This is a genomic window from Pedobacter kyungheensis (assembly GCF_000812965.1).
Lineage (GTDB): Bacteria > Bacteroidota > Bacteroidia > Sphingobacteriales > Sphingobacteriaceae > Pedobacter > Pedobacter kyungheensis.
Window position 1 is genome coordinate 1 of the sequence record NZ_JSYN01000005.1, and the last position, 57,671, is coordinate 57,671.

General features: G+C 40.0%; 55 protein-coding genes (1 of these 55 running past the window's edge). 26 read left to right on the forward strand and 29 right to left on the reverse strand.

All coding sequences use genetic code 11. The annotated features are described in order from the left end of the window. Positions 1-272: 272 nt before the first annotated feature. The 4 genes from rbfA to OC25_RS05500 all read left to right on the forward strand — a co-directional run bounded on the left by rbfA (position 273) and on the right by OC25_RS05500 (position 2,987). Entirely contained in the window at positions 273-650 is a 378-nt protein-coding gene (gene rbfA, locus OC25_RS05485; RefSeq protein ID WP_039472670.1) for a 30S ribosome-binding factor RbfA, read from the forward strand. A gap of 6 nt (positions 651-656) precedes the next feature. Next, positions 657-1,286: a PAQR family membrane homeostasis protein TrhA gene (gene trhA, locus OC25_RS05490; protein WP_082018518.1), complete on the forward strand. Its 630-nt coding sequence runs from the start codon at positions 657-659 to the stop codon at positions 1,284-1,286. A gap of 9 nt (positions 1,287-1,295) precedes the next feature. Further along, the gene (locus OC25_RS05495) at positions 1,296-1,982 is read left to right on the forward strand and encodes a peptidoglycan DD-metalloendopeptidase family protein (protein ID WP_052265984.1); all 687 of its coding nucleotides are present in this window, start codon (positions 1,296-1,298) and stop codon (positions 1,980-1,982) included. A 351-nt stretch (positions 1,983-2,333) separates the two neighbouring features. Next, positions 2,334-2,987 carry a TonB family protein gene (locus OC25_RS05500; protein WP_039472673.1) on the forward strand — a complete coding sequence of 218 codons (654 nt, stop codon included), beginning with the start codon at positions 2,334-2,336 and terminating at the stop codon, positions 2,985-2,987. 9 nt (positions 2,988-2,996) lie between these two features. Here the strand turns inward: OC25_RS05500 and OC25_RS05505 are convergent, their stop codons facing one another. After that, the gene (locus OC25_RS05505) at positions 2,997-3,404 is read right to left on the reverse strand and encodes an energy transducer TonB (protein WP_039472675.1); all 408 of its coding nucleotides are present in this window, start codon (positions 3,402-3,404) and stop codon (positions 2,997-2,999) included. An 88-nt stretch (positions 3,405-3,492) separates the two neighbouring features. On the opposite strand from OC25_RS05505, the gene OC25_RS05510 reads away from it, so the two are divergent. Continuing rightward, entirely contained in the window at positions 3,493-3,885 is a 393-nt protein-coding gene (locus OC25_RS05510) for a hypothetical protein (protein WP_039472676.1), read from the forward strand. On the opposite strand, the gene OC25_RS05515 is transcribed toward OC25_RS05510, so the two are convergent. After that, the gene (locus OC25_RS05515) at positions 3,872-4,738 is read right to left on the reverse strand and encodes a diacylglycerol/lipid kinase family protein (RefSeq protein ID WP_039472677.1); all 867 of its coding nucleotides are present in this window, start codon (positions 4,736-4,738) and stop codon (positions 3,872-3,874) included. The two genes, OC25_RS05510 and OC25_RS05515, sit on opposite strands and share 14 nt — an antisense overlap. Before the next feature lie 58 nt (positions 4,739-4,796). Between OC25_RS05515 and OC25_RS05520 the strand changes: the two genes are divergently transcribed. Beyond that, on the forward strand, positions 4,797-5,771 hold the full coding sequence (locus OC25_RS05520; RefSeq protein WP_039472678.1) for an App1 family protein phosphatidate phosphatase: 975 nt from the start codon (positions 4,797-4,799) through the stop codon (positions 5,769-5,771). Positions 5,772-6,005: 234 nt separating this feature from the next. Here the strand turns inward: OC25_RS05520 and OC25_RS05525 are convergent, their stop codons facing one another. Together OC25_RS05525 and OC25_RS05530 are read right to left on the reverse strand one after the other, a co-directional pair. Further along, positions 6,006-6,374, reverse strand: coding sequence for a YccF domain-containing protein (locus tag OC25_RS05525; RefSeq protein ID WP_039472680.1), 369 nt, complete (start codon positions 6,372-6,374; stop codon positions 6,006-6,008). 47 nt (positions 6,375-6,421) lie between these two features. Next, the gene (locus OC25_RS05530) at positions 6,422-6,940 is read right to left on the reverse strand and encodes a hypothetical protein (RefSeq protein ID WP_039472686.1); all 519 of its coding nucleotides are present in this window, start codon (positions 6,938-6,940) and stop codon (positions 6,422-6,424) included. 82 nt (positions 6,941-7,022) lie between these two features. Between OC25_RS05530 and OC25_RS05535 the strand changes: the two genes are divergently transcribed. Next, positions 7,023-7,376 (forward strand): hypothetical protein, encoded by a 354-nt coding sequence (locus tag OC25_RS05535; RefSeq protein ID WP_039472687.1) that lies wholly within the window; start codon positions 7,023-7,025, stop codon positions 7,374-7,376. A 141-nt stretch (positions 7,377-7,517) separates the two neighbouring features. On the opposite strand, the gene OC25_RS05540 is transcribed toward OC25_RS05535, so the two are convergent. Then, positions 7,518-8,717 (reverse strand): DUF1501 domain-containing protein, encoded by a 1,200-nt coding sequence (locus OC25_RS05540; RefSeq protein ID WP_039472689.1) that lies wholly within the window; start codon positions 8,715-8,717, stop codon positions 7,518-7,520. Positions 8,718-8,838: 121 nt separating this feature from the next. Further along, on the reverse strand, positions 8,839-10,281 hold the full coding sequence (locus OC25_RS05545; RefSeq protein ID WP_039472691.1) for a DUF1800 domain-containing protein: 1,443 nt from the start codon (positions 10,279-10,281) through the stop codon (positions 8,839-8,841). Between the two features lie 74 nt (positions 10,282-10,355). Between OC25_RS05545 and aat the strand changes: the two genes are divergently transcribed. Continuing rightward, on the forward strand, positions 10,356-10,991 hold the full coding sequence (aat, locus tag OC25_RS05550; protein ID WP_039472692.1) for a leucyl/phenylalanyl-tRNA--protein transferase: 636 nt from the start codon (positions 10,356-10,358) through the stop codon (positions 10,989-10,991). Here the strand turns inward: aat and OC25_RS05555 are convergent. The 4 genes from OC25_RS05555 to OC25_RS05570 form a co-directional block, all read right to left on the reverse strand. Beyond that, the gene (locus OC25_RS05555) at positions 10,988-11,596 is read right to left on the reverse strand and encodes a TMEM175 family protein (protein ID WP_039472693.1); all 609 of its coding nucleotides are present in this window, start codon (positions 11,594-11,596) and stop codon (positions 10,988-10,990) included. The genes aat and OC25_RS05555 overlap by 4 nt on opposite strands. Positions 11,597-11,768: 172 nt before the next feature. Next, entirely contained in the window at positions 11,769-12,551 is a 783-nt protein-coding gene (locus OC25_RS05560; RefSeq protein ID WP_039472694.1) for a 3-keto-disaccharide hydrolase, read from the reverse strand. A gap of 65 nt (positions 12,552-12,616) precedes the next feature. Then, on the reverse strand, positions 12,617-12,934 hold the full coding sequence (locus OC25_RS05565; protein WP_052265985.1) for a YgaP family membrane protein: 318 nt from the start codon (positions 12,932-12,934) through the stop codon (positions 12,617-12,619). A gap of 252 nt (positions 12,935-13,186) precedes the next feature. Then, positions 13,187-16,078 (reverse strand): DEAD/DEAH box helicase, encoded by a 2,892-nt coding sequence (locus OC25_RS05570; protein WP_039472695.1) that lies wholly within the window; start codon positions 16,076-16,078, stop codon positions 13,187-13,189. 260 nt (positions 16,079-16,338) lie between these two features. On the opposite strand from OC25_RS05570, the gene OC25_RS05575 reads away from it, so the two are divergent. Continuing rightward, positions 16,339-17,349, forward strand: coding sequence for a PorP/SprF family type IX secretion system membrane protein (locus OC25_RS05575; protein WP_039472696.1), 1,011 nt, complete (start codon positions 16,339-16,341; stop codon positions 17,347-17,349). Here the strand turns inward: OC25_RS05575 and OC25_RS05580 are convergent. From OC25_RS05580 to OC25_RS05595, 4 genes are all read right to left on the reverse strand, one after another. Further along, positions 17,346-20,879 carry a T9SS type B sorting domain-containing protein gene (locus tag OC25_RS05580; RefSeq protein WP_039472697.1) on the reverse strand — a complete coding sequence of 1,178 codons (3,534 nt, stop codon included), beginning with the start codon at positions 20,877-20,879 and terminating at the stop codon, positions 17,346-17,348. The genes OC25_RS05575 and OC25_RS05580 overlap by 4 nt on opposite strands. Positions 20,880-21,294: 415 nt before the next feature. After that, positions 21,295-22,695: an efflux transporter outer membrane subunit gene (locus OC25_RS05585; RefSeq protein ID WP_039472698.1), complete on the reverse strand. Its 1,401-nt coding sequence runs from the start codon at positions 22,693-22,695 to the stop codon at positions 21,295-21,297. A gap of 10 nt (positions 22,696-22,705) precedes the next feature. Beyond that, the gene (locus tag OC25_RS05590) at positions 22,706-25,882 is read right to left on the reverse strand and encodes an efflux RND transporter permease subunit (protein WP_039472699.1); all 3,177 of its coding nucleotides are present in this window, start codon (positions 25,880-25,882) and stop codon (positions 22,706-22,708) included. Positions 25,883-25,926: 44 nt separating this feature from the next. After that, positions 25,927-27,096: an efflux RND transporter periplasmic adaptor subunit gene (locus OC25_RS05595; protein ID WP_039472701.1), complete on the reverse strand. Its 1,170-nt coding sequence runs from the start codon at positions 27,094-27,096 to the stop codon at positions 25,927-25,929. 400 nt (positions 27,097-27,496) lie between these two features. Here OC25_RS05595 and OC25_RS05600 point away from each other — a divergent pair, with 400 nt between their 5' ends. Next, on the forward strand, positions 27,497-27,880 hold the full coding sequence (locus OC25_RS05600) for a hypothetical protein (RefSeq protein ID WP_039472704.1): 384 nt from the start codon (positions 27,497-27,499) through the stop codon (positions 27,878-27,880). A gap of 4 nt (positions 27,881-27,884) precedes the next feature. Here the strand turns inward: OC25_RS05600 and dapF are convergent, their stop codons facing one another. Next, a complete protein-coding gene (dapF, locus tag OC25_RS05605) occupies positions 27,885-28,667 on the reverse strand; it encodes a diaminopimelate epimerase (protein ID WP_039473313.1) in 783 nt (260 codons plus the stop codon). Positions 28,668-29,068: 401 nt separating this feature from the next. Here dapF and OC25_RS05610 point away from each other — a divergent pair, with 401 nt between their 5' ends. Continuing rightward, positions 29,069-30,619 carry a trypsin-like peptidase domain-containing protein gene (locus OC25_RS05610; protein WP_039472707.1) on the forward strand — a complete coding sequence of 517 codons (1,551 nt, stop codon included), beginning with the start codon at positions 29,069-29,071 and terminating at the stop codon, positions 30,617-30,619. Between the two features lie 64 nt (positions 30,620-30,683). On the opposite strand, the gene OC25_RS05615 is transcribed toward OC25_RS05610, so the two are convergent. Next, a complete protein-coding gene (locus OC25_RS05615) occupies positions 30,684-31,028 on the reverse strand; it encodes a four-helix bundle copper-binding protein (RefSeq protein ID WP_039472708.1) in 345 nt (114 codons plus the stop codon). A gap of 312 nt (positions 31,029-31,340) precedes the next feature. On the opposite strand from OC25_RS05615, the gene OC25_RS05620 reads away from it, so the two are divergent. The 14 genes from OC25_RS05620 to OC25_RS05685 all read left to right on the forward strand — a co-directional run bounded on the left by OC25_RS05620 (position 31,341) and on the right by OC25_RS05685 (position 45,129). Beyond that, entirely contained in the window at positions 31,341-31,850 is a 510-nt protein-coding gene (locus tag OC25_RS05620; RefSeq protein ID WP_039472709.1) for a hypothetical protein, read from the forward strand. 55 nt (positions 31,851-31,905) lie between these two features. After that, positions 31,906-33,093, forward strand: a complete 1,188-nt coding sequence (locus OC25_RS05625) for a sensor histidine kinase (RefSeq protein ID WP_039472710.1) — start codon at positions 31,906-31,908, stop codon at positions 33,091-33,093. 17 nt (positions 33,094-33,110) lie between these two features. Next, positions 33,111-33,812 carry a LytR/AlgR family response regulator transcription factor gene (locus OC25_RS05630; RefSeq protein ID WP_039472711.1) on the forward strand — a complete coding sequence of 234 codons (702 nt, stop codon included), beginning with the start codon at positions 33,111-33,113 and terminating at the stop codon, positions 33,810-33,812. Further along, positions 33,809-34,051, forward strand: a complete 243-nt coding sequence (locus OC25_RS05635) for a PqqD family protein (protein WP_039472713.1) — start codon at positions 33,809-33,811, stop codon at positions 34,049-34,051. The genes OC25_RS05630 and OC25_RS05635 overlap by 4 nt, the downstream gene beginning before the upstream one ends. An 18-nt stretch (positions 34,052-34,069) precedes the next feature. Continuing rightward, positions 34,070-35,137: an ATP-grasp domain-containing protein gene (locus tag OC25_RS05640; protein ID WP_052265986.1), complete on the forward strand. Its 1,068-nt coding sequence runs from the start codon at positions 34,070-34,072 to the stop codon at positions 35,135-35,137. A 54-nt stretch (positions 35,138-35,191) separates the two neighbouring features. Then, on the forward strand, positions 35,192-36,538 hold the full coding sequence (locus tag OC25_RS05645; RefSeq protein WP_039472715.1) for a type III PLP-dependent enzyme domain-containing protein: 1,347 nt from the start codon (positions 35,192-35,194) through the stop codon (positions 36,536-36,538). 2 nt (positions 36,539-36,540) lie between these two features. Then, positions 36,541-38,694 carry an urea transporter gene (locus OC25_RS28430; protein WP_052265987.1) on the forward strand — a complete coding sequence of 718 codons (2,154 nt, stop codon included), beginning with the start codon at positions 36,541-36,543 and terminating at the stop codon, positions 38,692-38,694. Further along, positions 38,673-39,815: a hypothetical protein gene (locus OC25_RS05655; RefSeq protein ID WP_039472716.1), complete on the forward strand. Its 1,143-nt coding sequence runs from the start codon at positions 38,673-38,675 to the stop codon at positions 39,813-39,815. Before OC25_RS28430 ends, OC25_RS05655 begins: the two co-directional genes overlap by 22 nt. Beyond that, on the forward strand, positions 39,803-40,426 hold the full coding sequence (locus OC25_RS05660) for a tetratricopeptide repeat protein (RefSeq protein WP_052265988.1): 624 nt from the start codon (positions 39,803-39,805) through the stop codon (positions 40,424-40,426). Before OC25_RS05655 ends, OC25_RS05660 begins: the two co-directional genes overlap by 13 nt. 112 nt (positions 40,427-40,538) lie before the next feature. After that, entirely contained in the window at positions 40,539-40,730 is a 192-nt protein-coding gene (locus OC25_RS05665) for a cold-shock protein (RefSeq protein WP_039472718.1), read from the forward strand. Positions 40,731-40,955: 225 nt separating this feature from the next. Next, the gene (locus OC25_RS05670; RefSeq protein ID WP_039472720.1) at positions 40,956-41,363 is read left to right on the forward strand and encodes a GxxExxY protein; all 408 of its coding nucleotides are present in this window, start codon (positions 40,956-40,958) and stop codon (positions 41,361-41,363) included. 237 nt (positions 41,364-41,600) lie between these two features. Next, positions 41,601-42,281, forward strand: a complete 681-nt coding sequence (locus tag OC25_RS05675; RefSeq protein ID WP_039472723.1) for a succinate dehydrogenase cytochrome b subunit — start codon at positions 41,601-41,603, stop codon at positions 42,279-42,281. 19 nt (positions 42,282-42,300) lie between these two features. Further along, the gene (locus OC25_RS05680) at positions 42,301-44,280 is read left to right on the forward strand and encodes a fumarate reductase/succinate dehydrogenase flavoprotein subunit (RefSeq protein WP_039472725.1); all 1,980 of its coding nucleotides are present in this window, start codon (positions 42,301-42,303) and stop codon (positions 44,278-44,280) included. A 78-nt stretch (positions 44,281-44,358) separates the two neighbouring features. Beyond that, entirely contained in the window at positions 44,359-45,129 is a 771-nt protein-coding gene (locus OC25_RS05685; RefSeq protein WP_039472727.1) for a succinate dehydrogenase/fumarate reductase iron-sulfur subunit, read from the forward strand. A gap of 625 nt (positions 45,130-45,754) precedes the next feature. Here the strand turns inward: OC25_RS05685 and OC25_RS26745 are convergent. The 9 genes from OC25_RS26745 to OC25_RS05730 all read right to left on the reverse strand — a co-directional run bounded on the left by OC25_RS26745 (position 45,755) and on the right by OC25_RS05730 (position 53,186). After that, positions 45,755-46,450: a TonB family protein gene (locus OC25_RS26745; protein WP_245221903.1), complete on the reverse strand. Its 696-nt coding sequence runs from the start codon at positions 46,448-46,450 to the stop codon at positions 45,755-45,757. A gap of 205 nt (positions 46,451-46,655) precedes the next feature. Then, on the reverse strand, positions 46,656-47,405 hold the full coding sequence (locus OC25_RS28320; protein WP_052265990.1) for an energy transducer TonB: 750 nt from the start codon (positions 47,403-47,405) through the stop codon (positions 46,656-46,658). A 26-nt stretch (positions 47,406-47,431) separates the two neighbouring features. After that, positions 47,432-48,046 carry a TonB-dependent receptor plug domain-containing protein gene (locus OC25_RS05700; RefSeq protein ID WP_039472728.1) on the reverse strand — a complete coding sequence of 205 codons (615 nt, stop codon included), beginning with the start codon at positions 48,044-48,046 and terminating at the stop codon, positions 47,432-47,434. Between the two features lie 28 nt (positions 48,047-48,074). After that, positions 48,075-50,042, reverse strand: coding sequence for a M56 family metallopeptidase (locus OC25_RS05705; protein ID WP_039472729.1), 1,968 nt, complete (start codon positions 50,040-50,042; stop codon positions 48,075-48,077). Next, on the reverse strand, positions 50,039-50,416 hold the full coding sequence (locus OC25_RS05710; protein WP_039472733.1) for a BlaI/MecI/CopY family transcriptional regulator: 378 nt from the start codon (positions 50,414-50,416) through the stop codon (positions 50,039-50,041). Before OC25_RS05710 ends, OC25_RS05705 begins: the two co-directional genes overlap by 4 nt. A gap of 190 nt (positions 50,417-50,606) precedes the next feature. Then, a complete protein-coding gene (locus tag OC25_RS05715) occupies positions 50,607-51,248 on the reverse strand; it encodes a response regulator transcription factor (RefSeq protein WP_039472735.1) in 642 nt (213 codons plus the stop codon). Positions 51,249-51,252: 4 nt separating this feature from the next. Continuing rightward, positions 51,253-51,906: a sensor histidine kinase gene (locus OC25_RS05720; RefSeq protein ID WP_167335365.1), complete on the reverse strand. Its 654-nt coding sequence runs from the start codon at positions 51,904-51,906 to the stop codon at positions 51,253-51,255. A gap of 104 nt (positions 51,907-52,010) precedes the next feature. Beyond that, positions 52,011-52,706, reverse strand: coding sequence for a hypothetical protein (locus OC25_RS05725; RefSeq protein WP_039472740.1), 696 nt, complete (start codon positions 52,704-52,706; stop codon positions 52,011-52,013). A gap of 3 nt (positions 52,707-52,709) precedes the next feature. Then, positions 52,710-53,186 carry a hypothetical protein gene (locus OC25_RS05730; RefSeq protein WP_039472743.1) on the reverse strand — a complete coding sequence of 159 codons (477 nt, stop codon included), beginning with the start codon at positions 53,184-53,186 and terminating at the stop codon, positions 52,710-52,712. Between the two features lie 433 nt (positions 53,187-53,619). Here OC25_RS05730 and OC25_RS05735 point away from each other — a divergent pair, with 433 nt between their 5' ends. Then, positions 53,620-53,850, forward strand: a complete 231-nt coding sequence (locus OC25_RS05735) for a response regulator transcription factor (RefSeq protein ID WP_052265991.1) — start codon at positions 53,620-53,622, stop codon at positions 53,848-53,850. A 100-nt stretch (positions 53,851-53,950) separates the two neighbouring features. Here OC25_RS05735 and OC25_RS05740 read toward each other — a convergent pair whose 3' ends face one another. From OC25_RS05740 to OC25_RS05755, 4 genes are all read right to left on the reverse strand, one after another. Then, positions 53,951-55,519, reverse strand: a complete 1,569-nt coding sequence (locus tag OC25_RS05740) for a M28 family metallopeptidase (RefSeq protein WP_039472746.1) — start codon at positions 55,517-55,519, stop codon at positions 53,951-53,953. A gap of 269 nt (positions 55,520-55,788) precedes the next feature. Beyond that, positions 55,789-56,586: an ABC transporter permease gene (locus OC25_RS05745; RefSeq protein ID WP_039472749.1), complete on the reverse strand. Its 798-nt coding sequence runs from the start codon at positions 56,584-56,586 to the stop codon at positions 55,789-55,791. 1 nt (position 56,587) lies between these two features. Continuing rightward, on the reverse strand, positions 56,588-57,496 hold the full coding sequence (locus OC25_RS05750; RefSeq protein WP_039472752.1) for an ABC transporter ATP-binding protein: 909 nt from the start codon (positions 57,494-57,496) through the stop codon (positions 56,588-56,590). Positions 57,497-57,502: 6 nt separating this feature from the next. After that, positions 57,503-57,671, reverse strand: the 3' portion of a protein-coding gene (locus tag OC25_RS05755; RefSeq protein WP_039472754.1) for a hypothetical protein. It continues 89 nt past the right edge of the window; the window shows 169 of its 258 coding nt (coding positions 90-258); its start codon lies beyond the right edge, outside the window — the gene reads right to left on this strand; the stop codon is at positions 57,503-57,505.

A 57,671-nucleotide genomic window follows, 5' to 3' on the forward strand; every position in this document is an offset into this window, starting at 1 on the left:
CCGATAGCTATCGGATTTATTTCAGGGTCTAGTTTTTGCAGGAGAGATGCTGAAATGAATTCAGCATGACGATCGCAGCAGGATAATACTAATTGAGCTCAGGTTATAAGTTCAAAAGATTTAGCATTAATACTATTTAATATTAGCAGATTGTTTATAGTCTGATAATTGAATATTGGTAATTGATAATTTTACAGTGAACCTTATCATTTTGATATTATCGCCTTTTATGGTTTGATAATTGATTATTGGTAATTGATAATTATAATAATATGGAAAGTAAACGTCAGCAGAAATTTGCAGGAGTATTACAAGAGGAGTTAGCACAGGTTTTTCAGCGCGAAGGAGCTTCATTTTTGCCCAATACATTAGTAACTATTACACGTGTAAGGGTTTCACCGGATTTGGCAGTGGCAAAAGTTTACCTGAGCTTTTTCAATACCAATAATACCACGCTTTCTATCAACACTGTTAATGCACATGCCGGTGAGATCAGATATAAACTGGGTAGCAGAATCCGTCACCAGGTAAGGGTAGTGCCTGAGTTAACTTTCTTTGTAGATGATACCAACGAATATGTAGAACGAATGGATCATCTTTTTGATAAGATTGCCAAAGAGCCGAGACAAAAAGACGAAGACAGCGAATAATTTTTTGTGAGGAAGCTCAGGGAACCCGTTAATTTCTTCACTCATTTTATACCGGCTTTGATTGCAATTCCGGCAGGATATTTTTTGCTGCAGAAATGCCATACCCCGATTGAATATACTGCTGCATGGATTTACAGTATTGGTACTTTTATCCTTTTCGGAGTAAGTGCCATGTACCATGGATATCCGGCAACAGAATATGGCGTACGCTTCTGGCAAAAATTCGATCATTGCTGCATTTACCTGATGATTGCTGGCTCTTACAGCCCTACAGCCTTATTAGTTTTTGATGACTGGCTAAGCTGGAGCTTATTTACGATTGTGTGGATTATTGCCATTGTTGGCTGCCTGCTTAAAATCTTTAACCGGTTAAAAAGTACAGCTATTTCACTGTCTATTTATATTTTAATGGGCTGTTTAATTGTGCCATTGATGCAAAAAATGCTGGGCACACTACCCATTGGTGCTGTAGCCTGGTTGCTTTTAGGCGGTGTTTTTTACATAGGTGGCACCTATTATTACGCAAAAGACAAGCAATTATCGAGGTGGATGCATAGTCATGAACTTTGGCATTTGTTTGTAATTGGTGGTGCTCTTTCGCATTACATTTATAATTACGTTTATATTTTTAAATAAACTCCTTTCATGCATATTCTCGGGCAGGTAATGGCAGGCAACCATGAGTTGATTCACAAGGTGGTAGATTTTGATCCGGAACGGGATCAGCTTTTAAACCTTGATTTTACCGCTGCAAATACCGAACTCACAGATGAGATTTTAGGCAATATTGACCAGTTTTCGACATGGATTGATGAAAAGCTCAGGCTAAACCATGCCAGATATGGTATTGGGGGCTATAATGAACACCGTACCATTTATTCGCGCAGTGCACATTTTGATACTGGAGAGGAACCCCGAAGGTTACATTTAGGTGTAGATATTTGGGCTCCTGCCGGAACGCCTATCTACAGCTTCTACGATGCAACTGTTCAGAGCTTTGCTAATAACAACAACTATGGGGATTATGGCGCCACCATTATTTTAGCTTACAACATTGCCGGTTATAAATTCAATGCACTTTACGGTCATCTGAGTTTAGCTTCTTTAAATAATCTGGAAGAGGGCATGCAGATAAAGGCAGGAACCAAATTTGCCGAACTCGGTAATAAAGATGAAAACGGTTGCTGGCCACCGCACCTTCATTTTCAGCTTATCGAAAATATGCAGGGCTTAAAAGGCGATTACCCCGGCGTATGTAAGTTTAGCGAAAGGGAAAAATATTTGGCCAATTGTCCGGATCCGGAGCCTATTTTGAGATCTACTTTTATTTAACCGCAAATAAAAGAGGGAAATCGCCGACGACGCAAAGTTTAGCCGTAACTTTTCCGTGTTTCTGTGCTTCCGTGGCAAAAAAGTTCTTTTCATTCACCTGTTTTTAACCACCGAGCACACAGAGAAGAGGCACGGAGTGCACTGATTTTTTATTGCCGGAGAGATGCTGAAATAAATTTACTGCGTAGCTTTCCGCTTCACTTCAGGTCAGCATGACGATCCACTTTGACAAGAGGGAAAAAAGCTCATTTTCTCTGTGAAAACTTTGTGCCTTCTCTGTGGTTAAATAAGTTTTGGCTGCATAAACTACATCTATCTTATCCTTTCAGCTTTTTTTAGTAAATTAGTAATATGAAATACCTGTTCACTATTTGCCTTGTTTTTTGTTGTGTTTTGGGCATGGCTCAGGTACAGTTTAAATCCGGTAAAAGCGGTTTTACCAATTTCCTCAGAGATAACACCATTTACCCGCAATTTTCGAAAGACAATTGCATTCAGGGAACTGTAAATGTGAGCTTCAAACTGGATGAAAACGGAAAAGTATATTTTTCGAAAATAAGTAAAGGAATCTTGTCCGAGCTGGATGAAGAGGCACTTCGCCTGGTGCGGTTAAGTAGTGGTAAATGGCAGGTGCCTGCAGGTTACGATACCACCGTTTCGATTGTTGCGCCAGTTAAATTCCAGCTTTCGGGTTACAATTGCGAAGGCAAATCGAATGATGAAATCCAGGAGGCCATTCGCAACTACCAGGCTGAAGAAGGTTTAACCAATTCGGTTATTAATTTTTATAAAAATATCGATCAGGCCAAACCCGGACAGGAAATCCAGATTATGGCCATTAAAAACCAACTGGGCATTGATGATGAATACCTGGACGATCGCATTAAAATGGGCCTGAAAAAGATTAAACAGGACGATAAACAAGGGGCCTGTGAAGACTTCCTATTTGTTAAATACATGGGAAGCAAAAAAGCAGATGATTATCTGGCCAAATACTGTAAATAAGAAAGCTTTTTACTGTAAACAGATCTGCGCCGAGACAGTTGTTATTGTGGCCACTTTTTTACCCTTGCACTTTGCTGGTGTCCATTTAAAAGATTTAGCAATCTTTAACATCTGCTCGCCAACTTTACCAACCTGATCCTTTACTACCCTTTCTCTGGAAATACTGCCATCCACATCAACTAAAAAAGATACCATGAACCGGGTTGATGCACCGCTTGGAACCGAATCTAATCTTACAGCAGACATTGCTCTATAAAGTTTAGCCAGGCCGCCTTCATTCGTAGCGGGTTCGTCATAGCTGCTATAAATTACCTTCCCCGTTAAAAGGTCTTTTTTATGTGGGCAATCTGTTTTATTGTCGGCAGGGTCTACCGCCTTCTGATCAGTAAAATAACCGAAAACTGTACAGAGAAACATTGAAAACGTTAACATTAATCTGAACATGGAGCAATGAATTTGAATAATGGCTAAACCAAGATAACAAAATTGATTAATTTAGCCAATAATGAAAAACACCACCCGATTTTTTGCCTTATTGGATATCATCAGTATCGTTTTGCTCGCCAAACAATTTTGGCAAATTTTAACCCACCTAAACGAAATTCCCGATCAGATACTTTCGCAAGCCAAAGTGGTATTGCTATTACCGCTATTTGTTTCGCTGTTTATCTCTGCTGCTGGTTTAATCCTGAAGAAGAAGTTTGGTTTTATTACCTATTACATCCAGTTTCCGTTTCGCCTGGTGGTATGGGTGTTTTCTATCGGTTTCATTACCTTTTTACCCGAAATGTTAAACCTCAGCGAGCGCTGGTTCTACATCCTGTTCCGGATCTGTTTTATTGCTGAATTTTTCAGGTTGTATTTTACCATCAGGATTCACCGTTCTATATTTCGCTAGGCAGAATAACCGTAATGGCTGCTGGCATGATGTTGGCCTCTACTTTATTTACGCGACCAATATATTCGCCGTCTACCTGAAAATGGGCTTTGTGTTTAGAAGAAATCCTGACTTCGGCGGTTTGAAAAACTTCGATTTTCTTTGGGTTGAAGGGCAGTTTGGTAAACCAGATTTTTAAGATTTCGAGGTAAGAGTAATCCTTAACTAAAACCACTTCAAAAAGATCGTCGTCCAGTTTGCCATCGGGGTTTATCTTTAAACCGGTTCCGTACATGGTGGCATTGGCGATGGCAACCATAGCCGCTTTAGAAGTAATGGTTTCGTTTTTAAGCCTGAGTTGTACTTCCATCCTGCGGTGGTTCCAAAGGGCATGCCAGGTGGCCTTGGCGTAACCCCACATACCGCGCTGCGGAAGTGTATCGAATTTCTTAACCAGATAGGCATTAAAACCCATATCAGATAAATGAATACAGATTTCATCATTCAGCTTAACCACATGGATTTTCTGCAATTGGCCTTCTGCAACAATAGCCAAAGCCATCTTTATATCCGTTGGGATCCCCAGTTCTTTAGCCATACCATTGGCCGAACCTGCTGGGATAATGCCTATCGGCGTTTCGGTATTCAGCAGGCATTCGGCAACGAGTTTCAGCGTTCCATCCCCGCCAACAGCTACTACGCGATCTGCATTCGAACCTGATATTTTTTGCTTAATCTTATCTAAAGAGCAATCTTTGGGCAATTCGAACAGATCGGTTTCAATTGCTTTTCCTTTAAAATAGGTAGAAATTACTTCTTTTAGGTTTATATCGTGACTGCCAGAACCTGGATTAATGATGAATAGTAATTTCATGAGTTAGCCAATACTTTTACATCACAAACAACTTTTAATAAACTCTGTTTTAATAACGATGAATAAATCGGTTAGTGTAAAAGTATATCATGGTTATGGGCACGCGCATAATCTGGTGGTGTATGGCCATGTTTTTAAACGGAAGGCCAAAACCAGGCAGGTTTACAGCAACAACATCGTGGTAAATATTGTACATCTTTTAAAGTTGTTCATACTAAAACCCTATGCTTTTGTTGATGTACGCCTGCAGTTTTTTGATCAAACCATTTACAATAAAACCGAACGCGATGGCTTCTTTAAATTCGAATGGAAAGCCGGGCGTGAAATTCCGGCCGGATGGCACTATGTAAAAGTAGAAGCGGTTGATGCAGCAGGAAAAGTTTTGAATACCGGAGAAGGAAAGGTTTATGTGCCACACCTCACGCAATATGCTTTCATTTCTGATGTGGATGATACGGTAATGGTTTCGCATTCGGCTACCATTGGCAGGAGGCTGCGGGAGTTATTTATTAAAAATCCACATACACGTAAAACTTTCTCCGAAGCCGCCAGTCATTACCAGCAACTGGCCCTCTCGCATACAGAACCTGAGCAACCCAATCCTTTTTTTTATGTCAGCAGCAGCGAATGGAACCTGTACGATTATTTAATTGAAACTTTCAGGTTTAACAAGTTACCGGATGGGGCTTTTCTGCTCAATACGTTAAAAAAATGGAAAGATTTAATTAAAACGGGTAAAACCGGTCATGAAGGGAAGCTGCTACGGGTAATGCGCATTTTGGATGCCTTTCCGAACCAGAAATTTGTGTTTTTTGGCGACAATTCGCAGCAAGATCCTGAAATTTATAGCACCATCGTCGAAAAATATCCTCAAAATATCGAGGCGGTTTACATTCGTAACATTCGCCCGGAAAAGGAAGCAGAAACAAGGAGATTACTGAAAAAAGTAGCTGATAAAAATGTTAGCGCCTGCTTATTTAACGAAAGTAAGGAGGCGATTGAACATTCGAGGCTGATAGGGTTGATTCAATAATTTTTGGAGCGCAATTGCTGTGCCGGTCGGTTTCAGCAGTCCCGCTTTCCTTCCTGCCCCGATGAAATATCGGGGGCATCCATCCAATCGGGGCTAAGTACAGCATCATCTGCCAATGGCAACAGGCCATAGTTCAATAAACTCTTTTGCAATTGCCTTTGCTCAATCCGTCATTGCCAGCTTGACTGGCAATCTTAATGCGGTAAAAAGGCTAGTGAGCCATGCTTAAGGCTTTTACGAAATCGACTTTCCGAAAGGGGTGAAGGCTAAATTCATTAATTTAAAATGCTGGCGGCCAAACGGAATACCCACAATGGTGATGCACAGCAAAATGCCGAAGAATAAATGTGTTAAAGCAATCCAGAAACCGCCGCAGAAAATCCAGATCAGGTTCATGATGGTAGAAAGGCAACCGGTATTGGATGAAGTATCGGTAATTTTTACCCCAAAAGGAGCCAGGCCAACAATGGCAAATTTAAAGCATTGAATCCCGAAAGGAATACCAACAATGGTTAGGCACAGGATTAGCCCTCCGATAATGTATTCGAAGAAAATAAATATACCACCAAAAATAATCCAGATAATATTGCCTAAGAAGTTCATTGCATTTTTTTAGGTTAAGATTGACTTTCGAAGTATTTGTTACAGGATCATTCTTCTTTTCCATGAATCATCGGAATCTGATAATCGAGTTTGCGGCTTTTAAAGAATGCTTTTAATTTTTGCCAGGTAATGATTCTTAAATTATCCGAAAGCTTAATATCAGCAGAGGTTACAAAATGTTTGCAGTCAAAGCAGATATCGAAAAAAGAGCATTTATTTTGTTTGTAAATTAAAATGCCATGATGGGGCATAAAGCACATACCCCTTTCAAATGTTTCTCCCAATTTTAGTGACATAATTAAAGTGCTTGCTAATAAGTCGATATCTTTTTTGTCAAGTTTTAATCTTTGCTTTATAATTTTCTCATTCAGTCTCCCATTTTCGATTAAACGTGGCGAATAATCACCATCATTCTGTATTGGCGTATAAGTTAAAGTATGGCTAACAATTACCACAGAATCGGCTGCCATAAAGGTTTGGTATACTTTGTTCTTACTTTTTTGAGCAAATGCAACTGGTGTTATGCAAAAAAAGAATACAGTTAAGGTGAGGAAGATTTTTATCATGAGCGTTAACAATTAAAACTAATATAGGCTTTTTTAGAGCTATTCTTTTGTAATTTAGAAATACACACAAAAGAAACACAACATGAAAAAATTATGGATTACTGCGGCTGCGGTCGCTTGCTTTGCGTTATCTGCTGCGCGGGCGCAAACGGTTAATGGGATCAGATTAACCGAACTTAAAGCCGATTACATCGAAATTTCTACCGTAAGCAGCACTTTTGCTGACAAATTATGGATTAAGCTTGAGTATGGACAGAAAGTCTCGGAGTTAAATGATGCCTATATTAAAGATGACGACGGTAAACGCCTGGAATTTAATTCTGCCCTTGATGGACTGAATAAACTCAAAAATTACGGCTATGAATTGTTCAGTGTTTATACAAAGCAGATAGACCAGACTTCAAACCGCCCGGTATACGTGTTAAAAAGAAAATAAATAATAGCTCTGGGCTTAGCACTGCGCTATCGTTTTATCTAAAATTAAGTATTACAATTCAAATAGTTTGTCATGTTGAGCTTGTCGAAACACTTTTAATAGTCCTTCGACAGGCTCAGGATGACAATTAATAGATGATACCTAGATAAAATCGAGTGTATTAAACTTTTTGTTCAGGATATCGGCATTGTTTACATCGAGCCATTTATCTAAAATGGTTCCGTAAACCTGCCTGAAATCGAGCTGGTATTTTAAATCTCCGGTGTCCAGATCGCTTAGGTTTGGGGCAGCATTAAAAATGCCCTGTTTTTTTAATTTTCCTCCAAACACGAACATGTTGTTGGCGGTTCCGTGGTCGGTTCCGTTACTGGCGTTCTGTTCAACCCTGCGGCCAAACTCAGAGAAGGTAATTACCAAAGTATCATCGAGCTTATTGTTCGATTTTAAATCTTTTAAGAACGCAGCCATGCCTTCGCTATATTGTTTTAGCAGGTTACCCTGTTGTCCAATCTGGTTTACGTGGGTGTCGAAGCCGCTAAGCGAAACATAGTAAACCCGGGTTTTCAATCCTGAAGAAATAAATTTAGAAACCGTTTTTAACTGATTGGCAAAACCACTGTTTGGGTAAGTTGATTTAGATTGATAAATCTTCGAAGTATTCTGGATATAACTTGCTGAAGATGAAGTTTCGATCATCGTTTTATACAAATAGCCTAAATTATCTTCGTCTAAATGCTCTTTATCATTCTGCAACATCGATTTAAAAAACGGATCGTTGGTGTTGCGGAACAAAGCTGCGGGATCTTTTAAGGCAATTCCCTTTTTGGTTTGCCCTTTCATGGCCAGCGAAAGCGAATCATCAACTTCGATAGCGGTGTAGGGGAATTTGCAGGTTTGGCAATTGCTGTCTAAATAACGGCCTATCCATCCGGTTGATAAAAACTGGTTACTGTCGCTACCGGTTTGCCAGATATCCATCGAACGGAAGTGGGAACGGTCGGGATTGGGGTAACCTACATCGTTAATAATTGTCATCCAACCCTGATCGTGGATTTCCTGTAAAGCAGCCATGTTAGGGTTTAGGCCCTGCATATCGTTAAGCTTAATTATTTCTTCGGGCTTAATGGCAATACTTTTTCGCTTTTGGTAGTAAATATCGTTACCATAGGGGATAACCGTATTTAGGCCGTCGTTACCGCCCGATAACTGCACCACAACCAGGTTTTTGTACAGACTGAGTTCATCAAGCGCCATGGCTTCAAGTGGTTTCATAAAAGCCGGCACAAATAACGAGCCTGCAGCAACAAAACCTGTATTTCTTAAAAAATTTCTTCTGTTCATCTTGTTAGTCTTTTAGCTAATGATTTTTTGGTTGATGGCTCATGGTTTTATAGTTGATGGTTTGGGTGTTTAGCAAATTGGCTACTAACTATGAGCCATAAAACCATCAACCAATATGCACCTAGCACAACTGATATTCGGGCATGCTGGTAATTTCGACTGCTGTACTCCGCAAGCCTTTATTATCGCTTACCATTGAGGTAATTTTGGTATTCAGTTTAGGTTGCAACAGAAACTCGGTAAGTGCCAGTGGTGTTAGGCCTTTTGGCAGGGTTTCTAAAAATTTAGGCCAGTCGGCATTTGCATTTACGTACGATTTTGGTTTGTTGTTGGCATTTGCGTTGCTGGTTGCCGTTCTGCTTAAAGCAATTACGGCTTCATCTTCAGGATCGGCTTTGCCACTGAAATCAATTTCGCCATCGTTTAAAACCAGCGAGGGAATACGCATTCTGAGCATTAAGGATGAGCTGTCAATCCAGCTTTGCCCACCCGGCCAGCCAGCAACGTTGGGTGGGTTAAATAAATACTGACCTAAACTGCTTTGCAGCTGAATGAGCACTTGTGGTTTGTTGTAGGTAACATAAAACTCACGACTTAAACCCACTAAAAATTCGGCTGGTGATTTGATTTTTGTGCCCACATTTTCCGGATCGTAAAACCAATCAGAAGTGAACATTTTTTTCATCATCGCTGCAATGTTATACTTCGAATTGTAAAAAGTTGTAGCCAGTTCTTTAATGTGGGCATCGTTTGGGGTATCGTTTACGAAGAATTTATATACTTTCTGTGCGATAAACTGAGCCGTTTCGGGTTTTTCTAAAATGATATCGATAATATGCTCGCCTTCAAAGTTGCCGATTTTACCAAAAAAGGTTTTGGTACCATCATCGTGCAGGTTTTTACGGAAAATAAAAGAACCGTCTTTATCGTACATCCAGCCGGTAAATGAACGTGCAGATTCTTTAATGTCCTGTTCGGTATAATTGCCTCTACCCAGGGTAAAAAGCTCCATGAGCTCGCGTGCAAAATTTTCGTTCGGTTTGCCTTTGCGGTTTTGCTGGTTGTTAAGGTATTGCAGCATGGCTGGCGCTTTCGATACTTCGACCAAAAGTGTTTTAAAACTACCCAAAGCATTGGCACGTTGAATATTATTTAACTGCTGTGCAAAAAACGGGTTGTTGTTGCGGCAGGCAAAGTGGCCATGCCAAAAGAGGGTCATTTTCTCTCTCAGTGGCGCATCGGTATTGATCATTTTGTTTACAAAAGCAATATTGAGATCGCGGCTTACCTCGTTTTGCTCGCGAACAATTTGCTGGCGCATTTTCTTTTCCTCATCTGTAAGGTCTTTTTTTGAATATAAACCTGCCTGGGCCAATAACTGTCGTTTCGATTCATAATCATTTACCAAAGCAATGGGATCGTCTTTCTGCGAAGTTTCGATCAGATGCTCAACTGTTTTTTCGAGATTTTTCCGGCTTAATTTTTCGAGGTCGGTATACGAAATTCCGAAGCCTGCACGGTTATAAAGATGCTTAACTTTGAAGAAATTATCTTTGGCGATCATAGTTAACGATTTTACAGTATGACTTATTTAAAACACAAGGGTTTAATCTTTGTTTTCTTTCTTATTTTCGTTCCATGTTTTTTCAACTGTTAGCTGATGATCCCGCTTTTCCCGATCCTGCCCTGGCAGAAGACGATGGTTTGCTGGCCGTTGGCGGCGATTTAAGTATGGAAAGGTTGTTAATTGCCTACTCAAACGGTATTTTTCCGTGGTTTAGCGAAGACGATCCCATTTTATGGTATTCACCGCACGAACGCTGTGTAATTTATCCCGATAAAATCAAGATCAGCAAAAGCATGAAGCAGGTTTTAAAGCAGGGGATATTTAAGGTTACCCTTAACCAGGCTTTTAAAGAAGTGATCTTAAACTGCGCCACTGCGCCAAGAAAGGGGCAGGATGGTACCTGGATTACAACTGAGATGCAGGAAGCTTACCTCCGGTTGCATGAGAACGGTTATGCCCACAGCGTAGAGGTTTGGCAGGACGATAAACTGGTTGGTGGTTTATACGGTTTAAAGGTAAACCGGGTTTTTTGTGGCGAAAGCATGTTTAGCCAGGTGAGCAACGCTTCAAAAACAGCCTTGATTTTTTTAAGCGAACTCAATATTGAGCTGATAGATTGTCAGTTACCCAACGATCATTTAATGAGCTTAGGTGCCGAAATGATTAGTCGTGAAAGGTATATGGAAATGCTTCAATCTCAAGATTAATCTCTGTTAGCGGCATCATTCAACTCTTGTTCCCGCATGGCTTTTTCTATCCTTTTATCGGGTATAAACCAAATGCAAGCGACAAAGAAGTAAAGTGCAACACCTAACCATGGGTTTATAAAGCTAAGGCCAATTCCGGTAATATAAAAAAGTAACGAGATTTTACCTTTGGCATCGTTGCCTACGGCTTGTACCACTAAAGAATCGCGACCTTCGGTCCGTTTAATTACGATTACGAATATTGTGTATGCAACTGCAGCTAAAAATAACACTACGCCATAAACAATTACCGGCCATAGCGCGAAGTGATTTTCACCCATCCAGCCAGCAGCAAAAGGAAATAGCGATAACCAGAACAGGAAATTGAGGTTGGCCCACAACATGGCTCCGCTCACTTTTTTGATGGCATGCAGTAAATGGTGGTGATTATTCCAATAGATGCCTACAAAAATAAAGCTTAAAATGTAGCTGATAAATTTGGGAATCAAAGGTTTAAGGCTTACCAAACTTTCGCTATGCTCTGGAACTTTAATCTCTAAAACCATAATGGTGATGATGATTGCGATTACGCCATCACTAAATGCTTCTAATCTGCCTTTGTTCATAAGCCGTATGCATTAAACTGCCGGATGCAATTATGAGCTAATTTATATAAAAAATAAACACCTGCAAGTTTTGGCCTGCAGGTGTTTCATTATTGTTTTGTTGTACTTAGTATTTAGCGATAAAATCGCTGTTCTCGTAGATTCTCGTTAAAAGCGAGGACCATGATTAACATTATAGTTCCCTAACCCAGATATTCCGGAAACTAATTGCCGGGCTTGGGTCGCCGTGATCTTGTAATTTAATTGATGCCGGACCATGTTTTTTATACTCAGGCGCACCAATGTATCTGGTTTCGCCTTTTAATACAAAGCCGTTTTGCAACAATACACCGTTTAAAAACAGGGTAACGCTTGCTGGCTTTTGTAAGGTTCCGTCTTCGTTAAAACGCGGTGCATTCCAGATGATATCATAATATTGCCATTCGCCTGGTTTTTTATTGGCGTTGGCCAAAGGAATACCTTGTTTGTAAACACTTCCGGTTTGTCCGTTAACATAGGTTTTATTGTTGTAGGCATCCATAATCTGGATTTCGTAGCCATCGTCGCCACCGCCTGTTGAGGCTAAAAACACACCGCTGTTTCCACGTGCCTGTCCTTCGCCTGAAATATTTGCCGGAATTTTCCATTCCATGTGCAATTGGTAATCCGTAAATTTTTTATTGGTTTCGATATTGCCGGTTCCTTTTTTAACAGTGAAGAATCCATCATCAATAGTCCATGCGGCAGGTTTAGATGGATCTTTTACCGAGTGCCAGGCATCCAGATTACGGCCGTTAAATAATATAATGGCATCAGAAGGGGCATCTTGTGGCAATTTGCCAGGCGTAACAATCTTAGGTACGGGTTCCCAAACCTCGGTGGTTTTAGGGTCTCTGGCAGGATCTGGTTTTTTATCTTGTGCCATAGCTTGCCCTGCGAATAAAACAGGAATAAATAATAGTGTGTATTTGTTCATAATTGTGGTTTAACTTTTTAAAGTTAACCAGTTTATTAAGAAATGGAAATTTGGTATTTAAAATATTACCCCAAATCGTCTACAACATAAGTTTCGCTAATGATAACTTCATCCGGTGCAATATCTTCTTTTCGCTGTTCAGCTAAATCGCGCATAGGGCAATATCCCGTAATGCCACGGTACAACAAGCCAGCGCCAATGGCAGCACCCGTTAATCCGATTACAGGATGAGTGAAAACACTCGTAATACCTTTAAAAAGCAGGTAGGCGCCCGTTGCACCAGATAGCCAGCGTTCTGATTTGGAAACATTCTGAAACAGTTCGGGGTATTTCCAGGCTTCTTTTACATTATTGACAGCCGTGTTAAAATCTTGATTTGTCATGATGGTAGAGTTTATGTTCTACAGTATAACAAGTAAGAGGGGAATGAGTTTTGAAAAGAAGGTTAAATTGTATTTCTGCCGTGGATTAATTTTTGTTACGAGAAATTACGTCATTGCGAGAAGGTTTTTTCAGCCGACGAAGCAATCTTACAACAATGGCTACTAGCTAACGCATTAAGATTGCTTCGTCGTTCCTCCTCGCAATGACGAATTTTTTCTAAGGTCTGTCAATGGTGTAGATGTACAACTTATTTAGTTCAATATCTCGCGTATATCTTCCTTACTTAGCGATTTAAAGAAACTTTCTTCGGTGGTAATAAGTGAATTAGCCAGCGATTTTTTGCGGTTCTGTAAGGCCAAAATTTTCTCTTCAACGGTATCTTTTGCGATAAACTTATAGATGAAGACCTTTTTATCCTGGCCGATACGGTGTGTCCTGTCAATAGCCTGTTGTTCTACAGCGGGGTTCCACCATGGATCGAGAATAAAAACATAATCGGCTTGTGTTAAGTTTAAACCTACGCCACCTGCTTTTATCGAAATTAAGAACACCTTCAGTTCGGTATTTTGCTGAAATTCGGCCACAATTTCGCCCCGGTTGCGCGTTGCTCCATCCAGATAAGCAAAAGGGATATTTTCGGCTTCGAAATGTTTTTTAAAGATATCAAGGTGCTTAACAAATTGCGAGAAAACCAAAACTTTATGTCCGCCTTTCAGCACATTATCCAGTGTATGAATTACGTTTTCGAATTTACCTGAATCTGATAGGTATTCGCCATCGATCATCACCGGGTGATTGGCCAATTGGCGTAAAGCCGTTAAGCCCTGCAATAGCTGAACCTGTTTTTGCGCAAAAGTCCCATCGTCCATGCTTTGCAGCAGATCGTTGCGGTAAGCCGATTTGGTTTTTTCGTAATAGGCGGCCTGATCTTCGCTCATATCGCAATAAATAACCTGCTCGGTTTTGGGTGGCAACTCTGCAGCTACCTGTTCTTTTGTTCTGCGCAGTACAAAAGGCTTAATTATAGTTTGCAGCTTGCGGGCTTTTTCTTCGTCTTTTTTCTTCTCTATAGCCTGCACGTATTCTTCAAAAAAGAAAGCCTGGGTACCTAATAAACCGGGATTTAAAAAGGTTAACTGCGACCACAAATCGCTTACCGAATTTTCTACCGGCGTACCACTCAAAATTAAGCGGTGTTTAGATTTGAGGCTTCTCACGGCTTTGAACGATTTGGAGGCAGGGTTTTTAATGTTCTGACTCTCGTCCAATATTACGTAATTGAAGTAAAAATTCTTCAATTCATCAACATCTACCCTTGTAACACCGTAAGTAGTAATAATGATATCATAATTGGCAAAATTGGCCACATCTTTATTCCGGTTGGTACCGGTATGCGCGAGTATTTTAAGTCTTGGCGTAAACTTTTTAGCCTCTGTTAACCAGTTGTAAATTAAAGAGGTTGGCATGATAATGAGCGAAGAAGTTTGGATGCCCTGCAACTGATCGTCTTCTTTTACTTTTTGCAGCATGGCCAATGTTTGGATGGTTTTACCCAAACCCATATCATCGGCAAGGCAACCACCGAAATTGTATTCGCGCAAAAAGCTAAACCAGTTATAGCCGGCTTTCTGGTAATCGCGCAAACTGCCTTTAAAATGCGTGGGCATCTGCGTATCGGCAATATCCTCAAAATCTGATAAGCGCTGAAGCTTACGTTCGAGTGTTACATTGGCCAGGCTATCTTCAGCAAGATCGTTAATTAAACCGATGTGGTGTTTCTTGAGCTTTAAACTTTTGCCAGTTTCGGCCAGGCTGAATAAACTGCCGTATTGCGTAAACCACTTATCCGGAATAATGGCTACTTCGCCATCGGGTAAGAGGAATTCGCGCTTTTTATGTAGGATATGCTGTTTTAAAGAAAGAAAAGGAATCTGGTATTTTCCAAACCAAACTACGGCATTAATATCGAACCAATCGTTTTCTTCTTTAACCTCGAGGTCGATTTTACTTACCCCAAACACAAATTTCTTTTGTCCGGTGGCTTGCTCAATTTCAAAACCCGAAGCCTGTAATATCTCAATGTGCTCGTTTACCCAGTTTATGGCTGCATAACTTGGGTTTTCCTCTCCAGAAATTACTTCCAGGTTACTGAATAAGGAACTTGTTTTTTTCAATCCGAGCGATAAAAGCAGGTTAAACTGTTTTTTCTCCCAGTCTGCCGAACGTTTAATGCGGTGAAAAATATAATTATCGGCCGTTTTCTCCAGTCGAACAGTTACTTTATGCGCGTTTTCTACCGGGAAAGTATATTCGCCATATTTAAAGTACAGCTGAATTTGCGAAAGGCCGCCATCTACATACAGTACTTTAATTACCGGGATGGCTTCAAACTGTTCGGTCCTGATTTCGAAGCCTTCGGCATAAACATGGTGTTTCTCAATCAGAGGCGCCACAAATTTTTCGAAATAGGTAGCCTCGGTAGTTTTGGGTATGGCGATATACCTTTTGTTCAGAAAGGGCTGTAATTTTTTACCTTCAATATCCTGATCAAAAAAGTACAGTACATCGTTCAGTAATAACCAGGCTGGTTTGTTGCTGATGATCTGTGCTTCTTTAAACATAAACTCGATGCGCAGGTTCTGGTACTTGATGGTAGGGAAGTAGCGCGTTTCGGTTTCGTTACGGCGAAAGTGGAAAAGGATAGAAGCGGGTTCGGCAGCGAGTTCTATTTTACGCTCAACCGGCCAGCCATCTTTATCCATTACATAAAGCTCGTTTTTGGTTTTTAATAATTCTAAAGCTTCGGCCAGTTTCTTCTCTATTTTCGGGCGTACATTTTCATAAAACTTGTCGTCGAAAACCTTGGTGAAAAACTCAGTTGGCCTGATCAGCTTTTTATAATACTTTTTGATAATAGAGTCCTGCTCAATGTCATCCAGAATCCGGATCAGCTTATAATCGATATCGCTTAAGAAACGGTTAAATTCTTCTGCAGTATGGGTAAAGATTCGCTGGTAGGTAAAAGAGAAATCGCCTTGCGGATTAAGCTGAACGATGTGTGGTTCAATTAAATAGCCCAGATACTCATGCTTGCACAAAGAGTACACTATTTTACAGGCTTTGGAACTATCGACACGTAACATTGATGGGGTTAAAATTTTTCTAAGCTAAGCGCTTAAAAAACTTTAAACTTACAATATTTTGGGTTTACATCAAAAGAACTGATGGTTTTTGAAATAAAAAAATATTTTTTTTTAAGGAGCAATTGAAAGGCAATACTTTAGCTAAACAGGCTTTGCTGTGCCTGTAAATATTTATCCTTTATAATTGCCTATAACTTATTATCTTTAGCAATGTATAACGGTTTGTTAAAGGCCGTTAAGCTTAACGCCGAACAAACCAAATGAAATTTTTTTACCCGCTCTCTCTGTTTATCTGCCTGTGTTTTGGTAGCTATGCGCAGGAAATTCCAAGAAGTACGCAATATATTTTTAATAACATTCTGCTTAATCCTGCTCTGGCTGGTATTGACAACTATACCGACTTAAAAATTGGTCTGCGCAAACAATGGAGTGGTTTAGAGGGAGCGCCCAGTACGCAATATCTTTCGATAAGTACCGCCATTGGCGAAGACTTTGTACGCAGTAATGTGAACTCGTTTGCAGGCAATGGAGAAAACCCGATGAGCAGAAGTTTTGTAAATAATTATACTGCCGCTGAACCACACCACGGCATTGGTTTGGTAGCCATGACAGACAAAGCGGGTTTGGTAAGGCAAACCAATGTAAATGTAACTTATGCTTACCACCTGGGCCTTACCAATGAGATCAACTTATCATTGGGCTTATCAGGCGGATTTAAATCAATCAGTGTAGATGTGCGGGGAATTATAGCAGACGAATCTGGCGATCCATTATTTTCTGCAGATTACAACAACAAAATCAGGCCCGATATTGGCGCAGGGCTTTGGTTATACAGCCCCAGGTTTTTTGCGGGCGTTTCGGCGAAGCAACTAATCGGCAATAAAAATAGCGTGGTGAATAATCAGGTGAAAAGCAGTCCATACCAATCGGCAACTTTTTACGGCACGGCAGGTTACAAAATATTCTTAGACGAAGATATTGCTATGATTCCCTCAGCGTTGATTAGCTATTGGGCCAATGCGCCTGCAACTTTCGATGCCAACCTGAAATTTGCCTATAAAGATAAATTCTGGGTAGGAACCAGTTTCCGCAATAACGATTCGTTTTCGCTTTTGGCCGGTTTTAATATTGCCTCGCTGGTTAACCTCAGTTATTCCTATGATGTTAATACTTCGGGGTTACGTTCAGTTAATAACGGCACGCACGAAATTGTGTTGGGCATACTCCTGAATAACCGTTATCAGGTAGCCTGCCCAAGCAGGCAGTTTTAACGTAAAAGTGTAATGCTGCCTCCTAGCGGTTTACATTCGGCCCTCAAATCAATTACATAATAATAAACACCTGCAGGTAATTCCTTATCTCTGAACCTGCCATCGAAAGGTTTGGTATAGTTTCCGATAGATTCGTAAACCAGCTGACCGCCACGGGTGTAAACCTTGATATTGGTACCTTTAAAATCGGGTAAGCCACGTACCTGCCAAACATCATTCATGCCATCGCCATTTGGAGTCATGGTATTGGTGATCTCCAGGTTATCATGTGTTACCTCTACGTGTACTTTGGTAAACTCGCTGGTGCAGGAGCCAAGTTTTCTGCGTACAAAATAATCGGCTGTTTTGGCCACTTTAAAGCTGAAAATACCTTTTGTGCTTTCTAAAAATGGTTTGCTGTCATCTATTCTTTCGAATAGCTGATAAGTCCCTTCTTCAGGGGCAATTACTGGCAAAACGATATCAGATACGTAGCAAACGCGCAAATCGTTGATAACCGGAGCCAGGATTTTGAAAGGCTCATCAACAATGGTAAAAGGTTCGCTGATGGAGTAACCGCAAGATGTTTTGTCTTTCACTTCTAAACGGTATGTTCCTGCGCCAATGTTGGTTAAATCTTGTGTGAACTGAACAGCCTCACCTGCTTCATTTATCCATTTAAAGTCGTACCCCGGCACACCACCTATTACCTGCACTCCGCTAACCGATCCTCTTTGCAAAGAGCAACCATCTTTAACTGCTTTACCTGTATTTGGTACTATAGTAAGCAGTGGAGTAACTTCAATCGTGTACGGACCAATAACAAATGGTGCACAGTTATTAATGTCATAAGCATACATCGTATAAACACCGCCCGGTAAATTTTTGAGCGATATAGAATTAATAGTTTTAGTGCTTAGCACAATGTTGCCAGCTTCATCTTTCCATTCATATCGATACGGAAGTGCAGAGCTAAAATCAAGATCAATAGTGCCGTTAGTAAGTCCACAGGTTGTTGGCGATTCGCGGTGCGAAAAATTATAAACCGGGGGCGGTGTTGCGGTTATCACAAAGTCTCTGGACACACGTGGGCAAGTAGAGCTGCTGTTGCTGGCCCATAACCTGTAAGAGCCAGGTTTTAAATTTTCGATTAATAAAGATGTTCCGGCAGAATAAGTTCCTTTCCTTATTGTAATTCCATCCGGACCAATCCATTCATAACCATTCGCATCAGTTAAGGTAATTCCGCCTAAGGCGCCATTGTCGCTATTACAGGTTACATTTTTCTTAATGCCTGCATCGCTGATTTGAATGGTATTATCGGTTATGATAAAGTACGATGCCGAAGTAGGAGGACATTCGCCTTCATCAGATACTACAATGGTATAATTTCCTCCATCCACATTTAGTAAATCGAGCGTTGAAGCAATAACATCACCCAGGGCTCCGGTGATCGGGTCAGGCTTATACCATTTGTAAGTCACAGCACCGGTAAAATCTGTAATTTTTAAGCCTGTAATTGCACCATTCTGGCTACCGCATGTAGCATGTTTTGGGGCGATGGTACTGGTAATAATGATTTTTGGCTTCCTTTTAACGGTAATTGGGTCTGAATCTAATGAACAGCTTGCTTCATCTGAGACTTTTACATAATAGGTGCCTTCCGGTAAATTAGCCGGATTGCTTCTGCTCACTACAGCATTTGTTGCAGTATTGATCCATTCGTATTTTAAAACTCCTTTTCCCCTTAAAACTTCAGCGGTAAATGTAAAAGATGTTTGTCCGCAAACCGGGTTAATAGGTAAAATGGTAGGTTTAGTTAATTTTTGGTCTTTAATGATGAATACTGTTGGGAAAGCCTTACAGCCATCGTCAACCGTTACTTCGTAAGTGCCCACATCTAAATTAGATATGCTTTGCGTGTTGCCTTTTGACACGCGGCTGCCATCTGTTTCTATTTTTACCCAGCTGAAGGTGAAACCCTCACGCGGCTCGGGAATAGTGATCGATCCGTTTGCATTACAGGTAACAGGTTCAACTATAGCTTCGTTGGGTAGTAACTCCGCGGTAGAGAAAGGAGAGGTGGTAGCATTTAATAAACTGGCCGTTGCGGTAACCATTCCGCTCAGGGTACCGTTGTATTCCCATCGGCCATCACTACCGGCCTGTACAGTGGCGATGTAAGTTTTGCCCTCGCAAATGCCCTGGCAATTTACGGTATAAAACAATTCTACTTCGGAGTTTGGAGTAGCCCTGCCAGAAACATAATCGCTGCGTTTTTTGAGCACCTGGATATAGGGTTGAAGGATAGTGAGGGTTTTCCCGATCCCGAAATTTTTGTTGCAAAAAAAGCTGTTGCGGGTAACTTTTACCGGTTTGGCCGATACTGTTTCCAATCCGAAGTTGTTATTGGCAATTAAGTTTGCTTCTGCAGGGGTTGCTCCACCTACAGTTCCACTAGCGCCGGCCTCTAATTTTACGCCCATGCCGTTACCCATTACTACTGTGCCGGCTGCATCGGTACCAATGGCATTACCGGTTAAAATAAAGTCTGAGTTGGTAATCGAAACACCTGTGGTGCGGTTACCTCCGATGATGTTATTACGCACGTAAAGCGCAGTATTTAATGCATTTACTTTTAATCCCGAAATTTCTAAGGCCGAAGACGATAAAAATAATGGGAGCTCATGGAAATCTTTTTTACCGGTATAATCAACCCCAATTTTGTTATTAATTACGTTGATGTCGAATCTGGCACTGCTGGAGTAAGATGAACGGGTAATATCTACATTGATACGGTTTGCTGCAATTACGTTGCCTTCGCCTGCGTTATCACCGCCAACATCAAGTCCGCAATCGTAGAGATTGGCCGAAATACCTGTTACGTTGGTGTTGGGGGTGATGCCATCATAAATTACCCCGATCAGATTGGATTGGATCTTTATTTTGGTATTTACCGCTGTACTGAAAAAAGAACTGTTCTGAACAACAATACCATTGATATTGCCACCGATTACGTTTCCTTTTCCGGGTGCCCCGATGGTGATGTTATTTGCGCGGTAATCGAGCACAATACCCGATCCCTGAGCCATGTTTACATTTTGGAGGTTGGTGATGGTTGCGAAATTACGGATGTAAAGCCCATAAATTTCTACGCCGGTGGTCTGAACTAATGTAGTAGCATACTGGCCGATAACCAGGCCTGAAAAGGTGGTGTTGGCATATTCCGGCTCTAAAATTACTTTAGCCCCTGAAACACCGAGCGCAGGCCAGGAGGCTTGCGAAGTTCCATCGATGATCACATTTGAGGTTACCACCGGCAATGCCGTGCGGAGCCTGATGGTCCGGTTAGCATTATCGGTTGGGGTACCCGGTAAATTAAAGTTGATGGTAAAAGTGGTGGTTCTATTGGCTACAGCAGCCTGTGTCAAGCCCTCGCGCAAAGTACCGGGGCCGCTATCCGCGTTACTGGTTACCACATAGGTTTGGGCATAAATATTCTGGAAGAAAAATAAGCCTGCAAATAAGGCTAAAAGTTTAGAGAGGCGCATAAAATTGTTTGGTAAGGCCAAAATACGAATAAACTTTTAGTAGCTAGTGTTTTAGTAAGAAAACCGGATTATTTTTTGATTTATCTGTGAAATTAATCTTTTATTGTAAATTTTCCCGCAGATTTAAGGGAGCAAGCCGCAGATCAAACAGGATTAGTATGGCACTCATTACAAAGGAAGAAGAAAGGTAAGTTCGATTGAATCGAACTGTTATTCATGCACGCGTTATAAACGCGCGCAAGCTGATCTTAAATCTGCGTTTTTCTGTTAAATCTGCGGGAAACAATATGAATGTGGTATGCTTAAGGTATTTATGTACGATTAGAATCGTACTGCTAGTTATGCCAGCACCAGGCCCCCAAAAGAAAGGCATCCTGAAAAATCAGGATGCCTTTCTTTTGCCTGTTGCAACAGCCTATTTCCAGCCGCCGCCCAGTGCGCGGTATAAATTTACTACCGATTGTAGTTTTTGCAATTTATCGTTAATGCCGCTTAATTGTGCAGTTAACAAACTTTGTTCTGAAGTTAATACATCGGTATAATTGGTAGCCGAGCTATAACGCAATAACTCTTTGGTAAAATCTACGGCTTTGGTTAATGATGCAATTTGTTTAGCTCTTGTAGCTTCCTTTTCTACGGCTGTTTGGTAAGCAAACAAAGCGTTTGATACTTCCTGCCCACCAGTTAAAAGCGTTTGCTGGAAATTATAAAATGCAATTTGCTGATTGGCTTGCGCTGTTTTCAAGCGCGCTTTATTGGCTCCTTTAGCAAAAATAGGCTGTGTTAAGCCACCTACCAAATTGTAGAAAATAGACTTGCTAAAGAAATCCTGCAACTGTAAGCTCGATAATCCACCGGAAGCAGTAAGGGTTAAAGCCGGATAAAAATAGGCTTTGGCTACGTTGGTGTTTTCGAAAGCTGAACGGAAACCAAATTCGGCCGCAATTACATCCGGACGGTTTTGCAGCAACTGCGCAGAAACACCAGTTTTTAAATCGGCATAAGGTGTTTGCTGATCTAAGGTAGTACGGTTAATGGCATTTGGCGCTTTACCCAACACCACACTTAATGCATTTTCGGCTTCTTTGATGCTTCTTTTTAAATCGGGTAAAGTAACCTGTGCCGCATATAAATTGGCTTCGCTTTGAACCACGGCAGCTCCGTTAACCACAGCGCCTTGTTTAAGCTCTTTCATGGTTTCCACATCCTTGGTTCTCACCTTAATGGTTTCTTCGGTAATGGCCAGTTGCTTATCCAGTGCCAGCAAAGTATAATAATTGTTGGCGATGGTCGCAATTAACTGGGTTTGAACGGCTCTTTTAGCGGCATCGCTTTGTAATAATGTAGCGTAAGCGGCACGTTTGGCACTGCTTAATTTGCCCCAGATATCCGCTTCCCAGGCTGTGCTCAGCTGTGCTTTATAGGTTTGGGTTTCCAAATTAATGTTAATCCCTGCCGGAAAGTTTAATGAGGCCTGTGATTGTTTATTGTCAGTTACGTTTACATCGGCCTGTAAACTTGGCAAAAATGCCGCCCGGCTTTGCTGTAAGGTTGCCTCAGCAATTTTAATCCTTTCGATGGCCTGCTTCAGATCTAAATTTTCATTTATCCCTTGCTGGATTAACGATTGTAAAGTGGTATCCGAAAACAGTTGTTTCCATTGCAGGTCGGCTATAGAAGCCGTATCTGTCGTATTGTTGTCGCGGTACAACCCTTCACTTTTTACCTGTGGGCGCTCGTACTTTTTGGTCACGCAGGCACTAAGGCTAAGGATGGCTATACCGGTTAAAATGGAATGCTTATATGTAAATTTCATGTTTTTAAAATTAATGTGGACCGTTAACCGCTAACTCGTATTCTTCTTCTGTTTGCTCGCGGTCAATGCCTTCATCAAAAGGAGATTTGCTGCTTATTTTTTCTTGCAATGTCTGGAAAACAATAAACAATGCAGGAATTACAAATACTCCGAATATGGTACCAATTAACATACCCCCAACAGCACCAGTACCAATTGATTTATTTCCTGATGCACCCACACCGGTAGATAGCATTAGCGGCAATAAACCCAAAATAAAGGCGAAAGAGGTCATCAAAATCGGGCGTAAACGCGCCGTAGCACCATCAATCGCTGCATTGGTAATACTCATGCCTTTTCGCCTGCGGTCTACCGCGTATTCAACAATCAGGATCGCATTTTTGGCCAGTAAACCCACCAGCATAATCAGTGTAATTTGCGTATAGATATTGTTATCAACCCCGAAGATTTTATCGAAAATAAATACCCCGGCTAAACCGATTGGCAGCGAGAATAATACCGCCAATGGTAAAATATAACTTTCGTATTGTGCCGAAAGCAGGAAGTAAACAAAGATTACGCAAAGCAGGAATATAAAAATGGTCTGACTACCGCTGCTTACCTCTTCACGCGATAGACCAGAGAATTCATATCCATACCCGGTTGGAAGGTGGATCGCCGCTTCTTCCTGGATCGCTTTAATGGCATCACCAGAACTGTAACCGGCATTCGGGTTACCTGTAACCGCTATGGAAGTGTAAAGGTTGAAACGTGAAATGGCCTGCGGTCCGTATACTTTTTCTAAGGTAATAAATTCAGAAACAGGTGCCATGGTGCCGCTCGAGTTGCGCACATAAATATTGGTTAAGCTTTGCTGGTTTGCACGGTATTTGGCATCGGCCTGGAACATTACACGGTATTGCTTACCAAATTTATTAAAGTTAGAAGCATACACACCACCATAATAGCCTTGTAAAACGCCCAGTACATCGCTAACGGTTAAGCCAGCCTGTTTAATCTTAGCTACGTTAACATCAATCTGATACTGAGGGAAATTGGGGTTAAACGAAGTTGATGCGTACTGAATTTCCGGACGTTTACTTAAGGCGCCTAAAAATGCATTCCCAATTTCGTTGAATTTCTTAATATCACCACCGGTTTTATCTTGCAGCTGAAATTCAAAACCACCACCGGTACCAAATCCCTGGATGGTTGGCGGAGCAAAGAAAATTACTTTTGCACCTTTAATTCCGCTGGCTTTGCCGAATAACTCGCCAATGATTGCTTTAACATCTCTTTTACGTTCATCCCAGGGCTTAAGCCTTGCGATAACCATACCGTAAGAACTACCCGAACCACTGATTAAACTCCGGCCTACTACCCTAAAGGTCGCTTCAACTTCCGGTACCTTACTTACAATATCATTGATTTTTACAATGATTTTATCTGTTTCTTCCTGCGAAGTTGATGGTGGTAAAGAAATATCAGAGAAAATGGTTCCCAAATCTTCGTTGGGTACGAAACCTTTTGGCGTGGTGTTCATGATCCAAACCAATACTACCGCAAATACGGCAATACCCAAACCCGCTAACCATCTTTTTCTACCTAAAAAGCCTACCGAACGCTTATATTTCTGCGTTACAGCATCAAATGAGGTGTTAAAGGCATCATAAAAGCGATGTAGAAAGTTTTTATCCTTTCCATGTTCATCTTTGTGCGGTTTCAAAAACATAGCACACAACGCCGGACTTAAGGTTAAGGCATTAATGGCCGATAAAATGATAGATATGGCCAGTGTTAAACCGAACTGCTTATAAAATACACCCGAGGAGCCCTGAATAAAACTCACCGGGATAAATACCGCCGCCATTACCAGGGTAATCGAAATGATAGCCCCGCTGATATCGTCCATTGCATCTTTAGTGGCTTTCTTGGCATCGGTGTAACCTGCATCCAGTTTAGCGTGCACTGCCTCAACCACTACAATGGCATCATCTACCACAATACCAATGGCCAGTACCAATGCAAATAAGGTTAATAAGTTAATGGTAAAACCAAATAAACTTAAAAAGAAGAAAGTACCGATAATCGCCACCGGAACACTAATTGCAGGAATCAGCGTTGAACGGAAATCCTGTAAGAAAATAAACACTACCAGGAACACCAGGATAAAGGCTTCGATCAGCGTGTGGATTACTTTTTCGATTGATGCATCAAGGAAGTTGTTTACGTTAACAACAGTTTCATAATGTACACCTTTAGGGAAAGAAAGTGCTGCTTTATCTAAAGTTTTGATCGAATTTTCGATTACTTCTTTCGCATTTGAACCAGCGGTTTGGCTAATGGCAATACCCAATGCCGGTTTACCGTTAAATTTCACGTAACTGGCATAGCTTTGTGCACCAAGTTCTATTCTTGCCACATCTTTTAAACGCAAAATCTGCCCGTTGGCATCGGCTTTAATGATAATGTTGCTAAACTCGGTTTCGGTTTTTAAACGGCCGCTGTATTTTAAAGTATACTGGAATGCTTGTCCGCCTTGCTCACCAAACTGACCCGGAGCAGCCTCAATGTTCTGCTCGGCCAGGGCCACATTTACATCATTTGGAACCAGGCCATAAACGGCCATCACCTCAGGCTTAAGCCAGATCCGCATGGTGTAATCTAAAGTACCAAAAGCACTGGCATCACCCACACCATTAATCCTTTTAATTTCGGGAATAATGTTAATGTTGGCGTAGTTCTGCAAAAATTTCTGATCGTATGAAGGATCATCACTGTAAATGGCAAAAATAAGGAGGTTACTCGCCTGTCTTTTAGCGGTAATTACACCCGATCTTGTTACCTCTGCAGGCAGTAAGCTGGTTGCTCTGGCAACACGGTTCTGTACGTTTACAGCTGCCAGATCGGGGTTAGTGCCCAATTTAAAGTTAACGGTAATGGTTGCAGTACCATCATTACTGGCGCTCGAAGTCATGTAGGTCATGTCTTCCACACCATTTATTTGTTCTTCGAGCGGAACAACAACGCTACTCATTACCACATCGGCATTGGCACCCTGGTACGATGCCGATACCTGTACGGTTGGCGGCGCAATTTCGGGATACTGCGAAATGGGTAAAGTTACAAGGCCTAATACACCTAATATTACAATTATAATGGATATAACTGTCGATAAAACGGGCCTGTCTATAAATTTCTTAAACATAAATAATAGGGATTACACTGGTACAGTGTGAATTGCACTAATTGTTATTTTTTGATTTCAGCATAAACTGAATCGGCTGCTTTTTCTTCAGGTTTAATTTTTGTGCCGTCTTTTAACGATTGGAAACCTTCTAAAATTACTTTGTCGCCGGTTTTAAGACCTTTGGTAACTACGTAAAAATTGCCTTTGGCTAATTCCATTACCTCAATCTGCGTATTTACCACTTTGGCTGAGTCGCCTAAAATGTAAACGAATTTCTTGCCTTGTAAATCGATGGTTGATTTTTGAGGGATTAAAATTGCGTTGTCAACATGTTGAGGGATTCTAACCGAAGCACTGGCGCCATTTTTTAGTAAGAAAACCGGATTAGGGAAAGTAGCCCTTAAGCTTGCCGAACCTGTATTGGTGTTAATCTGTCCGTTAATCGATTCGATTTTACCGTTTTGCGCATAAATACTGCCATCTGCAAGTACTAAACTAACCGGCGGAATATTTTTCATTTGCTCGGCCAGTGTTTTGCCTTTATAGGTGCTTGCGAAATCTAAAAGTTGTTTTTCGTTTAATGAGAAGTAAGCATAAACTTTAGACGTATTCGAAACTGTAGTAAGCGGTTGTGCGCTGCTGCTGCTAACCAAACTTCCGTTTCTGAAAGGAATACTGCCTACTACACCATCAACCGGACTGGTAATAGAAGTATAGCCTAAATTAACCTTTGCATTTACTAACTCTGCTTTTGCCTGTGCCAATGCCGCTTTTCTGCTTTGAAGCGTTAACTGCGCTGCATCGAGGTCGTACTTACTGATGATATCTTTATCTACCAAAGGTTTGGTTTTATTTACCGTTAGCTGGGCGGCATTTACATCGGCCTCGGCACTGCTAATGGCTGCTTTTGCAGTTCTTACCTGCTGTTCGTATTGCGGGGCATTAATGGTAAAAAGTAACTGGCCTTTTTTAACCACAGCACCTTCATCCACAAATATTTTCTCAATAAAACCATCAACTTTCGGGCGAATATCGATATTTTGTATACCTTCTATAGTTGCTGGATAATCTGAATCGAGGGTGGTGTTCTGCGTGTTTACTGTAAATACCGGGTAAGCTTGCGGACCTGCAGCAGCTGCGGCGGCAGCTTTTTTAGCTTCGTCGTTATTTCCGCAGGATGCCAGAAGCATACCAATGCTCATGCTAAAAAAGAGAGTTGTTACTTTTCTCATGGACTATTTCTGTGTGTTTAAATTTAAATTTCTGGATTAAGGGCGTTGTCAGTTTGATGGGCTTTTCTCATCGCCGATAATTGCCCAAAAATAGAGCCTAACCAAAAATAAATCTGTCCAAATTCTGTCATTTAATCAATCGATTGATTTATTTGGTGATTAAAAACTTACTTAAATATAATTAAATAATTGTTTTTAAGTACTTTGTGCACGATTTTTATTTAAAAAACCGACTTGTAAATATCTTGCGACAGATGTTAAAAGCTGTTAAATAAGCAAATACAATGTTAATTTTATCGCATAAAACTGTTGTTTATTTTGAGCAATATCCGCTACCTGATGTACAACTTAAACAGAATGAAATGGGGGTGTATGTTCTGCGGTTTTTAGCTTTATTGATATGAAAAATCTTTTGCTGTTAGTTGTAGTTTTATTTGCTTCGGGCTGTTTAATTCCCGGCGCGCCACACTACTATCATTACAAACTAAAGCAGAATAATGCTGATTCTGTTGTGGTGATTTCCTATCCTTCCCGACTCGATTATCAATACCGGTTTAGCCAAAATGTTTGGGATAGTGTTTTGGTGTTTGATCCGATTCACCGGCTTTTTCAAAAAATGACTTTACATGAAAATGCCGACTTTTATCCAAAGGCTTATTACTCGCTTTATAAAAATGAGCGAAGGAATTTAAAAAAGATGGAAAAAGTTAAATCAATAGTTGTGAAAAGGTATAAACAAAATTTAGTGGAAACAGATACGCTTTACTACCAGGATTTACGCTGAAGATTTAATCAACTTCTCCCTCAAAAACCAGTTTAGCTGGTCCACATAAAAACACATTGGTAAATGCATTACCATCGTAATCAAATTCGATTTTAATATCGCCACCCAAAACTTTAATATCGGTTTTAATGTGCCCGCTCAGGTTTTTATGTTTGGCCATGGCCATGGCTACGGCAGTAACTCCTGTACCGCAGGCATAGGTTTCGTCTTCAACGCCACGCTCGTAGGTGCGCACAAACAGGTGATCGCCTTTATCTTCTACAAAGTTTACGTTTATACCTTCAGTTTTATAGGTATCGTTATAACGGATGCTTTTTCCTTCATGAAAAACATCAAGATCTTTTAAACCGCTTTGTAAAGCCACGTAATGTGGAGAGCCCGTATTTAAAACATAAGCTTCGCCATCTTTGTTAATGGTGTCAACATCAATCATTTGCAAATCAACCCATTCGCCATTTTCTGAAATTCTGGCATAATGTGGTCCATCAACTGCCAAAAAGTTTGTTTCCCGGTCAATAATGCCAAGTTGTTTGGCAAAAGCAACAATACACCGGCCACCATTGCCGCACATACTGCCCAGGTTACCATCGGCATTAAAATAATGCATTTCAAAATCGTAATCCTCATGTTTGGTCAGGAACATTAAGCCGTCGGCACCGATGCCAAATCTTCTGTGGCAAAGCTGTTCAACTAATTGATTATCAATATTTTTTAACGGACTCATGGTGTGGTCTATTAAAATGAAATCGTTGCCCGCGCCCTGATATTTATAGAAATTAATTTTCATGAAAGCTTCATATTTTAGTGCAATATTTGAATTGCAAAGTGTAACCGCCACCACGTGTTTTTTTGATTTAACATTTTTTAACACAAAACCGGGTGCACTAATGATGCAAATATCGTTTATATGGTATTAAATTTGAATAATTAACGAAAGAAATTTTAGCAGATAAAAACTGCAGGAGCATTCTGCTTAAATCAAAGTGAAACAAACACTCCCGCAAAATTAGTAAATTTAACAACTGAAATAGGGTGAGCTAAAACATTTAGCTAGCAAAACGGCTTATCATATATCAGGGTTTTTAAAATTATATAAACACATGAACCCATTAAAAGCAAACAAAATTAAACATACAGATCAATGCTTTTAATAGCTTCATAGCCATTAAAAAAATAAATAATAAACACATGAAAAAAATATTGGGAATTACCGTGCTAGCTGCTTTTATAGGTGGGGCAGCAGCAATAGGGGGTTACAAACTTTTTGAACGTAACCAAACAGGCAGTACAATTTCTGAAAAACAGAATTTATATTTTGCAAATAACCCACTTAAAGTATCGTCGGCAGGAACAGCCGATTTTACACAGGCAGCAGCAGCAGTCGCACCAGGTGTGGTGCACATTAAAACTACCTACGCTGCACAAAGCGGTGGTGGCAGAGGCTCTTCTCCGTTTGATATGATGGAAGATTTCTTCGGTGGCGGTGGCCGTCAGATGCAGCGCCAACCAAGAGCAGCATCGGGCTCAGGTGTAATCATCAGTCAGGATGGTTATATCGTAACCAACAACCACGTGGTAGAAAATGCAGAAAAGGTGGAGGTTGTTTTAACCGACAGACGTAAAGTTGAAGCCAAAGTAATTGGTCGCGACCCCAATACCGATTTGGCTTTAATTAAAGTAAACGCTAACAACTTACCTGTAGTAAAAATGGGTAACTCTGATAATGTACAGGTTGGCGAATGGGTTTTAGCTGTTGGCTTCCCGTTAGATTTAAATACCACTGTAACAGCAGGTATTGTAAGTGCTAAAAACCGCAGTATCGGTATTATTGGACGCGAGCAACAAGGAAACGAAATCACTGAAGAAGAATATCGCGAATATCAGCGTACAGGTAAAAGACCAGATCGTCCGGCCAATACCAGTATCGAATCATTTATCCAGACAGATGCGGCCATTAACCCTGGTAACAGCGGCGGTGCATTGGTAAATGCAAATGGCGAACTTGTAGGTATTAACTCAGCAATTGCTTCGCAAAGCGGTTATAACCAGGGTTATGGTTTTGCTATTCCGGTTAACCTTGCCCGTAAAATTGTAGATGATTTTATGAAATATGGCTCGGTTAAACGTGGTTACATTGGCGTTAACTTTGTGCCGCTAAGTGGCGATGAAAAACCTGAAGGCATTAAAACCAACGAAATCAGTGGTTTATATGTAAGCGATGTAGTTGCCGGTGGTGGTGCAGCAGCAGCTGGTATTAAATCTGGTGATGTAATTAAAAAAGTTGATGGCGTAGTAATTAACGATTCGCCTGACTTACAGGAAAGAGTTGGTCGTTTAAACCCTGGCGATAAAGTAAAATTAACTGTATTGCGCGATGGATCTTTAAAAGATTATACCGTTACCCTTAAAGGCGAAGCCAGTGTAGGTTTAACTGCCAATAATACAGCTGGTAAAGCTGCCGAGGTTTCGAAACTGGGTGCAACTTTTGCTCCGGCCAGCCAGGCTCAAAAAGCTAAATACGGCATTAGCGGCGGTGTAGTGGTAACTTCGGTTACAACCGGAAAAGCTTTCGATAACATTGGTGTAGAAAAAGGTTTAATTATTACCAAAGTAAACGGACAGCCTGTTAACTCAGTGGCTGATGTACAAAAAGCATTGCCATTGGGTAGAAATAACATGGTAAGCATTAGTGGTGTTGGTGAGCAAGGTTCATATAACTACAGTTTCCCGGCGCAATAAATTTTGCAGAAAAAAATAGTTTAAAAAATGTCCTCCCTGTTTAAAAACGGGGAGGACATTTTTTTTAATCCTGATGGATAGGTTCGTGATGGGCATGACAGGCATCCGCACATTCTTCGCACGTTACGGCGCATTGCCTGCAGTGCTCGTGGTCGTGTTTGCCACACTCAGCGGCACACAAGCGGCAAATTTCTTCGCATAACAACAAATACTGTTTGCCAATTACCGATTCGCGCTGCAAAAGCCGCGCAGCCTGCGTACAAATATCAGCACAATCACGATCCAGTTTAATACAATCAACCATCATGTTCAGGTCTTCCTCCTGCAAACACGACGATGCACAATGCTCGCAAGCCAGTGCACAATCCAATAAAGCCTGAATTAAGGCATGATTATTCCGGTTTTCCATAGCTTAAAAATTTTGGTTATCAATATGCTCTTTATTAATAACCTTCAGGAAATTAAACGGTTTTATAAAATCGAAATCATCTGGTCGCGATTGTTAAAGTTTGTTAATCTTCCGGCCCCAGAAATATATTAAGCTCCTTTTGAAGCGTTTTTGAACATAAGCCCGTTTTGTTAATTAATCTATGTTCATCCTAAATTCATCATTGCGATTTAGTTTAGTGATTTACCGATTGATTATCAGTGTTTACCGATACTCTATAAAATTAATTTTTTTATTGTTACATATTTGAAACAGCAACAAAAACCGAATATTATGGCTTTAGCTCACATTAACCTCAGCGTAAAACAGTATTTCAATTTCATGTGTCACACCGATTTTGAAAGAAGGATATTTCACGATAGCTACAGGGAATTTCAAAAGAAATCGAAGATATTCAGCCAAAACCAGCAGGTACATACCTTTTCGCAAATGTTGCAAATAAATGAAAAGGCCGGTTCATTGCACCAGAAATTACAGTATGCAGTTATGCCAAGCATCGCAAATTTAGAACAGAAAATGCCGGTGTTGGGCGATTTGGATGGCAATGCACTTAAATTTGATTGGGCCGAATTAAATATTGTAAGTTCTGATTTGTTAAATAAAGGCGCCCACGTAGTTTCGATTACTTATACCAGTCCAAAATTGGTGCTGCATGAAATAATTGGCGATTTACTGGTTTTGAGTTATTGTAAACCAGGTAGCAAAGGCGAAACCTTAATGGTAAAAATTACCGAAAACCTGATGGTGAATTACGAAGAAAGCAACAGTTTGGTTTACAGTTAATCCATCTTGCGCATTTCTTTAGCCCGGGCCCAAAAAAATATTATTAATTTGTAGCATGCAACAATTTAAAGCTCCAACTTTTATTATTCACGTGGCAGGTTGGCTTTTATTTCTAACCTTTCCATTATTGTTCATCAATAACGAACAATCGGGGCAAAGTAGTTTTTTGTTGCTGGCATCGCCATTTTACTGGTTGTTTTGCCTTACCTACATGTTAATGTTTTATTTCAATGCCCTGGTGCTGGTACCCAAACTCATGTTTAAAAAGCGGTACCTGTTATATACCGCAACAGTTTTGGGCTTGTTTAGCTTTGTGTATTATGCACAGCCTTACGATAACCTGCTGGGGCATAACAAAAGTGTAATGGCGGCATTAAGAGGCGAGGCTAACAAACAACCAAAAGGCTTAAACCAATCGTTGCAGCCGGGCAGGGATAGTGTAATTGGCCCTAATGTAGAAATGCCTTTCGGACCCTTGCCCAATCAGGATTTGAGGATGCAGGACCCTAACCTGAAAAAACAGAAAGGGATTTTAGATTTACACAGGCCCGAAAATATCGATGTCATCAGTCTCTTTATTTTTATGATGATTATGGGATTGAGCATTGCCACAAGCACAGTAGAACGCTGGCAAACCGCCGAATCGAAAGTGGTAAAAGCAGAGGCAGAAAAAGCAACCGCCGAACTTTCATTCCTGAAAGCGCAAATCAATCCGCATTTTCTTTTCAATACCCTGAATAACATTTATACCCAGTCGGTTATCAATAGCAAGCATACTTCAGAAAGTATCATGAAATTATCCAATATTATGCGCTATGTTACCGACGATGTAACGCAGGATTTTGTGATGCTTAAGGACGAAATTGATTGCGTACGCGATTATATCGAGTTGCAAAGGTTGAGGCTGGGTGCCGATGCCGAAATCAGTTTCGGGGTGGAGGGAAAACCGGAAGGGAGAAAAATAGCCCCCTTAATTTTGATGACCTTTATCGAAAATGCGTTTAAATACGGCGTAACCAAAAAAGAAAAAACCATTATCAGCATCAAACTGAGTATTGGTGCCGATAAAATTGATTTCTCCTGCCAGAATAAAATTTATGCCCATCAGTCTAATTTAGAACGTTCGGGCATTGGTATTGCCAATACGCGTCAGCGCCTAACGCATTTATATGCGCAACAACACCGTTTGGATATTAAAAACACAGGCGAAATGTTTACCGTTAATCTTTGTGTAAATTGCTAACCTTTAACCGATAAATTATGGCCTTAAAATGTGTAGCTATAGATGATGAACCCCTGGCACTCGAGCTGATTAAAAATTACGTTTCGAGGTTTCCGGGCTTGCAACTGGTACAGGTTTTTGAAGATGCCCTGTCGGGTGCAGAGTATCTGAAGCAAAACCCTGTCGATTTATTATTTGTAGACGTAAATATGCCCGATATTTCTGGTGTTGAACTGGTACGCAGTTTGGTAAACAGTCCGATGATTATCTTTACAACTGCCTACCGGAATTATGCTTTCGAAAGCTACGAACTTCAGGCTGTCGATTACCTTTTAAAACCTATCGATTTTAACCGTTTTACTGCGGCAGTAGAAAAAGCGGTCGACTTTCATAAATACAAAAATGCGACCCCGGAAAATAACAGTGATGAGAGTATTTATGTGTATTCGGAGTATAAAATGATTAAAATTTTGCTTCGCGATATCGAATACATCGAAAGTATGGGCGATTACCTTAAAATTTATCTCAGCAATACCGATAAACCGGTTTTAACCCTCATGACGATGAAAAAAGTGTTGGAAAAGCTGCCCGAAGATCAGTTTGCCCGTGTACACCGGAGTTTTATAGTTGCGTTAACCAGGATTAAATCAATCCACAATAGAAAAGTAAATTTAACCAACGCCGAGCTACCCATTGGCGATGCTTACAGTGGCTTTATTAATCAGCAAAAAGGGATATGAAGTTAAAAGCTAACATAGCAACAAGCGAAAATGGTTTTATTTTCAATCCGGCAACCGGCGATTCATTTACAAGTAATGCCATTGCTGCCGAAATTTTAACCTATATGAAAGCCGGAGAAAGTGAAACAGAAATTAAGCAAAAAATCCTCGATCGTTATGAGGTAGAATTGTGCCAGCTGGAAAGAGACTGGGATGATTATATGTTGCAGTTAAAGGAAGCAAATCTTTTAGATTTGTAACCCCAAATAAAACTAATCATGAGCGTTTCTCCCTACTTAAACCAAACAAATACCTTAACCATTGCAGTTACAGGTTTAAATGCCAACGATAATCCCGGACCAGGTTTAGGGGTAATCAGGGCGTTGCGGGATGGTTTTGGAGAAAATTTACGGATTATTGGCCTGGCTTACGAAACCCTCGAGCCGGCTATTTATTTAAGCGATCAGGTAGATAAAACCTACCGTATTCCTTATCCAACTGCCGGAGTGGAGGCTTTAAAAGAACGTTTACAGCAGATACAGGAAGTAGAACACATAGACGTGTTGATCCCTAATTTCGATGCCGAGCTGTTTAATTTCATCAAGCTGGAAAAAGAGTTGTTAAGTATGGGTATTCGTACCTTTTTGCCCACACACCAGCAACTGGCAGACCGTGACAAGGTAAACCTGCAGGCATTTGGAAATAAACATGGTTTGGATGTACCTGCCAGCGAAACCATTTTGGCAGCCTCAGAACTGGATCAGATGGCGGATAAATTGGGTTTCCCATTGGTGATAAAAGGGAAGTTTTACGAGGCCACTATCGTGCAGCATATCAGCGAGGCCTACAAAGCCTTTTATAAGTTACAGGCCAAATGGGGGCTGCCCATTATTGTGCAGCAATTTATAAAAGGTACCGAAATTAATATTGCGGGGCTGGCCGATGGAGAAGGAAATACGCTGAGTGTAATCCCGATGCGTAAAATTTACATTACCGAAAAAGGCAAGGCCTGGGCAGGTATTACCATAGCTGATGATAAGCTGATTAACCTGGCTAAAGCCTTTGCAAAGGCAACGCGTTGGAAAGGCGGTTTCGAAATGGAAATTATGCGCGATGAGCAGGATAGACTGTACATTATGGAGGTGAATCCCCGCTTTCCGGCCTGGATTTACTTATCCGTTGCTGCCGGGCAGAACCAACCCCGAATGCTGGTTGATCTGGCTTTGGGTAATCAGGTAAAAGAATTAACAGCTTATACGGCAGGTAAAATGTTTGTCCGTTATGCCTGGGATAATATTATAGACGTTGCAGAATTTCAAAAGTTATCGGCTTTTGGCGAACTGTAGAATGGCAACAGAAGATATGCAAAAGATTGAATCTGGTCTTGATACTAATTGAAGATGAAACAAAAATACGAACGACCAACCATCAGGAAAATGAATACCGGACTTATGAACAAGTTTGGTACGCGTACTGATTTTGATCCTGTTGAAAGCATTGATGGCGTTGCCGTTAAAGATCTGGTTGAACAATATGGTTCGCCTGTTTTTGTATTATCCGAAAAGCAGATCAGGCGGAATTATCAGGCAGCCTTGCGTTCGTTTAAAACGCGTTATCCCAAAGTGCAGTTTGCCTGGAGTTATAAAACCAATTATCTGAATGCAGTTTGTAAGGTTTTTCACCAGGAGGGGAGCTGGGCAGAAGTGGTTTCGGGTTTCGAGTACCATAAAGCATTGGGTAACGGAGTTGCTGGTCATCAGATTATCTTTAACGGACCTGATAAAAAAGAAGCAGATTTAATCCTGGCGATAGAAAATCATTCGCTCATCCACATCGATCATTTCGACGAACTTTATTTGTTGATTCAACTAACTGAACGTATAAATAAAACTGCAAAGGTGGCCATCAGGGTTAATTTTGATACCGGTGTTTACCCCATTTGGGATCGCTTTGGTTTTAACTATGAAAATGGTCAGGCCTGGACTGCCATTAACAAAATTGCAAAGGCCAATAAAATGGAACTTGTGGGGTTGCATTGCCATATTGGTACTTTTATGTTATCTACAGCTGCTTATGCTGTTGCTGCCGCTAAACTTTGTCAGTTAGCCCTGAAATGCAAAAACGAGCTTCAAAATCCACTACAGTATTTAGATCTGGGGGGCGGCTTTCCTTCTACCAATACACTAAAAGGAGCTTATTTACCTGGTGTAGATACGGTGCCATCTGTCGAAGATTTTGCCGAAGCCATTACCAATACTATTTTAGAAGCGGGCTTTGCTACAAATGAATTGCCGCTGTTAATTTTAGAAAGCGGGCGGGTATTGATTGATGATGCAGGTTATTTAATTGGAAGTGTTTTGGCCAATAAACGGCTAAGCGATGGCAGGCGTGCTACCATTTTCGATTTTGGTATCAACATCCTGTTTACTTCAAACTGGTACGACCATAAAATAAGTGTGGCCAAAGAATCGGGGCAGTATACCGAAGAAACTGTTTTATTCGGCCCGCTTTGTATGAATATTGATGTAATCAGAGAAAGCATTATGCTGCCGCTTTTAGAGCGCGGCGATCAGGTAGTTGTACATAAAGTTGGTGCTTATAATATGACCCAATGGATGCAGTTTATTAATATGCGGCCAGCTGTGGTGCTAATCGATCAACAGGTTAAAAGTCATTTAATCCGTAAACCGGAAAACCTCGATTATCTCGAAATGATGGAAGTAGTGCCCGATTATTTAAAAACATAATATTGAAGAAACACCTGCAATATTACTTTAGCGCTACTTTAAACAGTTACGCCATCCTGTTCTTCTCGCAGAACCGGATTTTAGGTGTGCTGTTGCTCGTGGTTTCTTTTTTCAATTTTGATGCAGGTTTATCAGGGCTCATAAGTGTAATTGGATCTTTACTGCTGGTTAATACCCTTGGTTTTAAAAAAGAAGAAATTAAATCTGGGCTATATAGCTTCAATTCGCTGCTGCTGGGCATTGGTTTTGGCACTTTTTTTAGCTTCAGTTTCGCCTATTGGCTGTGGCTGGCCGCGGCTTGTTTATTGTGTGTTGTTTTAAGTGTTAACCTCAGTTCGTTTTTAGGTAAATATGCTTTGCCTTCACTTTCTATTCCTTTTGTGTTAACTTTTTGGATGGTTTTAATTGCCTCAAACGGTTATTTGGGGATGGGCTTGCTGCAAAAAGGCAGTTCGTTAATTTTTGAACTAAATACCAATCCACCATCTCATTTTAGCCAGCTCTGTCTCTTTTTCGAACACCTGAATATTCCAGCTAACCTGCTGCTCTTCTTCAGATCGGTAAGTGCCATTTTATTTCAGAACAGTGTGCTTGCCGGCATGATCATTAGCATAGGTTTTTTAATTCATTCGCGTATTGGTTTTAGTCTGTTGGTACTGGGTTTTATTGCTTCCTGCATAATCAACCAGCTCACCGGTACTTATCCGGGTGGAATAAGTAATTACTATCTGGGTGCAAATTTTATGATGGTAAGTTGTGCTATCGGAGGCTTTTTCCTTATCCCGTCGTGGCGTTCTTATTTATGGGCAATTGCTGTAATTCCTTTTACCTTTCTGGTTTTAAACGGGCTGTCGCGTGTATTGCTCCTGTATAATCTCCCTGTACTTTCCATGCCATTTTGTTTGGTTACACTCGGCTTGCTGTATTTCTTTATGTTAAGAAAGCAACCCGGAAAACTTAAGCTTACACCTTTCCAATATTATTCGCCCGAAACCAATTTATATCAGTTTTTAAACGGTGAACAAAGACTTAAGGATTTTAAGTATTTCAATTTAAGCCTGCCTTTCATGGGCGCCTGGACGGTTTCGCAAGGTTACGAAGGCTCAATTACGCATAAAGGCGATTGGCAACACGCTTTAGATTTCGTACTCAAAGATCTTGATGATAAAACGTATCAGCTGCCGGGAATAAAACCAGAAGATTATTATTGTTTTAACAAACCGGTTTTAGCAGTGGCCGATGGTCAGGTAGAGGAGGTGATTGCTTATATTGATGACAATGCAATTGGTCAGGTTAACCTGCAGCAAAACTGGGGCAATACCATTGTAATTAAACATGCCGAAAATTTATACAGTAAGGTTTCGCATTTAAAAAAGAACAGCATAAAAGTTAAGGCAGGCGATTATGTTAAACAAGGCGATATTATAGCCTTTTGCGGTAATTCTGGTCGCTCACCTGAGCCTCATCTGCATTTTCAGGTACAGTGTACTCCTTACATTGGTTCTAAAACTTATCCTTATCCTTTTGCTTATTTCACCGTAGCAGGTCAGTCTGGATTAAAAACATTTGAAGTGCCGCAGGAGGGAACGACCATTGAGCGGCCGGAGATAAATTCCTATTTAAAAAATGCTTTCCACTTTCAGCCGGGATACCTGGCAAATATTACAGCAGATAATGGACATACCGAAACCTGGGAAGTATTTACCGATGACTTTAATTCGACCTACTTTTTTTGTCACGAAAACCAGGCAGTAGCCTATTTTGTAAGCAATGCCAACGTGTTTTATTTTACGCGGTTTTATGGCGCAAGAAACTCCTTGCTTTACCATTTTTATCAGGCCGCCTATAAAATTAATTATTCAGCACAGCCCCTTGAAGATTTTTTTGCTGCAGATGCTGAAAATTTCAATTTGTTATTGTGGCTGCAGGATGCTCTGGCGCCTTTCTATCGTTTTATCCAAAATACCTATACCAATTCAATTCAAATAAAAGCAGATGGATTAATTGTACAGTCAAAAGGAGGGCGACTACTGTTGGGGAAAGATAAAAATTGGTTTAAAGCCGAATTATTTTTAGGCACTAAAGGTATTCAGGGCTTTGCACTTCAACATCAAAACAAACACTTAAAAGTAACATGGGAAACAAGTTCAGTTTAACGGTTTTGCTTTTAATTGTTTCGATAACAATTGGTAAAGCGCAAAGCAACTATCAGGCAACAGATAGTACATCTTTGGCGCTTTTTAATGCCGCCGAGTGGCAGCAACTTATTGTTTTTGGTAAAGCGGCCATTCATAATGGCGAGGATTTTCCTTTGCTGCGGTTACGCATTGCTTATGCATCATTTGTACGCGGTAATTATACCGATGCGCTGGTGCAATACAATAAGGTGCTGGCAAATGATAAACATAACCAAATTGCTCTGTATTATGGCTATTTAAGTAGCCTTTATTTAAACCGGCCAGATAACGCAGGGTGGTTCGCGGCAGGTTTAGATACGGCAAATGTAGAAGGCAAACAATTAAGGCCTTTTAAAATGATTTCGGCAGGGGCTGAGAGTGGAATTAAGTTTACCAATATCTACGAAAGGGGGAATTCTTCTTATTCAAGAGCTTTTGTTGATCTTGGCCTTACTTATAAACTAAACTTATCAACTTCGTTTTCGTATTACAATCAGCCTATCCACAACGATCATATTGTGCAGCCGGGCTATTATGCAAAATTGAATTATACACCGTTTAAAAGGTTTAGCTTTATTGGTGCTTATCATTATATGCGGTCTGATTTAAGGCAATTGGTATATCAGAACAATGCCTCCTTGTTAGGTGTTAAATATGCAGGTGATGCCGGCGATTTTCAGGGTGATTTTATCTTATCACAAATTGGCGACGAAAAAACAAGGCAATATAATATGCAATTTGTAAAGTATTTAGCCGGTAACCTGGATTTTTACAGCATTACCCGTTTTTCGCTGGTTGACGTTGTTAATGAACACAATATAGTTGTACAGCAGTTGTTTGGCTTTAAGCCCTTTAATCAGCTATGGTTTGAAGGTGTGGTAACAATGGGTAATCAGTACAATTATTCAGAGGCAGATGCCTTGTATTTTTATAATGGCTTTGATAAAACGAAGTTTAAAGCTGGTGCAAACTGTTATTTTTTGTTAAAACAACGGCTACTTTTGGGATTGAATTATACATTTGAACGTAAATCAGATAATATCTTTAAATTTAACTATTTACAACACTCAATAAACGGCGGCATTACATGGAATTTTTAAAACAATTTATGGTCTTTGCGATTCTGGGCTTATCTGTATTTGAGGTAAATGCCCAAACCAATGCCGCATTGCAAAAAGCATTTCAAAATAGTTATAACAACGAAAGTAAAAAGAGCTATACCGAGGCCATAAGTGATATTATGCCCTTTTATGCCGAAAATAATTACGAAACCAACCTCCGGATCGGCTGGCTGTATTATCTGGCCAAAAATTATACCGCATCGCAAAATTATTATAACAGGGCCATCTCTTCGCGACCAAATTCAGTGGAAGCAAGGTTTGGTTTAATCAAAGCGCTTTCGCTGTTAAGCAGCTGGGATAAAGTGATGGAGCAGTACAACAGTATACTCAAAATTGATCCGCAAAACACACAGGCAAACTATTGGGCCGGGGTAATTATCTATAACCGGAAACAATATGCCAATGCATCCAAATATTTTGCCAGGGTGGTAGCTTTGTATCCTTTCGATTATGATGGTAACCACATGTTGGGCTGGGCGTTGCTGTTTTCGGGCAGAAAACCTGAAGCAAAAGCCTGTTTTGAGCGTGCGTTAATGATAAAACCGGGTGATACATCGAGTACTGACGGGCTGAACAGATCGGTTAAATAGGGCCTAAAGGGCAATTAATCAATGTATTTAGCGAATATTTACAGATAAAAAAATAAAAAAGTGATTTATAGGTATTTAAGTCTATATTTGACGCAAATTAAAATACAATATAATGCAACAAGGAACAGTAAAATTTTTTAATGAAACTAAAGGTTTCGGATTTATCATCCCTTCAAATGGCGATGCCGAAATTTTTGTTCATGCTTCAGGCTTAATTGACAACATTCGTGAGAATGATACCGTAAACTACGAAGTAGAAGAAGGTAGAAAAGGCCTAAACGCGGTAAATGTAAAAGTAGCTTAAGAAAACTCAAACACATAAATCGTAAAAGGTCCGGATGCAAATCGGGACCTTTTTTTATGCTACTATTTTTTAAAAAAAAGATAACCCTAATTGTGTGATCTGATTTTTTATCATTAAGATATTTAGGTAGTTAAGCGGATAATTGTTATCTTGTTTTATCATCTCTAAAGTTTGTGCGCATAAACAAATGAGCTCAAAAGCATTATTGATTTAATTAAATTAGAGATGACTAAAAAAGAGGTTACGCAACTATCCTACGAAATTACAGGATTTGCAATTAAAGTTCACCGGGCTCTCGGCCCTGGATTATTGGAGCACGTATATGAAAAATGTTTGAAATATGAGATGGAAAAGAACGGATATACTGTTGCTCAGCAGTTTGTCTTATCAGTTGTGTACGATGATTTATTGATGGATTTAGATTTAAGGCCTGATCTATTTGTGAATAATTGTGTCGTAGTCGAAATAAAAGCCATTTCCAATATTTTGCCTGTTCATCATGCCCAGCTTCAAACCTACATGAGACTGCTTGGAGCTCCGCAGGGGTTGCTGATTAATTTTTTCACAGAAAATATTACCAAAAGCATAGTACCTATAGTAAACGAATATTTCAAAATTTTACCAGATGAATAGGACTTTCAACACTTTTGGTAAACAATCTTAATTACCTTAATTGCTTAATGGTGTAGTGTTTTTTTAAGGTAAACCTGAAGTGAAAACCTTAAAAAACCTATAATCCACCAAATATTTCCGAATATGCTTTAGAATGTTTCTAAATAAATGTTTTATCGTTGTTTTGTCATATTCGTTTATAAATTAAACTCATAATTAAATACTTTTGCAAGAAATATAGATATAAATCCTAATCAAATGAGTGGTTTCGGAAATGCGTTTTCTTCATCAATAGGGAAGAAATTCATCATGGGTATTACAGGTTTGTTCCTGATACTTTTTTTAATTGTACACTGTTTTATTAATGCATTAATTTTCATTAATGACGGTGGCTTAACCTTTAACATTGGGGCGCACTTTATGGCTACCAACTGGTTAATCAGGGCAGGCGAGGTAGTACTGTTTATTGGTTTGCTTGTGCACATTTTTCAGGCATTGCGGTTAACCCTGCAAAACCAAAAAGCCAGACCTGTTAAATATGCCGTCAACGATGGTAAAGCTAACAGTAAATGGTATAGCCGTTCAATGGGATTATTGGGTACGTTATTGCTTATTTTCTTAGTGGTTCACTTAAAAGATTTTTGGGTAGTTTCTCGTTTTACCGGAATTCCAACGGTTGATGCGAATGGCCACGAAGATTTGTATGCTGTAATGAGAGAGAAATTTCAGGATCCGGTGAGGGTTGCGGTATACATTTTAGCTATGTTTTCTTTATGCTACCACTTATTGCATGGTTTTGCTTCGGCTTTCCAAACATTAGGTTGGAACCACTCAAAATATAACGGTATAATAAAAGGCTTAGGCGTTTGGTATTCGATCATTATTTCGATCCTTTTTGCCGCAATGCCAATTGCAGTTTATGCAGGTTTAATTAATTAGTTTTTAGCACAAAAGAGATATGTCAGATATTAATTCAAATATTCCAGAAGGCGATTTAACAAGCAAATGGACTAAGTATAAGTCTTCTGTGCCTTTGGTTAACCCATCGAACAAAAGAACAATTGAAGTAATTATTGTAGGCTCGGGTTTAGCGGGTGCTTCGGCAGCAGCTACTTTAGCCGAAATGGGTTACAAAGTTAAATGTTTCTGTTTTCAGGATTCGCCACGCCGTGCGCATTCTATTGCGGCTCAGGGTGGTATCAATGCTGCAAAAAATTACCAGAATGATGGCGATAGCATTTATCGCTTGTTTTACGATACAATTAAAGGTGGCGATTACCGTGCCCGCGAAGCAAACGTGCACCGTTTGGCAGAGGTAAGTGCTAATATTATCGATCAGTGTGTGGCCCAGGGTGTGCCTTTGGCACGCGAGTATGGCGGTTTGTTAGATAACCGTTCATTTGGTGGTACACAGGTTCAACGTACTTTTTATGCTGCAGGTCAAACCGGTCAGCAGTTATTATTAGGTGCTTATTCGGCTTTAGAACGCCAAATCGGTATGGGTAAAGTAGAAATGTTTACCCGTCACGAAATGCTTGAGGTGGTTAAAATCGATGGCAAGGCACGTGGTATCATTGCCCGTAACTTAATTACAGGTGAAATTGAGCGTCACTTCGGTCACGCTGTGGTATTGGGAACAGGTGGTTACGGAAACGTATTCTATCTTTCTACCAATGCTATGGGTAGTAACGTTACCGCTGCATGGAAAGCACACAAACAAGGTGCTTACTTTGCAAACCCTTGCTATACACAAATTCACCCAACCTGTATTCCGGTTTCTGGCGATCACCAGTCTAAATTAACCCTGATGTCTGAATCGTTACGTAACGATGGTCGGATCTGGGTGCCTAAAAAGAAAGATGATAACCGTAAAGCTTCAGAAATTCCTGAAGATGAAAGAGATTATTATTTAGAGCGCCGTTACCCTGCTTTTGGTAACCTGGTTCCTCGTGACGTGGCTTCGCGTGCAGCTAAAGAGCGTTGCGATGCAGGTTATGGTGTAGGTGCTTCTAAACTGGCTGTTTACTTAGATTTTAAAGCCAATACTGAACGCTACGGAAAAATCGAAGCTGCTAAGGCTGGTAACCACAATCCGGATAAAGAAACCTGCATGCGTTTAGGTACTGCCGTAATTAAAGAGAAATACGGTAACCTGTTCGATATGTACGCACAAATTACCGGCGAAAACCCTTACGAAACACCAATGCGTATTTACCCTGCGGTACACTATACCATGGGTGGACTTTGGGTTGATTATAACTTAATGACCTCAGTACCGGGCTTATATTGTACAGGAGAGGCTAACTTCTCTGATCACGGTGCTAACCGCTTAGGTGCATCTGCTTTAATGCAAGGTTTAGCGGATGGTTATTTCGTTTTACCTTACACCATTGGTGCTTATTTATCAAAAGAAATTTCTACCAAGGCTATCCCGACTGATCACCCTGCGTTTGTAGAGGCAGAAGTCAGAGCGGTAGGTATTTTAAATACTTTGATTAACATTAAGGGAACTAAATCTGTAGATCATTTCCACAAGCGTTTAGGTAACATCATGTGGGAGAAATGCGGTATGGCCCGTAACGAGAAAGGCTTAAATGAAGCCATTCAGGAAATCAGAGCCCTGCGCGAAGAATTCTGGAAAGATGTACGTGTACCTGGCGCTGCCAACGAGCTTAACCCTGAACTGGAGAAAGCTGGCCGTGTTGCCGATTTCATCGAATTGGGTGAGTTAATGTGTATCGATGCATTAAACCGTAACGAGAGTTGTGGTGGTCACTTCCGCGAAGAATATCAAACGGAAGAAGGTGAGGCCTTACGTGATGACGAGAACTACGCATACGTTGCCGCATGGGAATTTAAAGAAGGTGTAAACTTCGAACTTCATAAAGAAGAACTGAAGTTTGAAAATATTAAAGTTGCACAAAGAAGTTATAAATAGTGATGCGTACAGCGTTTAGCGTAAAGCGGTTAACTGCCAAACGCCAAACGCTTAGCGCTTACCTAAAATCTCAATATCATGAGTACAGGAAATATGAACTTAACGCTAAAAGTTTGGCGTCAGAAAAATAACAATACCAAAGGTGCTTTGGTTGATTATAAATTATCCGGTATTTCGCCAGATATGTCTTTCTTGGAGATGTTCGATGTGTTAAACGAAGATCTGATCAATAAAGGCGAAGAACCAGTGGTGTTCGATCATGATTGCCGCGAAGGTATTTGCGGAATGTGTTCAATGTTCATCAACGGTCGTCCGCACGGACCAAAAGATTTGGTTACTACCTGCCAGTTGCACATGCGCTCATTCAATGATGGCGATACCATTGTGGTTGAGCCTTGGAGAGCTGCCGCTTTCCCGGTAGTGAAAGATTTAACTGTAGATCGTTCTGCATTTGACAGGGTTATTGCTGCTGGTGGTTTTATTTCGGTAAATACCGGTAATGCGCAAGATGCCAACAACCTGCCAATTCCTAAAATGCAGGCTGATGCAGCTTTTGAGGCTGCTGCATGTATTGGTTGTGGTGCCTGCGTAGCTACTTGTAAAAATGCTTCTGCAATGCTTTTCGTATCGGCTAAGATCTCTCAACTGGCTTTATTGCCACAAGGTCAGCCAGAGCGCTACCGTCGTGTACAAAGCATGGTTGCACAAATGGATGCAGAAGGTTTTGGTAACTGTACCAATACTGGTGCTTGCGAAGCAGAATGTCCTAAAGGAATTTCTTTAGAGAATATTGCCCGCATGAACCGCGATTTCGCTACTTCGAAATTCATTTCTGAAGAAACCGTTTAAAAAATATACTGTGCATCCAGTTTAACAGCTGGATTCTTAAGCCTCCACCTAGTGGGGGCTTTTTAGTTTTAACACAAAGCATTGTCTTAATTTAGATTGTCATCCTGATCCTGTCGAAGGATCTACCTAATGATTGTACGGGAAGGCTCAACTAAACTTATTTTTATGCCTCTTTTTTAGTTCAAGACATCTGCTATTGTATAAATATCTTTATATCCATTCTCATCTCTAAATACTAGAGAATAAGATAAATCTGGTTAAAAGCATGATAAATATTAGTATTTAATAAAGAAGACTAAAATAAATTTCATCAATTTTCTGACTGGTTGAAAGTGCCCGGTTGGCTATCATTTTAACATTTTAGCCTGTTATTGAAAACATACGAAACGCTAAAGCTTAAAATCGAAACTCAGGACAAGAAATTACTAACAAAATAAAAGTTTGTGAAACTGATAATAATTTTATGTATGCATATTAAAATTTTGCTTAAATGGAAATTTTATTCTGTATTATTTGCATATACATTAAAGTTTTTCTAAATTTATTGCTCCGAGACAGGAGAGAAAACATAAAACCCCGGCAATTTGTGCTGGGGTTTTGTGTTTTTTAAAGAAATGAGTGAAAGTTAGTTGAGTGCGAAATTAACGTTGATGTTGTATTTCACCCTTACTGGTACGCCAAATTGTATTCCCGGTTTCCACTTAGGTGAACCTGATAGCACTCTTATGGCTTCTTCATTAATATCGGCGCTAACTCCACGCATTATTTTAATGTTAGTTAGCGCGCCGTTCTTTTCTACAACGAAAGATAAAAATACCCTACCCTGAATCTTATTCTTCGCCGCTTCTTTTGGGTATTTAATGTTATCGTTCAAATACTGGTAAAAAGCCTTTAAACCACCTGGAAATTCAGGCTGTTTCTCTACGCTAACAAAATCGAATACGCCGTTAGGAATCGAATCTCTTGAAGGCTTGTTGGTAGTGCCAGACTTCATCACAAGATCAGGTTTCGCTGAAAAATTCAGTTTGGCAATCTTTTTTTTAAGGGCAATATTTTCGGCACTGTTTTGTTTTGCTTTGGTAAATACAATGAGCAAGCCGTTGTTATCATTTATCCCAAATTGCGAAGTCTTATCCCTCTCTTTTAAAATGGTAACAGATTCAATGTCTTCGTTTTTAAATTTACGCAGCGTATCCATGCCATTTACCAATAGTTTTCCATCTAAAATAACAGATGGTTTTGGGGTTGCCGGGCCTACATTTTGCGCATTTGCTGTAAAGTATATTAAAAGACTGAGCAGCGTAAACAGATATTTTTTCATACCCAAATATAGCATTTGTTAGTTGCTGTGGCAGGTAGTAAATGGAGTAGACCCCGTGATTTATATTGATTTACTACTTATTGTGCCACGTGAAACATGAGTTAATATTAATTTAATCTTGCGTTTATGAAAAAGCCTCTTATGCAAAAAAAATCTCCGGTTGTTAAATAACCAGAGATTTGAATTGGAGTAGCAACAGCTCAATTTAATTTTTTGTACTGTTTGCCTGGGGAAGGTCGAAGTTTACATTAATGTTGTATTGTGTTCGCACAAGCTCATTATTCTTTATAGTGGCCCATTTAGGTGCTTTTTTAAGCACCCTAATCGCTTCGGCATCGGTTTCTTTGCTCAGACTTTCAGTTACTGTTATGTCAGATAAGGAACCGTCTTCTTCTACATTAAATGCTAAACCCACTTTTCCCTGGGTATTATTTTTTTGTGCTTCTGCCGGGTATTTAATATTCTTAGCCAAATAGCTATACAAACCTTTTATTCCGTCATTGTTTAGTGGTGTTTTGGCATCGCGATTAATAATGGCTGCTTTTTTTTCGTTACTGATTTTAGAAAGGTCGAAGTTTATATTAATATTATACCTTACACGTACGGCTTTACCATCCTGCTCGGCAGCGGCCCATTTGGGCGAATTTTTAAGCACTCTAACCGCTTCTTTATCTGTTTCAGGGCTCAGGCTGCGTATGACTGTAATATCGGAAGTAGAGCCATCTTTTTCTATTGTAAATGCCAGAAATACTTTGCCTTCTGTTTTATTGTTTTTAGCTGCTTCGGGATACTTTATTTCTTTTTTAACATACTGGTAAAATTCGGCAATCCCACCAGGGTACATTGGCTGCTTTTGTACTGATACAAAATCGTACAATTCGTCTTTATCTTGTGCTTTTACAGAATTAACAAACATGGCACAGCCCAGTAGGGCTAAAATGATTAGCTTTCTCATTGTTTTTTAATTAAAAGGTTAATTATTTAATTCTTTTGTTGAAGTGGTTTTGCGTTCTTGGTTTTGATAATGATTACACCATTATTCCCTTTAGCACCATAAAGTTTTTTTGCTGCTGTATCTTTTAAAACTTCTATAGATTGGATATTGCTCTGGTTTATCGATGTTTCTTCCTTGATTTCTTCTCCATCAACGATGTAGAGGGGGGCGTTTGAACCATTTCTGAGCTTGAATTCGGTTTCGGTAATGTTAAGGTTGTACGGTGCAGGCTTAATGTTGAAAGTTGCAGCTTTTTTGGTTTGCTCTGCATTAATATTGTTTTCAGGAGCTATGCCATTTCCTACCAACGCTGTTTTTGTTTTAATTTCAATTACTCCTGCCAAACCATCGGCACCATAAGCTGAAACCGCACTGCTATCTTTTAAAATCCTTACCGATTCTATGTTATCTGGTGCAAGTGTAACCAGGTTAATATCCCTGCTATATTGCTTGTTGCCATCAATTACAATTAATGGTTTAAGACTATTCAATGCAGCATTACTGCGCAATCTGATGGTTGTAGTTTTCGTGCTATCTGCTTTTTGTGCAAAACCTGCCAGGGTAAATCCCATTACAATGGTAAAAACGATTATCTTTTTCATGCTGCTTATATTTTCTGGTTAGCATTTTTTATTTAAAATCGAAAAGTGGCGCGTTTTTGTCGATGTTGAGTTCCTTTATTTCCGGTTTTCTGAAAGTATTGTTTTTTGATCCTTTGCTGGTAATGAGTATTGCGCCACCTTTTGCTGCTGAGCCGTAGAGATCGGTAGCTGCCTGATCTTTCAATACCTCGATCGATTCGATATTATTCGGATTTATCGTACTCAAAGGCGTATTCTCAGCAAGTTTTACGCCATCTAAAATGACTAAGCCGTTAAATTTAATATCGTTACGAAGCTTAATGATTGACTGGTTTTTAGCTGTTTTTGGTTCATTATCGTTCAGCGTAAAATTAACATTAATGTTGTATCTTACCCGTACAGGCAAACCATTCTGAATCCCCGGGTTCCATTTTGGCGATTCTTTTATAACCCTTAGTGCTTCCTCATCGGTGCCACTGCCCAGGCCTCTGGTTATCTTGACATCACTTAAGAGACCGCTTTTTTCTACTACAAAAGATAAAAATACTTTACCCTGTACATTTCTTTCCTGTGCCAGTTGCGGATATTTTATAGCTCCACTTAAATATTTATAAAACTTGGCTATCCCACCCGGAAACTCCGGTTGTTTTTCTATTGAAACAAAATCATAAATGTTTTTATCCTGGTCGGGTTCGGGAATCAGGTTTGGCGCTGTTTGAATGGGTAAATAGGAGACAACACTAATTTTGTTCAGGCTAGTATAACCGGTGTTTTTAGGCAAGGCTTTATTTTTGAACTCTTCTGAAGATTCGGGCATTTTAAAGCTTACGGTGAGCGCGTATTTACCATCAGCTACCTTTTTAAAATCTTTGTACGAAAGGATGGATTTCATTACTTCCTCGTCGCAACCTGCACCCAACTCTACATTTGGAGTTATATTTACGAGTTTGCCATTTTTTATGCTGAATTTTATCTGCGTATTACCCTGCACTTCGTAGCTGTTGGCAAATGCCGGATATTTAATGTTTTGTGATAAAAACAGGTAAAAACCATTCCAGTTCGCATCGGCCTTGCCTTCAACAGAAATTTTGTGTACGGCTGGCGCCTCGGTTGTTGTTGTATTAACCATTTGCTGTACCATTTCTATTGGCTTCTCTAATGGAATGCGATCGGTAATAGAGATTAATTTCTCGTTTTTACGTACCGTAGCCGAAGAGAATACAATAAGCAGTGCAAACAGCGGGATAAAGATTCCATACTTCATAATGGCAATCTTCTTAGACCGCTCTTTATGAAGCATGAAAATTCTTTTTTTGATTAATGATTTATCTAAAAAATTGTTGGTTAAAGCATTTGGCGAAATGCCGAAAGATTTGCTGAGCAGCAGCATCGCATACTCGGCTTTATCGCCCTGGTATGCTGCTGCCAGCTCGTCTGCCAAAAACTCGTGTATATTTTTAATCGTTTTTTTATAAAGGTATATCACAGGGTTTAGCCACGTAATGATCCCTAAAATTTCAAAAAATAAAATATCAACGGTATGCCATTGCTTGATGTGTGCCTGCTCGTGGATATCAATTACATCCATTTGAGGCAAATTCTGGTCGATAATTTTTTTGCCGAAGAAAGAAAAAGCCATTCCGGCCTTTCCGGGTACCAGCATCTTTTTTACTGCCAGTAAGTTAAAAACCAATCTACCTAAGAAAAACAGGATACCTGCACAATAGATATATACAAATGCATTGGCCCAATTGAGGCCATTGTTGCGCTCTGTTACTACTGTGGCTTGTTGTAATACGGCCTCCCAGTTAACTGTTGTATAAACTTGCCGGGCGGCTTTATGTTCGGTAAGCCATTCTAAACGAATAAATGGAATACATAGCGAAAGCACGCCGGCAGATACCAGATAAATACGGTTTAACGTAAAATAGGTTTCCTTATCCAGCAGTAATTTATAAACACCGTAAAAAACAACCAAGTATAAGTTTACCTGCAATAGGTAGTGGGCAAAACTCATTTTGGCTTGTGTTTAATGTTATTGATCATTTTTAAAATCTCATCAACATCACTTAAATCCAGTTTTTCTTCTTTAACAAAGAAAGAGAACATACTTTCTACTGAATTTTCGAAGTAATTGCCCAACAGTTTTTCTGTTGCATGGCGCTTATACTCTTCTCTGCTTACTAAAGGGTAGTACTGATGTGCTTTCCCGAATGCTTCATGACCAATAAATCCTTTGGTTTCGAGGATTCTGATAATGGTTGAAACGGTGTTGTAAGCCGGCTTAGGTAGGGGCAGTTCATCAATTACTTCTTTGACGAATGCTTTTTCCAGTTGCCATAAAACCTGCATAATCTGCTCTTCGGCTTTAGTTAAATCTTTAATTTCCATCATGGTAATAATAATAAGGACAGGCAAAATAATTTGCTTAAACTAAAGTTAAAACTAATTGGTTAGTTATCCAAATTTTATTTGATAATTATTTAAAAAAAATAAAGAGGTAACCGATTCGGTTTGCAGATCGAACGAGGGAGTGTTAATGTGTTGTTAATGAGTGTTTTTGCTTTGTTTTTTTGCTGGGCTAAATGGTAATGAGGTTGTTTTTTATACCGTACACTACCAGCCCGGTGCGCGATTTGATGTTGAGCTTGGCAAAAAGCGATTCGCGGTAGTTGTCAACAGTGCGCGGGCTCACATTCATAATGTCGGCAATTTCCTTGTAAGTAAGTTCGGTGCTGCAGTGCTGCAGGAAGGTAAGCTCCCGCGCCGAAAATACGGGCTTTGCATCGGTATCTTTCAGTGCAACCAGAAGCCTGCCCGATACCAGTTCGTTTACGAAAAAGCCTTTTTCTACAATTACTTTAATTGCTGTAAATAAATCGGATGGTGTAGATTCTTTAAGCATATAGCCACCGGCCCCGGCTTTAAGCATCCCTATAATGGCTTTTTCATCTTCGAGCATGCTCAGTGCAAGTACATGCACATTCGGGAAATTGGTTTTAACCCATTTAGTAGCGGCAAAACCATCCATAACCGGCATGTTAATATCCATTAATACCAGCTGAACATCTGGATGGTTATTGATTTTAGATTGCAGGTCGATTCCGTTTATGGCCTCAAACTTTACTTCTATTTCATCAAATTCTTCCAATAAACTGGCCAGCCCAGAGCGGAAAAGGGTATGGTCATCAACGATAGCGATAGCGATATTAGGGTGTTGCATATTATTAAGGATAGGGGATCTCTATTGAAATGGAAGTACCTTTTCCCGGTGCCGAATTTAATATTAATTTTCCATTGATCATCTCAATTCTTTTATAAATAGAATTCAGGCCCATGCCTGATTTACGGGCTTTAATTTCGTCGGGGTTAAAACCCACGCCGTTTTCTTTCACCTTTAAATACAGCACGTTTGTTGCAAGATAGGCGTCGATCTGGATCTGGGTGGCCTGTGCATGCTTAATCATGTTGTTGATGATTTCCTGGAGCAAACGCAGGATAATCAAGTCTTTATCAGGCGAGGTGTAATCTGATTCTGATAAGGTATTGTTAACCTGAAGCTCATAAGCACCGCTTTTACTCAGCCAGCTAATCTCCTGATCAATGGCATGACCAAGTCCGTTTTCTACCAGTTGTTCGCCATGTAAAAGTTTAGCCAGTTCTCTTAGTTCTTTAATTGATTTATTAACCAGTTCGAGCGAATTTTCTATTTTCTTTTTGGCCTTAACCTCGTCGGATAAATTTACCGAGTTGAGTGTAAGCGTAGTGAGGCTGAGCAGCTGACCCACATTATCATGCAATTCAGTAGCAATGCTCTGCATCGTTTGGTCTTGCACTTCAACACGGGCCTGCAGCATTTCGGCTTCGAATTTCTGCTGCATGTTCTGCTTTTCAAGAAAATGATTTTTTTTATGCTTATTATACGATCTGATATAAAGCAATAAAAATATTGGCATCAAAAGAAATACTAATGATGCCAATAATATTAATGAGATAACTTCCGTTGTCGAGCTCTGCATACAAATGAATAGGCCCAAAAGGCGTAGAGAAAAATGTTAAGTGTTGTGTAAATGATAACCCTTGCGTTAAATTTCCCTAAGTAAACATGTTGCACAAGGTCATCAAAGAAATTGGCTAAAGTACTCCCGAAATAAAAAATCAGAGTTCCGCCAACCCACCAAAACGCAGGATGATTGCTTAAATCGATGTAATTTTCATCTTTTATTAACAGATAAAAATACATTAAGCCATAAATAACAAAAATTACCGATGCTAAACTTATGGTAAAGGCATTGTACACATTCAAACCATATAAATAAGTAAACATAGCATAAGTTATCATCGTGCCAAAATAAATGCCAATCAGCCAGTTTTTTATTTTAATGTACTGACTGAGAAAAACATAAAATGCATAGGTGATATAAGATATTTCCAATATGATATATACATTATATACACCTATATTGGTATGATACACTTTGGCAGAATACCTTGCTATGATTTGAGTTAACACCACCAGAAACAGGTAAAGGTTGGTAATTCTCCAAAACCTGGTCTTATCCCGATATAAAAAGTACAGACTAAAGGCCAGACTGAAATAATAGGGATAAGTATTAAATCGTGGGGTACACAGTTTTAATACCTGATAAAAATCTAGTTCTCCAGCAATTTTTGCTATCATATTTTATTCTGGTCCCGATAATGGACTTTTTTCATCGCAAAATGTGGGGCATAAGTCGCTCCTGTTTTCAGGGTCGGTTGGTGGGGTATCGCATAACTTGCCATCATGTGATTTATAAGTATATCCTTTTTCTACAAAGTAATCTGTTCCTGGTTTACCATCAATATTTTTAGTAATTACCAGTAATACCGTATTCATATCAACGTAGCTGTCTGGAATTTTATCGCCATATTCAAGTTTGTTGATTTGGCTTATAATATCGCTGGTATACCGGCCAAAATAGATTCTGATACCATCGCCGCCCAGTTCGGCCATTTTTTTAATTAATGATGTCATTTGAGCTGCTGGAAACCAGGCTGCTTTGGTGTAAGTGCCATTTTCTGCATTCTGACTTTTGCGGAATGCTGCAGTCATTTGTTGGGCAATTTCTACCGGAACAGTGTTATCTGTGCCGTCTTTAGTTCCTGTGCGTTTAATCATAAAATCTGTTGGTTTAATATTTTCAAATATAAACAATTGATGACATGCGCAGCTTTGCGATTGATTAAAATGTTAAAAACAGTATAAATACTACTACAATTCTAAAGTTTGCTATGTTTTTGCCTTAGGCACTACCAATTGATATAAATGGCGATTCGGTTAGGTTATTCCTGTATAGCATATTTCGCATGTTTAATACCGTAAAAATACCCTATTAATAAAGGCGTTTTGCACAATCGCTCAATTATCGACTACCACTACTTTTGGTATTACAATGATGACCAAATAAATTGCCGTTACCAGATACTAAAGTCGTGAATCCTCAAAATGCTGTTTTTATACCCGTTTAAAAATGGGTCTGTTTTGGAGAAACTGTCCATTTATTTAGCAAGTTGTAAACCATAATTTGATTAAACCTTTAATTCTTTTAAAAATGATAAATAACATCCTGCTTCAGGAAAATCATAGCGGAATAAGCGAAAGAGAAGTTGAAATAGTACATCTGTTATCAATGGGTTACAACAGTAAGGAAATTGGCGAAATGCTTTTTATCAGCGAGCATACGGTTAATACCCACCGCAGAAATATGGTAAGAAAACTCGATTTAAGAAATTCGTACCAGTTGATTGTATGGGCATTTAAAGAAAGAATATTATCCCTTTAAGGACTAAAAAGATATAACAACCTCTCAATAAATAATAAAGCCTGCAATTTGATCGCTAAAGTCAAATCGGCAGGCTTTTGTTTTTGATTATTTTTTGCGCTTATGGTCTTGCTGGCTGCGGCGCAGGTAGTTCTTTTCTTGGTATTTGTGCCTCGCGTTGTGAGGTGTTGTAAACAAAAGATGCTATAATGGTAGCGGCTTGTTTTAAATCGTCTTCTACCAGCCTGTCGTAAGTATCCATATTGCTGTGGTGTGTTCTGGTATTGTAATCGGCAGGATCCTGGATAAACTGGAAACCAGGGATGCCCACTGCATCGAAAGCCTGGTGATCGGTACCGCCGGTATTGTTTATAGTAATGGTAGTAGCGCCCAAATCGTTAAATGGAGTTAACCAGCTTTGAAAAATGGGGCCGGCGGCTGCATTGCCCTGTAAATAAACCCCGCGTATTTTCCCGGTTCCGTTATCGAGGTTGTAATAGGCCGAGATTTTCTTCTGATCGGGCGTTAATACCATGGTTTTCGGATCGCCGAAGTGTTTGGCCACGTAGCCTCTGGAGCCAAATAAACCCTGCTCTTCTGAACTCCACAAGGCAATGCGGATGGTACGTTTAGGTTTAAAATCTATAGCTTTTAAAATGCGCATGGCTTCCATCATTACGGTAGAGCCGGCAGCATTATCGGTAGCACCGGTAGCGGCATGCCACGAATCGAAGTGGCCGCCAATCATGACCACCTCATCTTTTAATTTTTTATCGGTACCAGGTATTTCGGCAATTACATTGTAACCTTGAGGATCCTGATCGTAGAAAGAAGTTTTAATATCAGCTTCTACTTCTACCTTTTTGCCTGCGCGTAACAGACGTAAAATGTGTAAGAAATCTTCTGCTGCAACTTCCAGTTCTGGCGATACGGGTTTGGCATCTAAAGCATAAGAAGCGCCATTACTGGTAAAAAAGGTACCTTGTCCGCCGCGGGCATAAGTTAAAATGAGGCCAACTTTTTCGTCAACAAACATGGCGTTCATAGCGGCTCTTACTTCGCGCATTTTCATCATTTGTGCCATTCTATCTGCCATAGGGCCACCTGTTGGGCGTTGTCTTGTACCTGCAGCCTGAGGTTTTGCAGCAGCCATTTGTGCCAGGGTAGAATCGGCATAGCGAGCAAAATCTGCTTTTGTACCACTGGTTAGGGGGGCTCCCTGATCCATCATGATGATTTTGCCGGCCAGTTTACCTTTGTATTTGGCTAAATCGGCAACGCTATCGGCTTTAATTAAAATTACTTCTGATTTGATTGGGCCGTTTGTGCCGGGAGTCCAGGCTTTTGGCGAAGCAATAATGGCATGGTAAAAAGGGAGTGTGGTAGCTGCATAATATTTATCGATTTGCCAGCCCTTACCGAAAGTTCCCCAGGCTTCGAGGTGCGCGTTTTTGAGCCCCCAGTCGGTTAATTGTTTTACTGCCCAATCCTGTGCCTTTTTTAAACCGGGGGAGTTGGATAACCGCGGACCGCTTACATCGGTCAGGTTAAAGGCAATGTCCATTGCTTTCGAATTTTCGAGTCCTTCTTTCCTTATTTTTTGAACTATGGCTGCATCGGGGGTATCTTGTGCAAAAGCCGGGAAGCACAAGGCAAGAGCCAGTGCGGTAATGGTAAATCTTTTGATCATGAGAATAATTTGTTAGGTGATTTTAACTTAAAAATACGTTTAAAAGCCCTTCAAATCGTTTTACAATGAGATTTTTACACGGAGGCTGTTTTTATATGGCGTTTTTGCATGGAAAGGTGTTTTTTTAACCGAACGGAAGTAAAATAAACCTGATCCGATAGCTATCGGATGAAATGAAAAGCCCGCAATCCCGGTTTGGCCGGGTACGGACTTGTAATGTAAAGCAGGAGAGGCGTTAAAATGAAATGCTGAAATTGCTTTTCGAATTGTTATTTAATGCTCTTTCTGCTCACGATAAAATAACCCACAATAAAAAGAATGAGCGCATAAATTAAGCTGGTCCATATTTCTTGTGTAAAAACAGGAAAATCCATCGGGTTAACACCCTTTTTTACCTTAGTTACCCTTAATGACAGGGTTGGCAGGCAGTAGGGAATTAAATAGGCATATTTCCAACCTACATTGGCGGTAATGATACCCATAATGGTACCTACAAAACCTATGCCCATGGGCTTAAGAAAATCGGCCCACACCAAACTGAGGATAAATTGCAGGGATAGAATACCCAGCGATGATAAGAATAGTTTGGTATAAGCGTTGGTTAAAATGCTTAGCGGGTTATATTGATTAAAGTTGTATTGGGGTACCAAAACCTGAAGTAGATGCCCAAAACCATAGGTAAGTGAGGCAAATAAAAACAAGGAGATAAATATTAAGCCTACTGCGTACAGGTATTTCGCTGCATAGATGGAAAGTTTGTTTAAAGGTTGCGCAAACAGGGTTTTCCAGGTGTCGTTTTTATGTTCGATGTTGTTTACCGAAAAGGCCATAAATATCACATAAAAAGGCATGACTAATAAACCCATTACATTTAAAGCTGCCCCGCTATATTGTGCCCAAAGCACTATTGGCGGGTAATGAAAGTTTAAAATCTTTTCGGAGCTGGTGTAAAAACCAAAAGTAATGAGCCCGCATATGATTAGCGGTAATAATATAGCAGCCCAAAATGCGAGGGTTTTCTTCGATTTATAAAATTCGGATACTAACGAGATGTATAGTGAGCGCATATTAATTGGTTTTGGTAATATCGAGGAATAAATTTTCGAGATCTTTGCGCTGCTGATATAAGCTGCTAACCTTAAACCCATTTTGCACCAATAATGCATTTAAAGTAGCACTTTCCTGCGCAGAGGTAAATGGGATGGTGATCTTTTTATCGGTTTGGCCTGTAATTTCGTAACCCGATTCTAAGATTAATGCAGCTGCCTTTTCAGTATCGTCTACTTCAATTTCGAGCATGGGTTTGCTGAGTTGATGCAGTTCATCGATAGTGCCCTGAAACAACAACTGCCCTTTGTTGATAATGCCAACATGTGTTGCGGTTCTTTCTATTTCGGCCAGCAAATGGCTCGAAACGAGAATAGTTTTATGGTGTTTTACGGCAAGTTCTATCATGAGGTTGCGCACTTCGATAATGCCGTTCGGATCGAGACCGTTGGTGGGTTCATCGAGCAAAAGTAATTCGGGATCGGAAACGAGTGCAAGGGCAATGCCTAAACGCTGTTTCATACCCAGTGAATATTTGGCTGATTTTTTATCTGCCGCATCGGTTAAACCAACAAGAGCCAGCATTTCGCTGGCCTTACTCTTTTTTATACCGAGTAAAATGCATCGGTTAATTAAATTTTCTTTACCGCTTAGGTGGCCATAAATAGCGGGCTGCTCTACCAGGGCGCCCACGCGTTTTAAAATGGCTATGCGGTTGTTGTTAATCTCCTTACCGAAAATAAATACCTGATCGGATGGTGATTTTAACAGGTTGAGCAATATTTTAATGGTAGTGGTTTTACCAGCACCGTTAGGGCCTAAAAAACCGTAAATACTGCCTTTGGGTACTTGTAGCGAAAGATCTTTTACAATGGCCTGATTGCCAAAGTTGAAATTTAAGCCTACAGTTTCGATAGCGTAATTACCCATTATTTCCTATTTGAAAATAGCAGATACTTGTTTTACAATTGTAGTAGAAGCTTTAGCAGGTTTTACAACAATTTCAGCGTCGCTTTTGTTGGTGCTAACCGTAAGGGTTAAAATCATCATCATAAATACTGGAAATAATAAAAATAAAAATGGTGATGTGTTTGCTAACTTTTTC

Excerpts from the sequence above, each read along its gene's own strand:
- rbfA (WP_039472670.1), top strand. The coding sequence starts at position 273 with ATGGAAAGTAAACGTCAGCAGAAATTTGCAGGAGTATTACAAGAGGAG.
- OC25_RS05495 (WP_052265984.1), top strand. The coding sequence starts at position 1,296 with ATGCATATTCTCGGGCAGGTAATGGCAGGCAACCATGAGTTGATTCAC.
- OC25_RS05500 (WP_039472673.1), top strand. The coding sequence starts at position 2,334 with ATGAAATACCTGTTCACTATTTGCCTTGTTTTTTGTTGTGTTTTGGGC.
- OC25_RS05505 (WP_039472675.1), bottom strand. The coding sequence starts at position 3,404 with ATGTTTCTCTGTACAGTTTTCGGTTATTTTACTGATCAGAAGGCGGTA.
- OC25_RS05510 (WP_039472676.1), top strand. The coding sequence starts at position 3,493 with ATGAAAAACACCACCCGATTTTTTGCCTTATTGGATATCATCAGTATC.
- OC25_RS05515 (WP_039472677.1), bottom strand. The coding sequence starts at position 4,738 with ATGAAATTACTATTCATCATTAATCCAGGTTCTGGCAGTCACGATATA.
- OC25_RS05520 (WP_039472678.1), top strand. The coding sequence starts at position 4,797 with ATGAATAAATCGGTTAGTGTAAAAGTATATCATGGTTATGGGCACGCG.
- OC25_RS05525 (WP_039472680.1), bottom strand. The coding sequence starts at position 6,374 with ATGAACTTCTTAGGCAATATTATCTGGATTATTTTTGGTGGTATATTT.
- OC25_RS05530 (WP_039472686.1), bottom strand. The coding sequence starts at position 6,940 with ATGATAAAAATCTTCCTCACCTTAACTGTATTCTTTTTTTGCATAACA.
- OC25_RS05535 (WP_039472687.1), top strand. The coding sequence starts at position 7,023 with ATGAAAAAATTATGGATTACTGCGGCTGCGGTCGCTTGCTTTGCGTTA.
- OC25_RS05540 (WP_039472689.1), bottom strand. The coding sequence starts at position 8,717 with ATGAACAGAAGAAATTTTTTAAGAAATACAGGTTTTGTTGCTGCAGGC.
- OC25_RS05545 (WP_039472691.1), bottom strand. The coding sequence starts at position 10,281 with ATGATCGCCAAAGATAATTTCTTCAAAGTTAAGCATCTTTATAACCGT.
- aat (WP_039472692.1), top strand. The coding sequence starts at position 10,356 with ATGTTTTTTCAACTGTTAGCTGATGATCCCGCTTTTCCCGATCCTGCC.
- OC25_RS05555 (WP_039472693.1), bottom strand. The coding sequence starts at position 11,596 with ATGAACAAAGGCAGATTAGAAGCATTTAGTGATGGCGTAATCGCAATC.
- OC25_RS05560 (WP_039472694.1), bottom strand. The coding sequence starts at position 12,551 with ATGAACAAATACACACTATTATTTATTCCTGTTTTATTCGCAGGGCAA.
- OC25_RS05565 (WP_052265985.1), bottom strand. The coding sequence starts at position 12,934 with ATGACAAATCAAGATTTTAACACGGCTGTCAATAATGTAAAAGAAGCC.
- OC25_RS05570 (WP_039472695.1), bottom strand. The coding sequence starts at position 16,078 with ATGTTACGTGTCGATAGTTCCAAAGCCTGTAAAATAGTGTACTCTTTG.
- OC25_RS05575 (WP_039472696.1), top strand. The coding sequence starts at position 16,339 with ATGAAATTTTTTTACCCGCTCTCTCTGTTTATCTGCCTGTGTTTTGGT.
- OC25_RS05580 (WP_039472697.1), bottom strand. The coding sequence starts at position 20,879 with ATGCGCCTCTCTAAACTTTTAGCCTTATTTGCAGGCTTATTTTTCTTC.
- OC25_RS05585 (WP_039472698.1), bottom strand. The coding sequence starts at position 22,695 with ATGAAATTTACATATAAGCATTCCATTTTAACCGGTATAGCCATCCTT.
- OC25_RS05590 (WP_039472699.1), bottom strand. The coding sequence starts at position 25,882 with ATGTTTAAGAAATTTATAGACAGGCCCGTTTTATCGACAGTTATATCC.
- OC25_RS05595 (WP_039472701.1), bottom strand. The coding sequence starts at position 27,096 with ATGAGAAAAGTAACAACTCTCTTTTTTAGCATGAGCATTGGTATGCTT.
- OC25_RS05600 (WP_039472704.1), top strand. The coding sequence starts at position 27,497 with ATGAAAAATCTTTTGCTGTTAGTTGTAGTTTTATTTGCTTCGGGCTGT.
- dapF (WP_039473313.1), bottom strand. The coding sequence starts at position 28,667 with ATGAAAATTAATTTCTATAAATATCAGGGCGCGGGCAACGATTTCATT.
- OC25_RS05610 (WP_039472707.1), top strand. The coding sequence starts at position 29,069 with ATGAAAAAAATATTGGGAATTACCGTGCTAGCTGCTTTTATAGGTGGG.
- OC25_RS05615 (WP_039472708.1), bottom strand. The coding sequence starts at position 31,028 with ATGGAAAACCGGAATAATCATGCCTTAATTCAGGCTTTATTGGATTGT.
- OC25_RS05620 (WP_039472709.1), top strand. The coding sequence starts at position 31,341 with ATGGCTTTAGCTCACATTAACCTCAGCGTAAAACAGTATTTCAATTTC.
- OC25_RS05625 (WP_039472710.1), top strand. The coding sequence starts at position 31,906 with ATGCAACAATTTAAAGCTCCAACTTTTATTATTCACGTGGCAGGTTGG.
- OC25_RS05630 (WP_039472711.1), top strand. The coding sequence starts at position 33,111 with ATGGCCTTAAAATGTGTAGCTATAGATGATGAACCCCTGGCACTCGAG.
- OC25_RS05635 (WP_039472713.1), top strand. The coding sequence starts at position 33,809 with ATGAAGTTAAAAGCTAACATAGCAACAAGCGAAAATGGTTTTATTTTC.
- OC25_RS05640 (WP_052265986.1), top strand. The coding sequence starts at position 34,070 with ATGAGCGTTTCTCCCTACTTAAACCAAACAAATACCTTAACCATTGCA.
- OC25_RS05645 (WP_039472715.1), top strand. The coding sequence starts at position 35,192 with ATGAAACAAAAATACGAACGACCAACCATCAGGAAAATGAATACCGGA.
- OC25_RS05655 (WP_039472716.1), top strand. The coding sequence starts at position 38,673 with ATGGGAAACAAGTTCAGTTTAACGGTTTTGCTTTTAATTGTTTCGATA.
- OC25_RS05660 (WP_052265988.1), top strand. The coding sequence starts at position 39,803 with ATGGAATTTTTAAAACAATTTATGGTCTTTGCGATTCTGGGCTTATCT.
- OC25_RS05665 (WP_039472718.1), top strand. The coding sequence starts at position 40,539 with ATGCAACAAGGAACAGTAAAATTTTTTAATGAAACTAAAGGTTTCGGA.
- OC25_RS05670 (WP_039472720.1), top strand. The coding sequence starts at position 40,956 with ATGACTAAAAAAGAGGTTACGCAACTATCCTACGAAATTACAGGATTT.
- OC25_RS05675 (WP_039472723.1), top strand. The coding sequence starts at position 41,601 with ATGAGTGGTTTCGGAAATGCGTTTTCTTCATCAATAGGGAAGAAATTC.
- OC25_RS05680 (WP_039472725.1), top strand. The coding sequence starts at position 42,301 with ATGTCAGATATTAATTCAAATATTCCAGAAGGCGATTTAACAAGCAAA.
- OC25_RS05685 (WP_039472727.1), top strand. The coding sequence starts at position 44,359 with ATGAGTACAGGAAATATGAACTTAACGCTAAAAGTTTGGCGTCAGAAA.
- OC25_RS26745 (WP_245221903.1), bottom strand. The coding sequence starts at position 46,450 with ATGAAAAAATATCTGTTTACGCTGCTCAGTCTTTTAATATACTTTACA.
- OC25_RS28320 (WP_052265990.1), bottom strand. The coding sequence starts at position 47,405 with ATGAGAAAGCTAATCATTTTAGCCCTACTGGGCTGTGCCATGTTTGTT.
- OC25_RS05700 (WP_039472728.1), bottom strand. The coding sequence starts at position 48,046 with ATGAAAAAGATAATCGTTTTTACCATTGTAATGGGATTTACCCTGGCA.
- OC25_RS05705 (WP_039472729.1), bottom strand. The coding sequence starts at position 50,042 with ATGAGTTTTGCCCACTACCTATTGCAGGTAAACTTATACTTGGTTGTT.
- OC25_RS05710 (WP_039472733.1), bottom strand. The coding sequence starts at position 50,416 with ATGGAAATTAAAGATTTAACTAAAGCCGAAGAGCAGATTATGCAGGTT.
- OC25_RS05715 (WP_039472735.1), bottom strand. The coding sequence starts at position 51,248 with ATGCAACACCCTAATATCGCTATCGCTATCGTTGATGACCATACCCTT.
- OC25_RS05720 (WP_167335365.1), bottom strand. The coding sequence starts at position 51,906 with ATGCAGCAGAAATTCGAAGCCGAAATGCTGCAGGCCCGTGTTGAAGTG.
- OC25_RS05725 (WP_039472740.1), bottom strand. The coding sequence starts at position 52,706 with ATGATAGCAAAAATTGCTGGAGAACTAGATTTTTATCAGGTATTAAAA.
- OC25_RS05730 (WP_039472743.1), bottom strand. The coding sequence starts at position 53,186 with ATGATTAAACGCACAGGAACTAAAGACGGCACAGATAACACTGTTCCG.
- OC25_RS05735 (WP_052265991.1), top strand. The coding sequence starts at position 53,620 with ATGATAAATAACATCCTGCTTCAGGAAAATCATAGCGGAATAAGCGAA.
- OC25_RS05740 (WP_039472746.1), bottom strand. The coding sequence starts at position 55,519 with ATGATCAAAAGATTTACCATTACCGCACTGGCTCTTGCCTTGTGCTTC.
- OC25_RS05745 (WP_039472749.1), bottom strand. The coding sequence starts at position 56,586 with ATGCGCTCACTATACATCTCGTTAGTATCCGAATTTTATAAATCGAAG.
- OC25_RS05750 (WP_039472752.1), bottom strand. The coding sequence starts at position 57,496 with ATGGGTAATTACGCTATCGAAACTGTAGGCTTAAATTTCAACTTTGGC.